The organism is Amycolatopsis sp. NPDC045836, assembly GCF_056431745.1.
Genome location: NZ_JBWKKF010000011.1, coordinates 1 through 57,671, shown reverse-complemented (window position 1 = coordinate 57,671; position 57,671 = coordinate 1). Strand labels below are relative to the sequence as shown.

Below are 57,671 nucleotides of genomic sequence, written 5' to 3'. Positions count from 1 at the left end.
AGCCACCGCACCCCAGCTTCGCCATCGGCTGAGGCGGTACCGCGGTCAGCCTGGGGAACGTGCTCGATCCACTGGCCCGCCCGGCGTTGCAGCCCGCGGCCCTGCTGACCCTGCTCCGCGATCGCGAGATCGACTGGGTGCTCAAGCGGGTCCGCGGTGCTCGCCGCCCACGGCGCGGACGTGCGGCCCAACGATCTCGACGTGGTGCCGTCGCCGGAGCCGTCGAACCTGCGCCGCCTCGCCGACCTGCTCACCGAGATCGAGGCGGTACCGGCGCACGTGCCCGAGTGGGAGAGCAGCCTCAGCGTCGAGCAGTGCCGGTTGTGGCGCCCCGGGCCACCGACCCCGCGGCAACTGGACCACATGTTCCTCACCCGGCTCGGCCTGCTCGACATCCCGCCGGAGATCACCGGCACGTACGCACACCTGCGCTCCGGCGCAGCCCGGCTCGAACTGTGCGGGGTGCCGGTGTGGGCCTGCGATCCGGGCGAGGTGCCGAACCGGCTGCCGGACCCACCACGCGCCAAGGACCGGGAACGAGCCGAGACCTACCGCGCCCTGCGGCAACGCCTGCGCACTGACCGGCGACCGCTCGGCCTCCATCGCTTCAGCTGAACCCGGCTCGCCCAGCGGCGACCGAACGGCTCGGCACCGGGCCGCTCCGCCGGCAAAGGACACCCCCTGTTGCCGCCGCGCCTTGACGCCCCCCTCCGTAAGTCGTAGCTTACGTTCGTGGTTACTTACGTAGATGACGCGTGGACCGCGCTCGGGGATCCGAGTCGGCGTCGGATCTTGCGGAGGTTGGCGGAGGGGCCCTGTTCGGTGACCGAGATCGCCGAGGAGCTGCCGATCAGCCGCCCGGCCGTGTCGCAGCACCTGCGGGTGCTGAAGGAGGCGCGCCTGGTCGTGGTCCGCCCGGTGGGCACGCGCCGCATCTACGAGGTCGACCTGCGCGGTCTTGCGCGGCTGCGCGAGGAGTTGGACCAGTTCTGGGGTTCGGCCCTGCAGAACTTCAAGCGCCTGGCGGAAGAGGAAACGGAGCAACCATGACCAGCACACCCACCGGAACGTCCGTGCGGCGGGAGATCGAGGTCGCCGTCCCGGTTGAGCGCGCCTTCGCGGTGTTCACCGAGAAGTTCGACCAGATCAAGCCCCGCGAGCACAACCTGCTGCCGGTGCCGATCGCCGAGACGGTCTTCGAGACCCGCGTCGGTGGCTCGGTCTACGACCGCGGGGAAGACGGGTCGGTGTGCCGCTGGGCGCGGGTGCTCGCGTTCGAGCCGCCGCACCGGTTCGTGATCAGCTGGGACATCGACCCCCGGTGGCAGCTCGAGAGCGACCCCGGCCGGTGCAGTGAGGTCGAGGTGCGCTTCACCGCCGCGGGGCCGGACCGGACCCGGGTCGAACTCGAGCACCGGCACCTGGACCGCCACGGTGCGGGCTGGGAACGCGGGCGCGACGGCGTGGCGTCCGAGGGCGGCTGGCCGCGCTACCTCCAGCGGTTCACCGAGCTGACCTAGCCTTCCGCGTCCCGGACCACCAGGGCGATCTGCACCCGGTTCTCCACCGCCAGTTTGGTGAACAGGTTCCCGGTGTGGGCCTTCACCGTGGCGACGCTGATGTGCAGGCGCTCGGCGATCTCCGGATTGCCCAGCCCGTCGGCGATGGCGCGGGCGGTGTCCAGTTCCCGTTCGGTCAAAGTGGACAGTTTCGCCCGGGCGGCTTCCCTGGACGGGCGGTGCGCCGACCGCGGTCCGGTGGCGGCGGCGATCACCCGTGCCGTGGCCGCCGGGGACAGCACGGGGTTGCCTTCGGCGACCGTGCGCACCGCGTCGACGATCCGCCCCGGCGGGGTGTCCTTGAACACGAAGCCGAGCGCTCCGGCGTGCAGGGCGCCGAGCACCAGGTCGTCGGAGTCGAAGGTGGTCAGCATGAGCACCTTCGGCGGCGCCGGGCGGGTGAGCAGTTCCCGGGTGGTGTCGATCCCGTCGCGGCCGGGCATGCGCACGTCCATCAGCACCACGTCCGGCCGCTGCTCCGCCACCGCGGTGAGCGCGGCCTCCCCGTCGGCCGCCTCCGCGACCACGGTCAGGTCCGGCTCGCCGTCGAGGACCAGCCGCAGGGCCATCCGCACCAGCTGGTCGTCGTCGACGACGAGGATCCGCGTCGGTTCGCTGTCCACTCAGCCTCCCTCCGGCCAGGGTAGCCGCGCGGTGAGCAGGTAACCGCCGCCGGGCGCCGGCTGGTGGTCCAGCGTGCCGCCGGCGAGGGCGACGCGTTCACCCAGGCCGAGCAGCCCGAACCCGGAGGACGGTGGCTGCGCGGTGGCCGTGGTGGCGGCCGTGTTCCGGACGCCGACGCGGAGCTCCTCCCCCGCCGTTCCTTCCAGGCTGACGCGGACCTGCGCGCCCGGGGCGTGCTTGGCGGCGTTGGTCAGTCCTTCTTGGACGATGCGGTAGCAGGTCCGCCCGGCGACCTCGGACGGCCTGCCCGTCACGGTGTTGGTGAACGTGACGTCCAGCCCGGCGTCGCGGGAATCGGCGATCAGTTCGGGCACGCGGTCGAGCGAGGGCTGCGGTGGCTCCGGGCGGTCCGGGCCGGCCCGGAGCACACCGAGCACATCCCGCAGTTCCTCCAGCGCCTGGTGCGAACCCTCCGCGATGCCGCGGACCAGCATGCGGTTCTCCTCGGCGGTGAGGTCGTCGCGGTGGTCGAGCACCCCGGCCTGCATGGCGACCAGGGAGATCCGGTGCGCGAGCACGTCGTGCATCTCGCGGGCGATCCGGTTGCGTTCCTGGGCCCTGGCCTGCGCGGCTCGGGCGCTCTGCTCCCGTTCCGCGCTTTCGGCCCGGTCCCGCAGCGACCGCACTTCGACGCGCCGGGCGCCGATGGCCGCGCCGATCGCCACCGCGGTACCCGCGCTGAGCGCCGGGAACGCGAGTTGCAGCCACAGCGAGACCGGCGGGGCGTCGATCGGGTAGAGACCGGCGGTGAACTGCGAGGCGGTCACCAAGGCCAGCACCACCACGCCGATCTCGGCCGGACGGCGGCGGGTGGACAGCGAGCACAGGACCAGCAGCGCCGTGCCGGTGGCCAGCGTCGATGCGGTCGAGGCGACCGTGACCGCCAAGGCCACGGCCAGCGGGAACCGCCGCCGCCACAGCAGCAACGTCAGGCAGGCGAGCGCGACCAGCGGATCGCCGGTGACCAGCCAGCCACAGGTGTCCACCGCGCAACCGGGCGGCACCAGCGAGGCGGTGGAGAGCCAGAACGGGACGCCCAGCAGCGCGGCCACCGCCAGCCGCCAGGCGTGCCGCCACCACCGCCCCGGCCGTGGTGCGAAGTCCGTGCTCACCCGGTCATTGTCGCGAAACCCCGCCGCCGGGGCAGCGGTCCCGGGGCTGGTTCGCCTTCGACCCGGGTCGCACCACGGCACTCGACCCCGGTCCAATGCGGATCGAGTCGCCGGGCCGATGTGCGCAGCGGTGGCGAATGGACAGACTCGTCGCCGAACCGGAAACCAGGAGGATGAGGATGCGCAGGACCTTGCCGATCGCCCTCGCCGCGACCGCCGTGGTGGCGACCGCCGTTCCGGCCGCGTCGGCGGCCGCGAGCACCTCGCCGTGGGGCGCGTGCCCGGAGGGGGTCGCCGCACCGCGGCTCGAGTGCTCGACCCTGGAGGTTCCACTGGACCACCGGAATCCCGGCGGGAAGCAGATCGAGATCGCGATTTCCCGGCTGGCGAGCGAGAACCCGGCCAAGCGCCGCGGTGTGCTGCTGACCAATCCCGGCGGCCCCGGTGGCGAGGGGCTCGGCTACCCCGCCCTGCTCGCCGCCTCCGGACTGCCCCAGCAGGTGCGGGACGCCTACGACATCATCGGGTTCGACCCGCGTGGCGTCGGCCGCAGCACCCCGGTGACCTGCGAGCTGACCCCGGAGCAGCAGGCACGAGGTGCCTTCGCCCCGTACGCGCACAACGCGGCCGACGTCGCCCGTGAAGCCGGGTACGCCCGCACCATCGCCGAGCAGTGCGCCACCTCACCGACCGCGCAGATGCTGCCGCACACCACCACCGCCAACACCGCACGTGACCTGGAGCGGATCCGGCAGGCGCTGGGCGAGCAGAAGATCTCGTTCCTCGGCGCCTCCTACGGGACCTACCTCGGTGCCGTGTACGCGACGATGTTCCCCGACCGCGGCGACCGCATCGTGCTCGACAGCAATCTGGGCCCCGGCGGGTACGACGTCACGGCCATGCGCAGGTTCGCCCGCGGCCTGGAAGACCGGTTCCCGGACTTCGCGGCCTACGCCGCCGCGCACCCCGAGTACGGCCTGGGCACCCCTCCGGAACAGGTCACCGCCAAGTACTTCGACCTCGCCAGGCGGCTGGACGCCGCCCCGGTCCGGGGCGTGACCGGCCTGGCCTTCCGCGGGCTCACCTTCGAATACCTCTACAGCGACGCCGCCCTGCCCGCACTGGCCAAGACCTGGCAGGCGATCGAGGCGAACCAGCCGGTGCCGCTGCCGCCGGTGACCGACCGCGACAACTCCATGTCCGCCCGGTTGTACGTGATCTGCGCGGATTCGCGCTGGCCGGATTCGCTCGCGCACTACCAGCGGGCGGTCGCGGCCGACCGGATCAACTACCCCATGCTGGGCGGGTCCACGGCCAGCATCGGGCCGTGCGCCTTCTGGCCGGACGAGCGCCCCGAACCGCCGGTGCGCATCGGGGACCGCGGCCCGTCGAACGTGCTGATGCTGCAGCACGAACGCGACCCGGGCACCCCGCTGGCCGGGGCCCGTGACCTGCGGCGGGCGTTCGGGCAGCGGGCCACGCTGGTGACCGCCGGCCAGGGCGGGCACGGGCTCTACCCGTGGGGCGGCAACCAGTGCGCCAACGACGCGGCGACGAAGTTCCTGACCACCGGGCAGCGGCCCGCGCGGGACCTCGCCTGCGCCGCGGAACCGGGCGCGTGAGGCGAGCCGTGTTCGAAGAGGTGCGCGCTCGCCGGGCGGCCCGGCGGGTCAAGCCCGGCGACGGGCACGCGCTGCCGCGGTTCCGCTGGTGGCAGCTGCTCGGCCGGGCCCTGTTCTACCTCCGGCTGCCGGACGCCGACGGCGGGCACACGGTGTACGCCGTGGACGTCCGGCACCACCGGACCGACTCCGACGGCTACGCCAACGCCGATCTGTACGTCGACGGCAGGCACCACGCCCGGTCCCGGCTCCCGGCCGCCTTCCCCGTTCCCGGTGGCAAGATCGAGGTGAAGCAGAGCGCCTTCGGGCTCAAGCGGTGCCACTACGTGACCGCCGACGGGGCCGAGCACCAGCTTTCCCCGGACCGCGTCTCGGCCGAAGGGCGCCGCGCGCACCTCGACCGCGCCCATCCCGGGCTCAGCCGCGGGATCAGCACCTTCTCCTGGGTCGTGCTCCTCGGCTCCCTGGCCGTCCTGGCCATGCAACTGCTGGAGAAGCTGACCCAGCCGGCGCCGATCGCCGCGCACCTGGGGACCTTCACCTCACCCGTGGACCTGCCGGTGTGGGCCAACATCGCGGTCGGCCTGGTCACGGCGCTGGCCAGCACGGAGCGGGCGCTGCGGCTGCGCTACCACTGGCTGCTCGATGGCGGGGCGGGATGACCGCGCTCCCGATCGCCGTCCTCGTCGGCCTCTTCGCCGAGGACGCCCTGCCACCGGAAATCCTCGAAGCGACGGCTAAGGCGCCGATCGCGGACGCGCCTTCTGCCGGTGGTGCCGTTGCCGGCACGCACGCGAGCAGTACCGGCGACGCCGGCCGACGGCAGGCTGGGTGAAGCGGCCACCGCAGACGGTGCAGCGATCCGGCGACCCGGGTGTTTCGTCACGCGTTTCGTCACCGGGCGCGGGCAGCGACCGGGCCGCGTCGACAAAGCCCGGCGCCGCGAGGCGCCCGCGTGGTGTGTGCCGCCTCACCTCGTCGTCGAGCCACGAGCACTCGTTCACCATGTCGTCGTCGGGGCACTGCAGCAGGTGCAGCAGGTACTCGCGGGCGTCCCGCAGCTGCCGGATCTTCTCTTCGAGCACCCCGGCGTGGTGCCGCACGGTCCGCCGCCATTCCTCGTTGCGCTCACCGGACGTCACCACGGCCGCCTGGTCGAGCGGCATCACGCCGGTCACGCAGCACAGGTAGGCCAGGCCGATGCGGCGCAGCTCGGTCTCGGTGTAGACCCGCCGCCCGTTGACGCGCGCCGGCTCGGGCAGCACGCCCCGGGACTCCCACCACCGCACGGTCGACGGCGCCAGGTCGTAGAGGGCGGCCGCCTTGCCGATCGAGACGCCGTGTGGATTGCTCATGGGCTCATTTGACATCAAGTTGCCTTGAAGAGCCAGGATTGGCGTGAGGTCAGCCTGAGGAACCAGGAGGAGTCCGGAGTTGAGCACCACCACCGAGAACCGCGCGGACTCGGCACCCGCGCCGGAGTCCGCCCACCCGGGTGCCGAGGAGCCGGCCGGGCTCGCCGAGCCGGGGGCGCTGGGGCGCCTGTTCGCGCCCATCCGGTCGTACCTGATCGCGTGCGGTGTGTTGTCGGCGTTGTCCGCGGCCGCGGGCATCCTGCCCTACTTCGCCGCCGCCGAGATCGCACGGGCCGCGCTCGAAGCCCCGGCCGGAGCAGCCGGTGTGGTCTGGACCTGGGTGGGCATCGGGGCCGCCGGGGCCGCCCTGTGGCTGGTGCTGCTGGTCCAGTCCTCCCGCCTGGGGCACTACGCGGACGCGGCGATCCTGCACGAACTGCGGGTGCGGATCGTGCGGCACCTCGGTGCGCTGCCGATGGGCTGGTTCCGGGCCGCGGGCTCGGGCCGGGTCAAGCGGGCGATGACCGGCGACCTGGAGGAGATGCACGAGGTCATCGCCCACGCGCTGGGGCAGCTGACCGGGGCGGTCACGGTGATGGCCGTCTCGGGCGCCTACCTGTTCTCCGTCGACGTCCCGATGGCGCTGGTCGTGGTGGGCGTGCTGGGCCTGATGGGGATCTGCTACCGGGTTTCGATGCGGTCCATGACAACGCACGTGAACCGGCTGATCGCCGCGGAAGGGCGGATCAGCGCGGCCGGCGTCGAATACGCGGACGGCATCCAGGTGGTCAAGGCGTTCGGCACCGGAGGACGGGTCCTCCGCCGCTACGACGACGCCGTGCACGAGTACGCCGAAGCTTTCGCCGCGTGGGTCGCCGAGGTGCGCTACAGCTCGGCGGGCACGCGGCTGCTCGGCTCGGAGCTGGCCGTGCTCACCGCGGTGACCGCGGCCGGGCTGGCCTTCATCGCGAACGGGTCGCTCACCGCGGCGGACCTCGTGGCGTTCCTGGTCGTCTCCATCGGGCTGCCGACCTCGATCCTCCCGGCCGTGTCCGCCGCCCAGGGGGTGCGCAAGGGCCGGATGGGGGCCGCCAACTTCGAACGGCTGCTGTCCCGCCGCGCGCTGCCGGAACCCACTGCCCCGGAAACACCGGACGGTCACGGGATCGAGTTCGACGACGTCTCGTTCTCCTACGACGGGAAGACCCCGGCGGTCGAGCGGATCAGCGCGGTGTGCCCGCCGGGCACGGTGACCGCGATCGTGGGCCCGTCCGGGGCGGGCAAAACTACCCTCGCCGGCCTGCTGCCGCGCTTCTACGACGTGACCGGCGGGGCGATCCGGATCGGCGGGGTCGATGTGCGGGCGATGCGCTCGGCCGATCTCCTGGCGTCGATGTCACTGGTGTTCCAGGACGTCGCGCTGCTGCGGGACAGCGTGGCGGAGAACATCCGGATCGGACGGCCCGGCGCGAGCGACGAGGAAGTCCGCCAAGCCGCGGCCGCCGCGCACCTCCACGACGTGATCGAAGCCTTTCCCCGCGGCTACGACACCCCGCTCGACGCGGGCGGGGGCGCCCTGTCCGGCGGGGAGCGGCAGCGGCTGACGATCGCCAGGGCGATCCTGTCCGGGGCGCCGATCGTCGTGCTGGACGAGGCGACCGCGGCACTCGACCCGGACAGCGAAACCGCGGTCCAGGACGCGCTCGCCGGTCTGGCGGCGGGCAAGACGGTGCTCGTCATCGCCCACCGGCTGCACACGATCGCCGGTGCCGACCAGATCCTCGTGCTCGACGGCGGACGGCTGGCCGAGCGGGGCCGCCACGGCGAGCTGCTCGCCCGCGGTGGCCGGTACGCCCGGATGTGGGCCGCGCAGGAAGGGGTGCCCGCGTGATCCGCCGGCTCTACCGGTTGTGGCCGGATCCGCGGCTGCTGGCGCGGCTGTGGTCGCTGACCGCGGCCCAGGCCGTGTTGCAGGGTTTGCTGCTGGGCGTGCTGATCCCGATCTTGGACACCGTGGTGCGTCCCGAACCCGACGTCGCAGCCGCCACGCCGTGGCTGGTGCTCGGTGCGATCGGCGCGGTGGCCTACGGAACGCTCAGCGTCCTCGCCGACCCGGTCGGCTACGCCGCGGCCGGGTCGCTCGCGGCGCAACTGCGACGGCGGTTGATGCGCCACGTCAGCTCGCTGCCACTGGGCTGGTTCACCGCGGCGCACAAGGCCCGTCTCGCCAGAGGGGTCACCGCCGACATCGGCGACGCCGCCCACCTGGCGGTGGTGATCGGCAATCCGATCATCACCTCGACCGTGCTGCCGGCCACGGTCGTGGCCATCACCTTCGCCGTCGACTGGCGGGTGGCGTGCCTGCTGTGCCTGACCGCGCTCGTCGCCTCGTGGGCGCTGCGCCGGGCCGCGCACGTCGCCGCCGAGGCCGAAATCGAGCTGGAGCGCGCCACCGCCGACGTCGCCGGGCGGGCGATCGAACTCGGCCAGGCCCAGCCCGTCCTGCGGGCGGCGGGGCACGCCGAGGGCACTCCGCGGATGCACGCCGCGCTGGACGAACACCGCCGGGCCTACCGGGACGGCATGGACCGCGCCCGGCGGCCGTTCTTCACCTACACCGGGGTGGTGGCGGCCGGATTCGTCGCGGTGCTCGCCCTGGTCGCCGGACTCCTGCTCGGCGACGGCGCCGACGTCGCCGAGGCGATCGTCCTGCTCGTGCTGGCCGCCCGGTTCCTGCAACCACTGGGCAACCTCATCGACCTCGTCGGTGCGCTCCGGGCGATGACCAACAAGATCTCCCGGCTCGAAGAACTCCTGGCCACGCCCGCGCTGCCGGTGCCGGACGAACCGGTGCGCGAGATCGGTGAGCCCGTCGTCGAACTCTCCCACGTCACCTTCACCTATCCCGGCGGTGCCGCCCCCGCGCTGCGGGACGTGTCACTGCGCTGTCCGCCGGGTTCGACCACCGCGCTGGTCGGCCCGTCGGGGTCCGGGAAGACGACCGTGACCCGGCTCGTGGCCCGGTTCTTCGACGTGGACGCGGGAACCGTGTCCGTCGGCGGTGTCGACGTGCGCGAGCTCGATCCGGCCGGGTTGCTCGACGAAATCGCCATCGTCTTCCAGGACGTCTACCTGTTCGACGACACCATCGAGAACAACCTGCGCCTCGCCCGGCCCGAAGCGACCTGGGACGAACTCCGTGACGTGGCGCGAGCGGCCCGGCTCGACGAGGTGATCGAACGCCTGCCCGGTGGATGGCAGACGCGGGTCGGTGAGGCCGGTGCCCAGCTCTCCGGCGGGGAACGGCAGCGGGTCGCGATCGCCAGGGCGATGCTCAAGCGGGCACGGGTCGTGCTCGTCGACGAGGCCAGTTCCGCGCTCGATCCGGAGAACGAGGCCGCGATCACGCAGGCCATCGCCAACCTGGGCGCCGACCCGGATCGCACGGTCCTGGTGATCGCGCACCGCCCGGCCACCCTCGCCGCCGCCGACCAGGTGATCTCCCTCGACGCGGGTGAGGTCGTGGAAGCCGGAACACCGGCGGAGTTGCTGCGCACCGGCGGGACCTTCGCACGCATCAGCAGGCAGTACGAACAGGCGCGGCACTGGCGCATCGGGGCGACGTAGCCACCAACGCGAACCGGCGCACCAGGCGGACGCCGTGGGGCCGCCGCCGGAAGCAGGCCGAACACAAACAACTCCCCGGCGAACCCAACCGCCAGCCGGGCCACCCAGCAACCACCCACACCCCCACCCAAGGCCGGGCACCCAAACCGGAGCAACCACCCACCCCACCACCCAACCCAAGGCCGGGGCGCACAACAGAAACAGCCGCCCACACCCCACCACCCAAACCCGCGGCCGGGCACCCAACCAGAAGCAGCCGCCCAGACCCCCACCCCGCCCCGGTCCACCGCCAAAAACACGGCGAAGACCTCGATGTCAAGGCATCTTTCCCGCCTTGACATCGAGGTCTTCGCCGTAGTCACAATGAAAAACCGGGGCGCGTGAGCCCTATTGACGAGCCCGCGGCACCACCCGCGTAACCGGCGGGGGTTCCAGGCCCAGCGCGGCGATCAGCAACCGCAAGGGCACGCTCCGCGAAGCAGCTTGTTCGCCCACGCCCCCGCTCAAGATATTGGGAGCGCTCCCATCAGGTGAAAAGTACGCCAGAATCGTGACGACCGTCTGGAAAGTGCCTATCTTCGAGCGGGAGGGGGCCGCCGAACGGAGGTCGACGATGATCAGAACGGCGCTCGTGGCACTCGTCAGTACCCTGCTGGTCGCGCTCACCGGAATCTTCCCCCCGGTGGCGTCCGCCGCGTCCTTGGTGGAGGTGACCAACTTCGGGGCCAACCCGGGTGGGATGCGGATGCACCTCTACGTGCCCGACTCCCGCCCGGCCAAGCCCGCGATCGTGGTCGCCATGCACGGCTGCGGGGGCTCCGGTCCCGGCTTCCACGCCGGCAGCGAATTCGCTTCGCTCGCCGACCAGCAGGGTTTCCTGGTCATCTATCCCAGCGCCCAGCAGCAGGCCGGTTTCGGGAAGTGCTTCGACACCTGGTCGGCCGCGGCCAAGCAACGCGGTGGCGGCAGCGACCCGGTCTCCATCGCCTCCATGGTGACCTACGCCCAGCAGGCCCACGGCGGTGACCCGAACAAGGTCTTCGCCACCGGGTCCTCCTCGGGCGGCATGATGACCAACCACCTGCTCGCCCTCTACCCCGACGTGTTCAAGGCGGGCGCGGCGTTCATGGGCGTGCCCTTCAACTGCTTCGCCAACGCCGCCGACTTCCCGCCGGGGCAGAGCAAGTGCACCGGCGGCAGCATGAACCGCACCCCGCAGCAGTGGGGCGACGCGGTCCGGCAGGCGTTCCCCGGCTACTCCGGGCCCCGGCCGCGGATGCAGCTGTGGCACGGCACCGCCGACACGCTCGTGCCGTATTCCCTGCTGCAGGAGGAGATCGAGCAGTGGACCAACGTGTTCGGCCTGAGCCAGGCACCCACCTCCACCGACGAACCGCAGCCGAGCTGGGAACGCCGCCGCTACGCCGATGCCGCCGGCACCGTCCAGGTGGAGGCCATCAGCGTGCAGGGCGCCGGGCACAGCCTGCCGTCCGGCGGCATGGCGGCTCAGGCCCTCGCGTTCTTCAACGCCACCGAGTGACCGAGCCGGCGTCAGAGTGAGCTGGGCACCAGGCGGGTCGGGTGCTCGCCTGGGCCGTGCTCGGGTTCGGCGTCCGAGACGATGGGGGTCGGGCTCAGGTCCGACGGGTCCTCACCGGGCTCGAGCAGGGTGTCGGCCGGGCCCACGATCCGCGGGTCCGGGGTGCCGACGACGTCGTCGTCCCGGCCGGTGTAGGGCATCCTGGCCAGCACGCTGCGCATGGCCTCGATCCGGGCGCGCTTCTTGTCGTTGCTCTTGATCACCGTCCACGGCGCGCTTTCGGTGTCCGTGGCGCGGATCATGGTGACCTTCGCCTGGGTGTAGTCGTCCCACCGGCCCAGCGACTCGATGTCGTTGGCGCTCAGCTTCCACTGCCGCACCGGGTCGACCTGGCGGATGAGGAACCTCGTGCGCTGCTCCGACCGGGAGACCGAGAACCACAGCTTGATCAGCAGCACGCCGTCGTCGACCAGCAACCGCTCGAAAACCGGCGCCTGGCTCAGGAACCGCTGGTACTCCTCGGTGGTGCAGTAACCCATCACCCGCTCGACGCCCGCCCGGTTGTACCAGGACCGGTCGAACAACACGATCTCCCCGGCGGTGGGCAGGTGCCGCACGTACCGCTGGAAGTACCACTCCCCCGACTCGCGTTCCGACGGCTTGTCCAGCGCCACCACCCGCGCACCACGGGGGTCGAGGTGCTCGGTGAACCGCTTGATGGTCCCGCCCTTGCCCGCCGCGTCGCGGCCCTCGAACAGGATCACCATGCGCTGCCCGGTTTCCTTGACCCAGTACTGCATCTTCAGCAGCTCGATCTGCAACGGCCGCTTGACCGCGTCGTACTCCTGGCGCGACATCAGCTCGTCCAGCGGGTAGTTCTCCCGCCAGGTGTCGATGGCGCTGCCGTCGGCGCGCCGCAGGACCGGCTCGTCCTCATCGGTGCAGTCGACGCGCAGCTCGTCACGCAACTCCGGGAACACCGACTCCACGTCCACCTCATCACCCACCATGGTGGGTGACATACCCGACATACCGCCCAGTAAAACTGAAGCGGATTCAGCTGTTCAGGCCGTGCACGGTGGTCAACCCGGCCAGTCCGGAGAAGGTGATCACCGACGACAGGAGCGGGTTGACCACCAGCTCGACGCGGTCCGCGCAGAGGAACAACACGCTCAGGCCGGCGCTGTCGAGGTAGTCGACTTCGGCGAGGTCGACGATGAACCGGCCCGGGATCTCGTCCAGTGCGGCGGCGAAGGTGGCGCTGTTGGTCATGTCGATCTCACCGGCGGCCTTGAGCACCTCGGTGCCGTCGGCGTTCCGGGCGCGGGTGAGGGTCAGCGGAGCCGGTGTGGTCATCAGGGGATCCTCAGGTGCATGTCGACGGTGGTGCCCGCGGGGCCGGGGGTCACGGTGACCTGCCGCATCACCGCGCGCATCAGGGCGATGCCGCGGCCGCGGTAGGGATTGGCTTCGGGGTCCGGCGTCTTCCAGCCGCCGGTGTCCACCACGGTCAGGCGGAGGTCGCTGACCAGCGTCTCCAGCCGCAGGCGCACGGTTTCGCCGGTGGACTGGCGGCGGTAACCGTGCTCGATCGCGTTGGCGCAGGCTTCCCCCGCGGCGAGCAGCACGTTCTGCGAGACGTCCGGCGACAGCCCGCACTGGCGCAACCAGCCACGCAGGGTCCTCCGCACCGGCGCGAGCTGGGCCGCGTCCGCCGGGAAGATCAGGTCCAGCGGGGCGGGGTGGCGGTAGAGCAGCACCGCGACGTCGTCCTCGTAGCCCTCTTCGGGGGCCAGCCGCTCCATCAACTGGGTGGCGACGTCGTCGAGCGCGCTGTCGCGGCCGTCCTGCACCGCTTCGCCTGCCTCGTCGATGCCGGCGCTCAGCGACCGGCGGCGCCGCTCGACCAGGCCGTCGGTGTACATCAGCAGGGTGGCGCGGGCGGGCAGCACGCATTCGGCTTCGGGCCGCTCGGCTCCCGGCCGCACCGCGAGCGGGGTGGAACCACCCTGGTCCAGCAGGGCGGTGGAGCCGTCGGGGTGCGCCAGGATGGCAGGCGGGTGCCCGGCGCTGGCGTAGGCCAGGTGCCCGGTTTCCGGGTTCAGCACCCCGCAGAACACCGTGGTGCACCCGGCACCGGGCACCCCGGCGGCGAAGTGGTCCAGCGCCATCAGCGTGCGGGCGGGACCGGCCTCCTGCAGCAGCAGCGCGCGGCAGGCGCTGCGCAGCTGCCCCATCACGGCGGCGGCGCCCAGTCCGCTGCCGACGCAGTCCCCGACCACGATGCCGATGCGCCCGTCCGGCAGCGGCACGGTGTCGTACCAGTCACCGCCGATGCCCAGCGGCCGGGCCGCGGGCTCGTACCGCACGGCGAAGCCCTCGGGCAGCTGGGACGGCCCGAGGATGGCGCGTTGCAGCGCCAGCGCGGTTTCGCGTTGCTGGTCGAGCTGGTGCGCGCGGCTCAGGCCCTGGGCCAGGTGCCCGGCGAGCAGGGACAGCAGCAGGTCGTCCTGGCCGGTGAACGGGCGGTGCCGTGGCAGGTCCAGCCACAGCACCAGCAGGCCGTCCGGGTGTTCCAGGGTGACCCCGGTCCAGCCGTCCTCTGGCGGGGACGGGCTCAGCGTGGGGCGCTCGCGCAACGCGGCCAGCGCCTCCCGGCGTTCCGGCGGCAGGTCGTCCCACGACCACCCGGCCTCGGTGCTGAGCACCACCGGCTTGCTGCGGTCGGTGAGGATCGCGGCCGACACGCGGTCGGCGTGCCAGAGGTCCTGGAGTTCCGCCATCGCGCCGGTCAGGGCCTCGGTCACGCCGCTTGCCTGGGACAGGCGCACGCTCAGCGCGGCCAGTGCGGTTTCCCGCTGGATGGCGTAGTGCTCGGCGGTGACGTCGCGGAAGGTGCCGACCACCACCGTGCGCCCGGATTCGGGGTCCCTGGCGGGGTTGAACAGCACGCTGATCCAGAGCCGGTGGCCGTCGGCGTGGGTGACCGGCAGGGTGTGGCTGCCGTGGACGCGGTTGACCAGCCCGGTGAACGCCGCGGCGACCTGCTGGTGCGCCTCCCGGTCGGCGTCCGCGTCCGGCCACCACGGGTGCATCGGGGCGTAGGGCAGTCCCTCGGGGCCGTAGCCGAGTATTTCGGTGAAAGCGGCGTTGATTTCGACCACGGCGCCGTTCTCGTCGCAGACGAAAAAGGCCTCCTGCAGCGAATCGATCAACGCCGAACGCCAGCGCGCGTGGTGGTTGCGCAGGCGCGACAGCTCCACGTTCGCCCGCACCCTGGCCAGCAGTTCGGCTGCCGCGAACGGTTTGACCAGGTAGTCGTCGGCACCCGCCCGCAGGCCCTCGATGGAGGCCTCCTGCCCGGCGCGGGCGGAGAGCAGCAGCACCGGCACCGCCACGGTGCGCGGATCGGCCCGCAGCGCGGCGACCAGGGACAGCCCGTCCAGGCGGGGCATCATCACGTCGCTGACCACCAGCTCCGGGGCCTCGGCGCGGATCGCCGCCAGGGCTTCCTCCCCGTCGCTGACCGCCCGCACCTCGTGCCCCGCCCCGGACAGCAGCCGGGTGAGGTATTCGCGCATGTCGGCGTTGTCGTCGGCGATGAGCACCTTCGACGGCACCACCGGACCGCTTCCGGCGCTGCCGTCGTCCCGCACGTCCGCCGGGATCGCGTCGGCGGTCTCGCCGGGCAGCCAGCGCAGTGCTTCCTGCACGTACGGATCGGCCGAGCCACCCGCGGCCGAGGACGGCGGGCCACTGCTCCCGGGCAGGTGGGCCGAGCCGAACGGCAGGCGGATGGTGAAGCGGGTGCCCTCCCCCTCCGTGCTGTCCGCGGTGATCGTGCCGCCGTGCAGCCCCACCAGTTCCTGGACCAGGGCGAGGCCGATGCCGCTGCCCTCGTTGGACCGGGAGCGGGTGTTCTCGATGCGGTGGAACCGCTCGAACAGCCGCGGCATCTCCGCGGCCGGCACCCCGACCCCGGTGTCCGCGACGGTGACCACCGCTTCTCCGTCCCCGGCGCGCACCGAGACCGTGATCGAGCCGTCGAAGGTGAACTTCAGCGCGTTGCTGAGCAGGTTGAGGACCACCTTCTCCCACATGCCGCGATCGACGTGCACCGGCTCGGGCAGCGGCGGGCAGTCGACTTCGAAGCTCAGGCCCGCCTTGTCGATCGCGGAGCGGAAGACGCTGGCCAGGTCGGCGGTCACCGCGGCGAGGTCGACCGGCTGGTAGCTCGCCTGCATCCGCCCGGCCTCGATGCGCGAGAAGTCCAGCAGGGTGTTGACCAGCTTGCCCAGCCGCAACCCGTTGCGGTGCACCGCGTCCAGCTCCGCGCGCACCCCCGGGTCCGCCTCCCCCAGCCGGTCGCGCAGTTCGGCCACCGGCCCGAGGATCAGCGTCAGCGGGGTCCGGAACTCGTGGCTGATGTTGGAGAAGAACGCCGTCTTGGCCCGGTCGAGTTCGGCCAGTTCCTCGGCCCGGCGCTGCTGGGCCTGGTAGCTGCGGGCACTGGCGATGCCGGCGGAGAGGTGCCCGGCGACCAGTTCGACGAAACCGCGGTAGCCCTCGTCCAGCGGCCGGTAGCGGTTCAGCGCGGCCACCACGAAGCCGTAGGGCGCACCGCCCTGCTGCTGCAGCGGCACCACCAGCGCCTGGGCCGGCGGTCTGGGCCAGGCGCCGGCGGGCAACCCGCTGCCGGAATCGAGGTCGACCACCGCCGGTTCACCGCGGGCGGGCGCGGCCACCGGCCACACCGGGTCCGGCTCGTCCGCGGACAGCGTCGCCGGAGCGGCCGCGTGCGCCGCGGCGAACCCGGTGCTCCCGGCGAGCCGGGCGGACCCGCCGTCCTCGAACAGGTAGGTCAGGGTGAACGGCAGGTCCTGGGCGTTGCGGTCCATCTGCCTGCTGGAGAACGCCAGCGTCTCCCGTTCGGTGCGCACCACGCTCGGATCGGAACCGAGGTCGCGCAGGGTGGCCATCCGCCGCTCGCCGATGACCCGCTCGGTGTCCTCGCTGACCACGCACAGCATGCCGACCACGGTGCCGGTGTCGTCGCGCAGCGGGCTGTAGGAGAACGTGTGGTAGGTCTCCTCCGGATAACCCGACCGCTCCAGGAACAGCAGCAGCGCCTCGTCCCAGGTGGCCCGCCCGGTGGTCAGCACGGTCTCGATGCGCGGGCCGATGTCGTCCCAGATCTCCGCCCACACCTCGGTGGCCGGCCTGCCCAGCGCCCACGGGTACTTGCGGCCGAGGGTGTCGCGCCGGTAGGCCGCGTTGCAGAAGAAGGTGAGCTCGGGACCCCACGCCATCCACATCGGGAAGCGCGAGGACAGCAGGATGCTCACCGCGGTCCGCAGGCTCTGCGGCCAGTCCGCCGGGCGGCCGAGCGGGGTCGCCGCCCAGTCCACCGCGGCCAGGTCGCGGCCCGTCTCGTCCTCCACGGCGAACACGTCGGCACCGCCGGCCTGAGTCACCGAATCCCCCTCCGTCCACGCCGGTCACACCCGGGTCGTTCGTGGCGGTGCCCAGCATAAGGGGAACCCCGGGCACTCGCTCGGCTCCACGCCGGGCGCTCGGGTGCCGGCCGGGCAGCGCGCCGCCCCCGCCCGCGCTGCCCGGCGGCCCGGTGGACCAGCGACTGGACCCGGCTGGTCCTCGGGGCGGCTCGGCCGGCCGCCTGGCCGGTGCCGCCGTCCGGGCGCTGATGCCGTGACGAGCGATCGACGCCGATGCCCTGTCCGTCCACTTGGGACTTTCCGCGAGCGGCTGCACCGCCGGTGCGGCCGACCGCCTCGGCGTCTACATCAGACAGTCAGGAGTGCCGTGACCCGGGGCACCATCAGTCGCGGATGGTCCGGCGGGCGGGGCCGTTGGCGCTGCGGGGCACGATCGGCACGAGGCCGATGACGCTCAGCACGGCCACGACGCCGTTCTCGATCCGGGTGGCGGTGCTCGGCTGGTAGGCGGGTCCCCGGCAGAAACCGCCGCTGCACCGCATCGGCGCCGGGCCGGCGCAGCCGGCGGTGAGCAGGACGACGGCACTGGCGAGACCCGCCAGCCGGACCGGGCGCCTCATGCCGGCTGCGCCGCACGCGAGGCACCGGAAGCCAGCAGCACCAGCACGCCGACGGCCAGCAGGACCGCCACCACGGCCTGGTAGAACCCGGTGCTCACGCTGATCAGCGCGCCCACCGCGCCCACCACCTCCAGCACGGCCGCCAGGCCACGCGCCCACCGCCGCGTCAGCAATGCGGCGGCCAGTGCGACGAGGGCGGCGATCAGGGGGTTGAGCACGACCACGAACCAGACCGAGCCCGCGACCTCCTGGTTGTGCTCGAGGCGCGAGCTGACGGTCAGCACCTGCACCACCCAGATCCCGAACGAGGCCGCGGCCTGCGCGAACATGATCGCCCGCGCGATCTTGAACTGCCTGCTGTCCACTGACGACTCCTCCGCACGACGACTCGCGAGCACGCTAGCCAGCCACGACGAGGACCTTCCCGGGCCTGTCCGCTACCTGCCACCCCGGATTTCCCGCGCTCGCCGGATTACCGCGTCCGTTCGGCGGGTACCGCCCCGGGCATGGAACGCAGGACGGAACAGCAGGCGACCCACCGCAAGCCCGAGGCCGAGGAATCCGGCACCGAGCAGGACGACCGGCTGGCGGAGAACGACGGCGCCCTACCCGGTCAACAGCGGGAGAACGCGAACCGCGAAGCCGCGGACGACCTCTACGAATGACAGAGCGGTGCCGTATAGGACGTTATACGACTGGAAGGCACCAGGCGACGTGATCCAGACACCGCCGGTCCGGCGGGGTGGTGGTGCCGCGTGACCACCGAACCGGCGGCGGTGTGGCCGGCGATGGCGATGGCGGTGTGCGCCGCGGCGGCGTTCGGCACGAGCGGCGCGTTGCAGCACCGGGTCGCCCGCCGCGCCGGAGGCCGGTTCGGCGTGCTCCGGTCACTGGTGCGGGAGCCGGTCTGGCTGGCTTCGCTGGTGCTGAACGGTGCCGGTGTGGTGCTGCACTGGGCCGCGCTCAGCCGCGCGTCGGTCACGCTGGTCCAGCCGGTGCTGGTGCTCGACCTGCTGTTCGCCGTGCTCAGCGCGGGATGGCTGCGACGGCGCTGGCCCGATCGGATCGTGCTCCTCGGCGCGCTGCTCTGCGCCGGCGGGCTGGCGACCTTCCTGCTGCTGGCCGAGCCCACCCCCGGGCGCTCGGTGCCCGGCACCGGCGAGACCTTCCTGCTGGGCGGCTGCGTGCTGGTCGTGGTGGGCGCCTGCCTCGCGGTCGCGGGCCGGTGCCGGGGCACGGCACGGGCCCTGAGCCTGGCGTCGGCGACCGGGGTGCTGTTCGGCGTCACCGCGGGGATCGCCAAGCTCGCCACCGAGGACCTGCGCCTCGGTGTCCCGGCGCTGCTCACCGACTGGCCCGTCTACGCCGTGGCCGGCTGCGCCACCTGCGCGTTCGTGCTCAGCCAGTACGCGTTCCGGGCCGGCGTGGCGGTCGCTCCGGCGCTCGGCGTGATGGTGGTGCTCAATCCGCTGACCGGTATCGCGGTCGGGGTGGGGTGGCTGGGCGAACGCGTCAACGTCGGACCCGACGCGCTCGCCGGTGAGGTGCTCGCGCTCGGCCTCACCGCCACCGGGATCGCCGTGCTGGCCAAACGCGCACCGGCCGCGGAACGGCGCCCCGGGACAGCGGCCGCCCCCGGCTCCGCACCGCGAGACGCGGCCGTGGTCCCCGGCCGGGTTCGCGGCTGACCGGGCCTCACCCCGCGGCACGCGAGCGCGCCAGGTGGGTCACCGCGTGGGCGGCGACCTTGAGGCGTCCGCCCCGATAACCCGCACCACCGCGCAGCAGGCGTTGCAGGACCGCCAGCCAGCTGCACACGCCGCGTTCGGCCAGCCACAACGGGGTCCACAGCACGCAGTCCGCCGGGAAGACCGCGGCGCCACCCGCTCGCCGCCGCCCGGCTTCGGCGGCGGCGAGCGCGGAGAGCAGCGCCACGGCCGCGCCCCGCCGGGTGAGCACCGCGGCCACCGGCAGGATGGCGAGTTCGGCGGCCAGCCGTCCGGGCTGGGCGAAGCTGTCATACGCCTGGCGCACCCGCTGGGACAGGAACGTCCGCACGTCGGGTGGCAGGCGCCGGACCAGCAGCGCCGGGGCGTGGCGCACCGTGCCACCGCGCGCCAGGACGGTCCTGATCAGTTCGAGGTTCTCGAACAGCACGTCCCCGTCGTAGCAAGCCAGTCGGTGGAAGGCTTCGCGGCGCACGGCCAGGGTGCCCGGGTAGTCGTGCCCGAAGGCCCGGTTGAGCAGGGTGCGGGCGGTGTCCCAGCGGCAGTGCCACGGCAGGGGCCGGAAGTAGTTCTGCGGCACCACGAGGTCGCCGTGCTCCAGCAGGCGCACCGCCTCGCCGAGCTGGTGCGGTTCGTAACGGACGTCGTCGTCGGCGATGACCACGCGGGCGGCCCGGACGCGGCGCAGGCCGGTGCGCACCCCGGCGACCTTTCCGTTGGCGCAGCGCAGGCCGGGATCGGGGCGGCAGTGCTCCACGAGGTGTCCCCACGCCCGCGCGTGCCGGTCGAACCACGGCTGCGCCGAGCCGTCGACCACCACCACTTCCGCGTGACGGGACAACCGGCCGAGGTAGGCGGTGAGTTCGGTCAGCTCCGCTTCGCCGTCGCACCGGAACGGGAGCACGTAACCCGGCCTGTCCACCTCGATCATGGCGGGCGGATACCCACTCCGGCACGGTTGACCTCACCGGCTTCGGGTAGCCGCCGGGCATGACCGAATCATTCCCGGAGTTCGACCAGCTGCCGCTCGGCGCGGTGCGGGACCGCATCCGCGGCCTGTCCGCACCGGACCTGCGTGAACTCGTCGACCACGAAGAACGGCACGGCAACCGGCTCCCGGTGCTGGAGGTGCTGCGGGCCAGGCTGGCCCAGCTCGACGCGGGCGCCGAGCCCACGGACGGCGATCCCCGCCGGGCCCCCGGGCCCGCCCAGCACTCGACCGGGTCACCCGTGTCGGAGAGCACCGCGGCCGAGTCCGGCACCCCGCTCCGGCACGGTGTCGCCGAGCAGACGCCACGGCGCGGCCTCCGGTGAACCCCTGCGCCGGTACCCCCCGTCGCGTGCGCTGGGACACGGTCGCGGGCGACCGGCGGGTGCGCAGCCTCGAAGCGGGCTCGGCGCACCGGGGCAGCGCTCCGGTGGTGCTCGTCCCCGGGCTCGGCGCGCTCGGTTACCTGGTGGGCACCCTGGACGGCTGCGGCACCCGGACCCGCGCGTTCCTGCTCGACCTCCCCGGTTTCGGGCACCGGCCACCGCGGCCGTGCCCGGCGGAGGTACCCGCTGTCGGGGAGGCGGTGGGCGCCTGGCTTTCCGCGGTGCCCGAGGAGCCGGTGGTCCTGGTGGGGCATTCGACCGGTGCGCAGGCCGCCCTCCACGCGGCGGTGGCGGTGCCGCACCTGGTGCGCGCACTGGTGCTGATCGGGCCGACCCTCCCGCCGTCGTTGCGCCGCCTGCCCGCCCTGGCCCGCGCCTTCGTCCGCAACTCCCGGCACGAGCCGCCCGGGGAAATCCCGGTCACCTGGCCGTACTACCTGCGGGGCGGGCCGCGGCAGATGGCGCGCTTCCTCCGGTCGGCCCGGCGGGACGCACCGGAGCAGCTGATCGGCGCGGTCTCCTGCCCCGTCCTCCTGGTGCGGGGTGAGCACGACGCCTTCGCGCCACGCGCGTGGCTCGGCCGGCTGACGGCCGCGTGCCCGCGGGCCCGCACGGTGACCATGCCCGGCGCGCACTCCTTCTTCTACCAGCACGGCGACGCGACAGCCGAGCTGATCGCGTCCGCCTCGAGGTGTCCCGGCTGACCTTCCTGGGAAAACAGCCCATCGGCGGTGCACCGGCGCGTTACCATCCTCGGTAGAGCGATCTATCAAGAGGAGGCCGCGTTGCCGCGCATCGAGCTGTCCGCCGGGCCCATCGACTACACCGACACCGGCGGCGACGGGCCGGTGCTGGTGTTCACCCACGGCTTTCCGATGACCGGCACCCAGTGGCGCAAGGTGGTCCCGCTGCTGCCGGGTTACCGGTGCGTCCTGCCGACGCTGCCGATGGGTGCCCACCTCACCCCGATGAAGCCCGGGGCCGACCTGTCCCAGTGGGGTCAGGCCCTGCTGCTCGCCGAATTCCTGGACCGCCTGGCACTGGCGGAGGTGACCCTGGTGGTCAACGACTGGGGTGGCGCCCAGTTCGCCGTCACCGCCGGGCGCGCGGACCGCATCGGCAGGCTGGTCCTCATCGCCTGCGAAGCCTTCGACAACTTCCCGCCGCGCCCGGTCCGGCCGCTGGTGACCCTGCTGCGGATCCCGGGCGGCAGCTGGCTGCTGACCAGGCTGTTCGCCACCGAGCTGTTCCGCCGCAACCCCCGCGCCTACGGCATCCTCAGCAAACGCGGCATCCCCGGCCCGATCCTCGACGACTGGTTCGCCCCCGCCCGGCGCGACCGGGCGATCCGCCGCGACCTGGTCAAGTTCGCCACCTCCGCACCCCGCCGGCGCGTGCTGCTGGACTGGAGCCGGTCACTGGGCGGGTTCGACCGCCCCGCACTGGTCGTGTGGGCCACCGAGGACCGCATGATGCCGGCCGAGCACGGGCGCCGCCTGGCGGACTTGCTGCCGCGGAGCCGTTACGTCGAGATCGCCGACTCGTGGACGCTGATCCCCGAGGACCAGCCGCGGCGCCTGGCCGAGGAACTGACCACCTTCCTGACCGAAACCGGCGCCCCGGCCGCGACCTGACGCCGAGGTGCGCACCCGGCGGGCAGCACCACCTGAGCACGGTCGGCGTGGAGAAACCGGCAGCCGGTAGGACGAGTCCGCCGGGGTCAGGTGGGTGGGCGGACGAGGCCGGCCTCGTAGGCGAAGATGGCGGCCTGCGTCCGGTCGCGCAGGCCGAGTTTGGCCAGGATCCGGCTCACGTGGGTCTTCACCGTCTGCTCGGCGATCACCAGGGTTTCGGCGACTTCGGCGTTGGACAGGCCACGGGCCAGCAGCGCCAGCACCTCCGTTTCCCGCTCGGTCAGCTCGTCCAGGCGCACGCGTGGCGGGAACCGCGGGGTGCCGAGGCGGGCGAACTCGGCGACGAGCCGTTTGGTCATCGCGGGTGAGAGCATGGCGTCGCCCGCGGCGACGACCCGGACGGCCTCGGCCAGCGCGCCCGCCGAGGAGTCCTTCAGCAGGAAACCGCTCGCGCCCGCCCGCAGCGCCTCGAAGACGTACTCGTCGAGGTCGAAGGTGGTCAGCACCAGCACCTTGGTGGCCGCGTCCGGTTCGGCGGTGATCAGCCGGGTGGCTTCGAGGCCGTCGACGTCCGGCATCCGCACGTCCATCAGCACCACGTCCGGTCGCAGCCTGGCCACCTGCCGCACGGCGTCCCGGCCGTCGGCGGCTTCACCGGCCACCTCGATGCCCGGCTGCGCGGCCAGCAGCACCGACAACCCCTCCCGCACCAGTTCCTGGTCGTCGGCGATCAGCACCCGGACGGCCATCAGCCCTCCTCCCGTCCCAGCGGCAGCACCGCTTCCAGCGCGTAACCACCGTCCGGCGTCCCGCCCACCCGCAGCTCACCCTTCAGCATGCCCACCCGCTCCCGCATCCCGACCACGCCGTGCCCCCGCCCGTCGCCGGCGACCCGCCGGGCCTTCCCCTTCGCCGGGCCGTTGACCACCTCCAGCCGCAGGCGCCCGGGACGGTAACCGATCTCCACCCGGACCTCGGCCCCCGGCGCGTGCCGCATGACGTTGTTCAGCCCCTCCTGGACGATCCGGTACGCCGAGAGCTCCACGCCAGAGGGCAGGGCCACCGGTTCCCCGCTGACCACCGTGGTCACCCGCAGCCCCGCGTTCTCCGCGCCCGCGACCAGCTCCGGCACCCGGCTCAGCGTCGGCTGCGGCGCGGAACTCGGCTCGCCGTGCTCGGCCCGCAGCACCCCGAGGACCCGCCGCAGTTCCATCAGCGCGTCCTGGGCGTGGGTCTTGATGGTGGCGAAGCTCTCGGTCAGCGGCTCGGGCGGGTCCGGCACGCGGTAGGGCGCGGCTTCGGCCTGGATGGCGATGACCGACATGTGGTGGGCGAGCACGTCGTGCAGTTCACGCGCGATCCGGCTGCGTTCCTCCAGCACCGCCCGCCGCTGCTGCTCACCCGCGGTCAGCGCGCGCTGCGCGGCGACCTGCCGCCACGCCTCCGCCCGGCTGCGCAGCGCGCCCGCCCCGATCAGCACCACCGCCGAGAACGCGCCCACCTCCTCGAGGTCCGACAGGTGGTCCCCCGGCGGCATCCGCAGCGCCAGCACCACCCCGGCGGCCGTGGTGAGCAACCACATCCCGGCGAGCCACGCGGGCCGCACGCGCCACCCGGCGAAGCCCAGCACGCACAGGTGGGCCAGCACACCCACCTCGGCCCAGACCGGGCCGGCGGCGCCGTCGCGGACGACCTCGCTCAGCACCGCCTGCCCGACCAGCGAAAGCCACCAGCCGGTGAGCGGGCGGTACAGGCACACCAGCAGCGGCCCCGCGTGCAGCACCGCGAACAGGACCGCACCGGCGACCGGCGCGCCGGGCACCGCCGCCGGTCCCTGCGCGCCACCGAGCACGGCGAGCGCGATCGCACAGGCACCGGCCAGCACCTGCGGCAACCAGGCCGGCCACGGGCCACGACCGGGCGCCGGTGACCGCTGCCCCCGCAACGGGTACCGCGCCCACGGTGACCTACGCGGCGGCATCGTCACTTCCTCGGTTCCCGGTTCGGCGCGGACGGAACGATCTTGCCGCACCCGGTTCAGCCACGGCTCCCGATCCGGAAGAACACCATCGGATCGCGGGTGCCGCGGTGCACCGCGAGGCCGTGCTTCCGGCGGAACTGCGCGATCCGCTCGTGCACGTCCGGGGCCGCGGCGCGGGAAGCGGTGAAGTGACGCAGTTTCCGCCGTTCGAGCCAGGCCCGCAGCACCGCGCCCTCGCTCCACGGGAACGGGCGGCGACGGCGGTGGACCCGGTGGACGGCCACCTGCGCGCCCATGGCCAGATCGGGCAGCACCTCGGTCACGTACCACCGCGCGAACCGCCTGCTGTGCTCGGCGTCGATGACCAGGTAGTCCACGTCGCGCACCCAGTCCCGGCTCAGCGTCCTGACGTCCCCCTTGCAGAAGCGCCACCGGTGGCGGGACAGGTCGCGTGGCACGGTGTGCGCGGCGGTGTCCCGCAGGTCCATGGTGAGCAGCTGCCCGGTTCCGTTGTCCCGCAGCGCCCGCAGGATCCAGGCGGTGGACCAGCCGTGGAGGGCGCCGATCTCCACCACGCGGTCCGGGCGGCGTTCCCGCAGTTGCAGGTAGAGCAGTTCGGCTTCGACGTCGTCGAGCCGGGCGACCATGCCGCGCTGGTGCAGTTCGCGTTGTTCCTCCCCGGCCGCCCGCAGGGCATCGAGGTAGCGCTCGTAGAGCTGGATGGCCGACTCGGCGGTGAGCTCCGCCAGGTCGGCCCGGTCCCGCAGTCCGGTCATGGCCCGCTCCCCTCCGTGCTCACCGGAAAACTACGGCGCCGGGGCGGTGCCCGGCGTCCCCCGGTGGAGCTGACTTCCGCGGTAGCTCTCAGGTAGGGGGTGGGAGGATCCGGTCGCGGATGGCGGTGACCACGGTGGACGCGCACGTGCCGAGGAACCCCGGTCCGCCGCCGAAGACCTCCAGCTCGAACCCGCCGTCGGTGCACTCCCGCCAGGCCGACATCGGTCCGGCCGGCCAGTCCGGATCCCCGTCGCCGGCGAGGGCGAAGATCGGGCAGCTCAGCCGGGTGCCCGGCGCCCGCACCGGTTCGGGGGCACCGGCCGCGACGATCAGCCCGCGCACCGGGTCGCCCGCGGCGTCCAGCAGGCGGGCCACTTCGAAGGCGACCAGCGCTCCCCGCCCGTGGCCGAACAGGTGCACCGGCAGGCCGGGCAGCGCCCGCACCGACGGCACCGCGCGACTCGCCAGCTGTGCCACGTCACCGGCGGCCCACACCGCACCGGGGTACCGCACCGCGAGCACGTCCACCTCGGGGGCCAGCATCCGGGCGGCGGGCCGGTGGAACGGGGCGGGCCCGTGGCGGCCGGGGAAGCAGACGAGCCTGGCCGCGGCGCCGCAGCCGGGGAGGAAACCGGTGATCACCGCGCCGCACCGGACGCGCTGGGACGGGAACTGGTCGGCATGGGACCCCATCTGGTCGGCGGTGTGGTCAGAGGGCGGGCAGGCGGACGGCGAGCACCGCGGAACGCCCGCCGCGCACCACTTCGACCGCCTCCTTGACGGTAGCGGGCAGCTCGGCGGGGTCGGCGACTGTGCGGGCCCAGGCACCTCCCGCCGCCGCGGCGACGCCGGGCAGGTCGGCCCCCGGCGGGAACCCGACGCCGAAGTCGCCGTGCGTGGCGGCGGCCCCGTCCGGGTGCACGGCGAGCGTGGACGCCTTGGGCGCCTTCCAGCCCTGGTTGTCGAAGATGACGGTCAGGGCCGGGGTGCCGTAGCGGCTGGCGGTCCAGTGCGCCGAAGCGGGCACACCGAACAGGTAGGTCCCGTCGCCCACCAGCGAAACCACGGTCCGCTCCGGTGCCGCGAGCTTGGCCCCGATGGCCGCGCCCGCGTGCCAGCCCAGCGAGCTGCCGCCGGAGGTGAACAGCGTGCCGGGCACCGACCGGCGCAGGAACTCGCTGACCACGGCGAAGTTCGTGATCGCTTCGGAGAGCACGATGGTGTGCTCGTCGATGGCCTCGCGGACGCACGAAACCAGGTATTCGGGCGTGATCGCGTCCGCGGGTGGCCGGGCCCGGCGGTCGCGGTCCGCCGCCTGCCGGTCGTGCTCGGCGGCCGCCGACGCACGCCGTGCGGCCACCGCGGCGGTGTCGATGTTCCCGGCGGCCACCTGCTCGGCGAGCTGGGCCGTGGCGATCCGCAGATCGGCCCTGGCGAACCGTTCCGCGGGAACGTCCCACAGCGGTATCCGGTCCTTCAGCGGATCGGGGTCCACCACGAAGATCCGGGCGTCCTCGGCGGGCGGGTTCACCGACGGCACCCACGGCACGTCACTGCCCAGCACGAGCACCACGTCCGCGTCGGCGAGCACCGGGTTCCGCCCGGTGGTGTTCCACTGGAAACCCGCGTGCAACGGGTGGTCCGGCGGGAAGTTCACCGCGCCGGGCACCGATTCCAGCACCGGGATGGCCAGCGCTTCGCACAACCGCACGAGTTCCGGCACGGCCAGCGGGTCGCGGCCCAGGTAGGAGGTGACCACCAGGGGCCGCCGGGCGCCGGCCAGCGCCCCGGCGATCCACCGCACGGTTTCCGGGGCCAGTGCCGCCGGATCGGCGGGCACCCCGGGCACCGGCCGCCCCGCCGGGGGTTCGAGCGGTTGCTCCATCACCTCCCTGGCACCGACGAGGTACACCGGGCCCGCCGGTTCGGTGGCGGCGAGCTGCAGCGCCCGGCGCACCAGCCGGCGGATGTTGTGCCCGGTGCGGATTTCGTTGTCGTGCTTGGTGTACCCGCGCACGATGCCGCGCTGGTCCGGCACGTCCTGCAGCCAGTGGATGAACTCGTTGCGGCCACCGGGCAGTTCCCCGTGCTGCGTGCTCGGCGACGCCCCGGCGAAGATGAGCACCGGGACCCGGGCCCGGGAGGCGTTGTGCAGGGTGCCGCCGAGGTTCTGCGTGCCGCAGTCGACGTGCACCACCACGGCCTGCGCACGGCCGGAAACCTGCGCGTACCCCTGCGCCGCCGACAACGCGACGCTCTCGTGCGGGCAGATGACGAGTTCGGGCAGCTCGTCCGCCCGTCCTTCCGCCCGTGCCCGCGCGTACGCCTCGATCAGTCCCGGGTGGTCGCTGCCCAGGTTCGCGAACAGGTAGCGGACCCCGCACGCGGCCAGTTCCTCCAGGAAGGCCGTGCTGGCGGTGTACCAGCGCGCGGCCATCAGCGCTCCTCCGGCACGATCAGCACCTTGCCCGCCGCCCCGGATTCCAGGGCGCGGTAGGCGGCGGCGGCTTCGGCCAGCGGGAACCGGGCCGCCACCGGGCTGACCACCTCCGGCTGCCGCACGGCCAGTTCCAGTGCCGCCCCGATCAGCCCGGCCACGTCGGCGTAACCGTCCACATAGGAACCGGCGTGGAACTTGGTGACGAAGACGCCGCCCGAGGTGAACAACTCGCCGAACTCGGCGCCGGTGACCGGCCCGCTGAGCTGCCCGTAGTTGATCAGGCAGCCGCGGGGCGCCAGCATGGCGAGGCTGGTGCGGAAGGTCTCCCCGGCGACCGGGTCGAACACCGCGTCCACCCCGTGCCCGCCGCCGGCCTCGCGCACCTGCCCGGCGACGTCCCCGGCGGCGCGGTCGACCACGTGTGCCGCGCCCAGGCGCCGCGGCACCGCCACCCGCTGGCCACCGGCGATGCCGATCACCTCGGTGCCTTCACCGCTGAGCCAGGCGACCAGCAGCCGCCCCACCGCGCCCGCCGCGCCCCAGACCGCGGCCCGGCGCCCGGCCAGGGGCCACACCCTGGTCAGCGCACCGGCCGCGGCTCCGGCGTGCGCCACCGAAGCCGCTGCCTCGAAGCCCAGTCCGTCCGGGATGGGCACCAGCCGCTCGACCGGCACCACGACGTGATCGGCGCAGGACCCGAGCCAGCCGGTGCCGCAGACGCGGGTTCCCGGGGTGACCGGCGTGCCTTCACCAACGGCCACCACGGTGCCCGCGGCTTCCACCCCGACGGCCAGCGGGAACGGCATGGTCACCACGTACCCGCCGGACCGGATCAGGCTGTCGGCGTGGTTGAGCCCGGCCGCCGCCACCCGGACCAGTGCCTCACCCGGCCGGGGTTCCGGTAGTTCCTCCACGGCGATCTCGATCACCTCGGGCCCGCCGGGCCGCTGCGCCCGCGCCACCCGGCGCTCGATGGTTCCGGTGCTCTGCATCCTCGTGCTCACCCTTGGTAGGAGTGGAAACCGCGGCCGGACTTCTTGCCGAGCAGCCCGCCGTCGACCATGCGGGCGAGCAGGGGCGGCACGGCGTAGAGCGGTTCCTTGTACTCGTCGTAGAGCCCGGCCGCGACCGCGGCGAGCGTGTCGAGGCCGATCAGGTCGGCCAGCCGCAGCGGGCCCATCGGGTGGGCGCAGCCCAGCGTCATGCCCTTGTCCACGTCCTCAGCGGAGGCGTACCCGGCCTCCACCATGCGCATCGCGGCCAGCAGGTAGGGCACCAGCAGCGCGTTGACCACGAACCCGGCGCGGTCGGGGGCGCGGATGACCTCCTTGTCCAGCAGCTTCACCGCGAACGCCTCGACCCGGTCGAAGGTGCTCTCCGCGGTCAGCAGCGACCCGGTCAGCTCGACCAGCGGCATCGCCGGGACCGGGTTGAAGAAGTGCGTGCCGAGCACGTACTCCGGCCGGGTGGTCGCGCCGGCCACCTTCATCACCGACAACGAGGAGGTGTTGGTGGCGAAGATCGCCTCCGGATCGGTCACGATCGCGTCGAGCTCGCCGAACACCGCCAGTTTGACCGTCTCGTCCTCGGTCACCGCCTCGATCACCAGCTCGCGGTCGGCGAACTCGGCCAAGTCGGTGGTGAAGCGGATGCGGTCCAGGACCGCGGCCCGCTCCTCCTGGCTGGTCCGGCCCTTGCGCACGGCGCGGTCCAGCGACGCCTCCACCCGCCCGAGGCCCGCCTCGGCCGAGGCGGGCGAGCTGACCGCGACCAGCACGTCCATGCCCGGCCGGGCACACACCTCGGCCAGCCCCGAGCCCATCAGCCCGCAGCCGACGATGCCCACCCTGTTGATGTCGCTCACGCGGTCACCTCCGCCGTCCACCGCAGCAGGCTGCTGCCCACCGCCATTCCGCCGCCGAACCCGGTCAGCAGCACCAGATCGCCGTCGCGCAGTTCGCCCGCCCGCGCGGCGTGGTCGAGCGTGACGGCCATCGAGGCGGCACCGGAGTTGCCGTAGCGCTCGATGGTCCGGTGCGTGCGCGCGTTCTCCAGGCCGAGCTGCTCGCCGAGCCGGTCCAGCAGCACGCCGTTGGCCTGGTGCGGCACGAAGTGGTCGATCTCCCCGGCGCGGACACCCGCCCGCGACAGCAGTTCCTTCACCGCCTGCGGCACGGTGCCGAGGGCGAACTCGGTCACCTCCCGGCCCCGCATCCGCAGCACGTGCCCGACCTCGTCGACCGTCCGGTGCGTGGCCGGGCGCCTGCTGCCCCCGGCCTCGACCACCAGCAGGTCGGCCTGCTCCCCGTGACCGGCCAGGCCGGACTCGAGAATGCCGTAGGGCTCGGGCACCGGGCCCAGCACGGCCGCACCGGCCCCGTCGGCCAGCAGCACCGTGGTGCTCCGGTCGTCCGGGTCGATGAAGCGCGACCACAGGTCGGCCGCCACCACCAGCGCGTACGCCCCCGGGCGGCTCGCCAGCAGCCCGCGGGCCACGGTGAGCGCGTAGACGAACCCGCTGCACGCGATGTTGAGGTCGAAGCACGCCGCGTGGTTCGCCCCCAGTGCCCGCTGCACCAGGCACGAGGTCGGCGGCAGCGGGGCGTCCCCGGTCGAGGTCGCCACGATCACGTAGTCCAGCCATTCGGCGGGCAGGCCGATGCGCTCCAGCGCGGCGGCCGCCGCCGCCACGGCCAGGTCCGAGGTCGCCTCCGAAGGCGCCGCGTACCGCCGCGACCTGATCATCGTCTTGCGTTCGATCCACTCCGGCGTCACCCCGAACCGCGGGGCGAGCTCCTCGTTGGTGAGCTCACCCCGGGGCAGGTAGGAGCCGGTGGCCAGGATCCCGGTGCCAGCACCCGCCATGGCTCAGCCACCACCCAGCGGGTTCAGCCGGTCTTCACCGATCCGGGCGCGCTTTTCCGCGTCGGTCACGCCGAGCCCCCGTTCGGGGGCCACGCAGAGCACCCCGATCTTGCCGACGTGCTCGTTGGCCTGGACCAGCCGGGCGGCCTCGCCGATCTCGCCGAGCGGGTACACCCCGGACAGCACCGGCACGATCCGGCCGAGGTCGACCAGCCGGTTGCACTCCCACTGCTCCTGCAGGTTCGCCGCGTGGCTGCCGATCAGCCGCTTGAGCTTCATCCACAGGTACCGGTTGTCGTACTCGTGGCGGTAACCGGTGCTCGACCCGCAGGTCACCACCACCCCGCCGCGGCGCACGACGAACATGGAGATGCCGAAGGTGGCGCGGCCGACGTACTCGAACACGATGTGCGGGTCCTCGCCGGTCTCCCGGCGGATGATCTTGCCGAGCCGCTTGCCCGCCTCGATCACGCCGTCCGGGTCGAGGTCGTCGCCGATGCCGATCTCCGACCGGTTGATCACCACGTCGCAGCCCAGCGCACGCAGCCGCTCGGCCTTCTCCTCGGAACCGACCACCCCGACCGGGATGCCGCCGCCCTGCTTGACCAGCTGGGTGGCGTAGACCCCGAGGCCGCCGGCGGCACCCCAGATCAGCACCACGTCGCCCTGCTTCATCCGGGCACCCCGGTCGCTGACCAGCATCCGGTACGCGGTGCCCGCGCAGGCCGGGGTGCTGGCGGCCTCCTCCCAGCTCAGGTGCGCGGGCTTGGGGATCAGCTGGCTGGCGCGCACCACCGCGTAGTGCGCCAGCCCGCCGTAGTTCGTCTCGTAACCCCAGGCCTTCTGCCCCTCGCCGAGCATGCCGTCGGCGTGCGTGACCGCTTCCTGGTCGTCCACCTGGATCGGGCTGGCCAGCACGTGGTCACCCACGCGCCAGCGCCGCACGCCGACCCCGGTGCGCACGATCACCCCGGCCGCGTCCGAGCCGAGCACGTGGAACGGCTGGTCGTGCCGGGCCTCCCAGTGCCCGCGCTTGCCGTACTGCTTGAGGAAGCTGAAGGTCGGCACCGGTTCGAAGGTGCCCGACCACACGGTGTTGTAGTTGATCGAACTGGCCATCACCGCGACGAGCACCTCGTCCGGTGCCAGTTCGGGCATCGGCACTTCGGCCACCCGCAGCGACTTCCGCACGTCCTTGTCCTCGACACCGCGGAACATGTCGATGTCTTCGACGCGCGTGTGCGCGGCCAGGTAGGTGGCCGGCACCGGGGTGCCCGCCAGCTCCCCGGGGGTGGCGCCGCGCAGGGCGGCTTCGGCAAGAGCGTCCATGGCTACCTTCTCTCTCTCGGGTGGTCAGGGGATGACGACGAAGCGGCGGCCGTGCGGTTCGCGCCGCCACACCTCGCCGATCTCGGCCAGCGGCACGGGTTCGGCGTCCACGCGCACGGCGCCGGTCGCGGCGTGGCCGAGCACGGTCGGGTGCAGGTCGCGCAGGAACTCGATCGGCGGGGGCGGACCGGCGCCCAGCGTCACCCCGGTGCGGCGCAGGGCACCGGCCCGCAGGGTGAGTTCGGTCCCGGCGCTGCTGCCGAGCTGGAGGTAGCGGATCTCCGAGGCGACCATGAACCGCCGGGGCAGCGCGTCCAGCAGCACCTGGGCGGGCCGGCCCCACAGGTAGTCCAGCACCACGTCGTACCCGGCTTCCCCGGCCGCCGCGCGAAATGCCTCGGTGAGCTCCGCATCGGACTGTTCCAGCGGGATGGTCAGGTCGGCACCGTACTCGCCGAGGGTGGCCAGCACCCGCTCGTTCCGGCCCGCGGCCACCACCCGCCCGGCGCCGAGCAGTTTCGCGGCCTGGATGGCGGTTTTGCCTGCCACCCCGGTGCCGCCGAGCACCAGCACGGTTTCACCCGGCTGCAGTTTCGCGCCCCACGACAGGGCGCTCCACGCGGACAGGCCCGGGTTCATCATCGCGGCCGCGGTGACGTCGTCGACCTCGTCCGGGATCGGGGTGCACAGCCGTTCCGGCGCGACGGCGTACTCGGCCATCGTGCCGAACGGCGTGCGGGTCACCCCGAACGAGATCCGGGAGCCGTCCTCCAGCCTGCCGATGCCCTCGGTGCCGCAGACGAACGGCACTTCGCGGCCACGGCTGAAATCCCGGTCCGAGGTGACCCACCTCGACAGCGGGGTCAGCGCGGCCGCGGTCACCCGGACCAGGACCTCACCCTCGGCGGGCCGGGGTTCTTCGAATTCGCCGAACCGGGGCACGCCCCCGAATTCGTGCAGTACCGCCGCGTGCATCAAGGCCGCCTCCTAAGCGCCGACCGTGGCCAGGTCGTGGTTGAGGTAGTTGCTCGAGTTCCGGACCTGCGCCTCGTTGAACTTGGTCACCGGCAGCAGCTTGCCCACGCGGCGCAGCAGCCACGGCGGCATCGGCACCGTCTTGCGGCCCAGCGCCCTGGCCGCCTTCTGCATGCCCCGCACCCGCCGGATGCGGGCGCGTTCGTAGGCACGGGCCAGTCCGGCCGGGTCACCGGGGGCGGCCAGCGCCCGGCTGAGCACCCACGCGTCCTCCAGCGCCTGGCTCAGCCCCATGCCGACCCGGGGCGGCACCACGTGCGCGGCGTCCCCGACGAGCGTGATCGGCCCCCTGCCCCACTGCGGCAGTTCGCGGTGGATGATGTGCGGGAAGACGCTGACGTCCTCGTCCCGCATCGCCGCGAGCAGTTCCCGCAGGCCCGGCGCGGTCCAGTGGCCGAAGCGCGCCCGCAGGTTGGCCACCGCCGAACCCGGTCCCTTCAGCGAAGCGGTGTCACCGGGTGCGCCGGGCGGCAGCACGTCGCCGTCGGAGAACGGCAGTTCGAAGGCCCAGTAGACCTCGCCGTCGCCGACCGGGTGCATCACGCAGATGCCCTCGTCACCGAACACGCTGTGCACGGCGTGGCCGTCGGCGAAGGCACCGGGCAGGCGCGTGATGCCGTGCCAGGTGGCGTCGCCGAGGTAGACCGCGGGGTCCTCGCCGAACAGCGTGGTGCGCACCACCGAGCGCTGCCCGTCGGCGCCGATCACCAGATCCGCCTTGGTTTCGGTGCCGTCGGCGAAGGACACCGCGACCGGGCCGTCGCCGGTCTGCTCGAGGCCCGTGCACCGCGTGTCCAGCCGCAGCACGCCTTCGGGCAGGCGGGCGGCCAGCCGTTCGGCCACGCGCCCGCGGGAGCCGACCAGCACCGGGGCGCCGTGCCGTTCGGCGATCTTGGACAACTTCACCCGCAGCGCCAGCGACCCGTCGCGGAAGAGGCCGTCCACCGAGTCCATCCGGGCACCCAGCCCGGCCAGTTCGACGCCCAGTTCCCGCAGCAGGCCGGTGCCGTTGGGCAGCAGCAGCACCCCGTTGCCGCTGGTGCGCACCGCCGGGGCCTGCTCGTACAGCTCGACCTCGTGGCCCGCCTCGGCCAGCCAGATCGCGGCGGCCATCCCGCCGAACCCGGCGCCGATGATGACGATCCTCATGTACCCGAACCTCCCGCTCGTGCCGTCCGGCCGGACTCGCTGAGCCAGGTTTCGACCGCGAGCGCCGTGGTTTCGGCGTGCTTCTCCAGAATCGTGAAGTGATCGCCGGGAACGTCCACGGCGTGGTGCGGCAGCTCCCAGAAGGAGCGCCAGTCGGTGTGGTGCGGGTTCTCCGCGTCCAGCAGGTCCGGGGAGAACGGGTCCAGCGCGCTGAGCAGCACGGTGGGCGTGTCGATCGGCTTCGGCCGCCAGCCGTCGAAGATGCGCGAGTAACCGCCCATCGCCGCCAGCCGGATGTCGCTGAGCAGGTCGAACCCGCTCTCCCGGTCCGCCATCGCCCCGCCCATCGCGTTGGCCACCCCGGTTTTGGCCATGTGCTCCGGGGACGAGCTGTCCACCAGCACCACCGCCGCCGCGCGCGGGCCGTCCCGCAGTTCCAGCTGGTGGGCGATCTCCTGGGCGAGCCAGCCGCTGGCCGACCGTCCGATCAGGACGAACTCGCGGTCGCCGGCGCGCTGCCGCACGGCTTCGGCGTGCATCAGGGCGAGCGCCTCGATGGTGTCCGGCAACCGCTGCCCCTTCATGAACCCCGGCTGCGGAATGGCCCAGACCTCGCGTCCGGTGGTGAAGCTCGCGGCGAACCGGGCGAACTCGTGCGGCCCGGCGACCGGCGCGAAGGACGGGAAGCAGATCAGCAGCGGCCCCTCGCCGCCCTTGGCGAGCCGGACCGTGGGCGGTGCCTCGTCGAGGTCGTCCACCCCGAAGGCCGGGCGCAGCCGGGAAGCCGCTTCCAGCAGCTTGACCGACTCCTCGATCTTGCCCAGTTCGCACGCCTGCCAGTAGAGGGCGGCCAGTGGCCCGGCCGCGTCGGAATCCAGCGACGCGGCGGGCAGCGGCGGCGCGTCCGGGCCCGCGGTGGCCACCTGCTCGGCCAGGTGCGCGGCCAGCGCCGCCGGGCTGGGGAAGTCGAAGACCAGGGTGGCGGGCAGGCTCAGGCCGGTCGCGGTGGTCAGGTGGTTGCGCAGTTCCATCGCGCTCAGCGAGTCGAAGCCCTGCTCCAGGAACGCCGTTGCCGGTTCCACCGCCTCCGCCGCGGGGTGCCCGAGCGCGGTGGCCGCGTGGGTGCGCACCAGGTCCAGCAGCGCGGCTTCACGGTCCACATCGGACAGCCCGGCGAGGTCGGCCAGGCCGGACCGGCTGGACTCCGCCGCCGCGGTGCGGGCCGCCCGGCGGGTCCGCACCAGCCCGGACAGCACCGGGGGCAGGGTGCCCGCCCTGGCCTGCTCGGCGAGCACGGTCCGGTCCACGCGCATCAGCACCGGCACCGGGTCGTCCCCACCGCACGCCAGGTCGAAGGCGGCCAGTGCGTCCTCGGTCGGCCAGGGCACGGCACCGCCGCGGGTGATCCGGGCCCGGTCCTTGCCCGCCAGCCTGCCGGTGATGCCCTCGGCCGCGAGCCAGGGTGCCCAGGCCGGTGCGGTCGCGGGCAGGCCGAGGGCCCGGCGGTGCCGCGCCAGCGCTTCGACCACCGCGTTCGCCGCGGCGTAGTTGCCCTGCCCCGGGCTGCCCACCGTGGCGCCGGCCGAGGAGAACAACACGAACGCGGTCAGGTCGTGGTCCCGGGTCAGCTCGTGCAGGTTGAGCGCGCCATCGGCCTTGGCGCGGAGCACGCGGTCGAACTTCTCCGGGGTCAGCGAGTCGAGCAGTCCGTCGTCGACGACACCGGCCAGGTGCACCACCCCGCGGATCGGGCGATCGGCGGGAACGGTGGCCAGCACCCGGGCGAGCGCGTCGCGGTCCGCCACATCGCACGCCGCGGACGTGACTTCGGCGGGCAGTTCGCCGGCGCTCCCCCCGGTCCGGGAAAGCAGGAGCAGGTGGCGGACCCCGTGCTCGGCCACCAGGTGCCGGGTCAGCTGCCTGCCGAGGCCGCCGGTCGCGCCGGTGACCACCACGGTGCCGTCCGGATCGAAGCTCCCGGTGACGGGCTGAGTCCCCTCGGCGCGGGTCAGGCGCGGGACCCGCACCTCCCCGCCCCGGACGGCGGCCTGCGGCTCGGCACCGGCGCAGGCCAGCCGCAGCGCCGCCGGTACCGCCGGGTCGTCCACGTCGTCCACGTCGACCAGCGCGAACCGGCCCGGGTGCTCCAACTGCGCCGACCGGACCAGCCCGCCGACGGCGGCGCCCACCGGATCGGTGTCCGCGTCGCGGGTCACCAGCACCAGGCGGGTTCCCGCGAACCGTTCGGCACCAGCCCATTCGCGGAGCGAGTCCAGCACCGAAGCGGTCGCGGTGCGGATCGCCGCGCGCGGATCGCCGGGCCACGGGCCGCACGGCAGCACGACCACCTCGGGCACCGGGTCGGCCAGGGCGGTGAGGTCGGCGAGATCGGCGCAGGTGGTCACCGCCGCACCCGCCGACTCCAGGCCCACCCCGATCTTCAGCTCGTCGTACCCGACCACCGCGAACCGTTCCGGGGCGGGTCCGCCGAACTCGCGGACCGTCCACTCCAGACGAAGCTGAGCAGCCGCCGCCCGCCGGTCCTCCGGCCGTTCGCCGAGCGTGACGGCGTCGGCGGTCAGCACGGTGGCGCCCGTTTCATCGGCCAGCACCAGGGAAACCGAGTCGTCCGCCAGCCGGCGCACCCGGGCCAGCAGCGCCCGTGCCCCAGTGGCGTGCAGCGTGATCCCGTGCCAGGCAACGGGAACCTTCTCCTCGTCCACCGCGAGCAACACGGCGTCCAGCAGGGCCGGGTGAATGCCGAAGCCCTCGGCTGAGCAGTCCTCCGGCAGCCGGAACTCGGTGAAGACCTCACCGTCTCGCACCCAGGCACGCTCGGCGCCGTCGACTTCGTGCTCCTCGGCCTCCGGTGGCGGCCATTCGCCCAGCTCGGCAGCGGAAGCCGGGAGGTTCGTGAGCATGCCGGTCGCATGCCGGATCCACGGTGCCTCACCGGCCTCACCGGCCTCACCGGTCCGGCGGGCGTGCACGCTCACCGGCCGCCGTCCGCCGTCTTCCGCGCCCACCCGCACCTGGACCGCCAACCGGTCCTCGGCGGGCAGCAGCGGCCGGGTCACCTCCAGCGATTCGATCCGGTCGAGCCCCAGTTCCTCCCCCGCCCGCAGGGCCAGTTCCGCCACCACCGATCCGGCGTGCCACGGCTGCGTGCGGGTGCCGAGGTCGCCGGTCAGCACGACACCGTCGTCCTCGGCGAGCACCACCACGCCGCCGAGCAGCGGGTGCCCCGAGGTGCGCTCCGGCACCGGCGCGGTGTCCTCCAGCCAGTACCGCTGCCGCTGGAAGGCGTAGGTGGGCAGGTCGGCCCGCCGCGCCCCGGCGTCGGCGAACACCGCGGTCCAGTCCGGATCCACCCCGCCGTCGTGGAGCCGGGCCAGCGCGCCGAACAGGGTTTCCACCTCCGGCCGCCCGCGGCGGCAGACCGGGAACGCCGCCTCGGCACCGCACTCCTGGGCCATCGCGCTGAGCACGCCGTCCGGCCCCAGTTCGACGAAGCGGGTGGTGCCGTGCTCGGTCAGCCAGCGCACGCCCTGCTCGAAGCGGACACCGTCCAGCACGTGCCGCACCCAGTGCTCCGCGTCGAAGGCCACGGGAGCGCCGGTGCGGTTGGCGACCACCGGGATCGCCGGTTCGGCGTGTGACACCGACTCCGCGACGCGCCGGAACTCCGCCACCATGTCCGCCATCCGCGGTGAGTGGAAGGCGTGGGACACGGTCAGCCGCTTCACCTTGTGCCCTTCGGCGCGCAACGTGGAAGCCACGGCGAGCACGGCGTTCTCGTCACCGGAGAGCACCGTCGCGGCCGGGCCGTTGACCGCGGCGACGGCGACCCGCTCCCCCAGCAGGGGGAGCACGGTCTCCTCCGGAGCCCGGACCGACACCATCGCCCCACCGGCGGGCAGCGCCTGCATCAGGCGGCCCCGCGCGGCCACCAGTTTCGCGGCGTCGGCCAGGGTCAGCACCCCGGCGGCGTGCGCGGCGGACAGCTCGCCGATCGAATGGCCCAGCAGGTAGGCGGGTCGCAGGCCCCAGCTCTCCAGCAGCCGGAACAGGGCCACTTCCAGGGCGAACAGGCCGGCCTGGGTGTACCCGGTCTGGTCGAGCAGGCCGTGGTCACCGGCCCGGCCGAACACGACGTCCGCGATCGGGTGGGCGGCGTGGCCGTCGAGTTCGGCGTCGAGCAACGCGGTGGTGGCGTCGAACGAGGCGGCGAACACCCGGAACGCCCGGTACAGCTCGGCCCCCATCCGCGTCCGCTGCGAACCCTGCCCGGAGAACAGGAACGCGAGCTCGCCCGTCACCGCGGTCCGCCCGGGGGTCCGGCCATCGGCGATCGCCTCCAGCCCGGCGAGCAGGCCCGCCCGAGCACCGGCCAGGGTGGCCCGGACCGGGAAGTGCGTCCGGGACGTGGCCAGCGACCACCCGATGTCGGCGACCGGCACCTCCGGGTTTTCGCCCACATAGGACAACAGGCGCGCGGCCTGCGCCCGCAGGGCGTCGGCGTTCTTCGCCGAGAGCGGCCACGGCACCACCTCGGCCGCCTCGCGGGCGGTGACCTCCGGTTCGGGTGCCTGCTCCAGCACGACGTGGGCGTTGGTGCCGCTCACGCCGAAGGAGGACACCCCGGCCCGGCGCGGGCGGTCCAGCTCCGGCCACGGCCGCGCCTCGGTCAGCAGTTCCACCGCGCCCGAGGACCAGTCGATGTGCGGTGAGGGCTCGTCCACGTGCAGGGTTTTCGGCAGCACGCCGTGCCGCAGCGCCTGCACCGCCTTGATCACCCCGGCCACCCCGGCGGCACCGAGGGTGTGCCCGATGTTCGACTTGAGCGAGCCCAGGTGGACCGGCTGCTCGCGGTCCTGGCCGTAGGTGGCCAGCAGGGCCTGCGCTTCGATCGGGTCCCCGAGCACGGTTCCGGTGCCGTGGGCCTCAACCAGGTCCACCTCGCCCGGGGTCAGCCGGGCGTTGGCCAGTGCCTGGCGGATCACGCGCTGCTGCGACGGCCCGTTCGGCGCCGACAGCCCGTTGGACGCCCCGTCGGAGTTCACCGCGGAACCGCGGAGCACGGCGAGCACCTGGTGGCCGTGGCGCACGGCGTCGGACAGCCGCTCCACCACCAGCACGCCGACGCCCTCACCCCAGCTGGTGCCGTCGGCCGCGGCGGCGAAGGACTTGCAGCGGCCGTCGGCGGCCAGCCCGCGCTGGCGGCTGAACTCGATGAAGGCGGACGGGGTGGACATGATCGTCACCCCGCCGGCCAGCGCGAGTTCGCATTCACCGGCCCGCAGCGCCTGCGCGGCCAGGTGCAGCGCGACCAGGGACGAGGAGCAGGCGGTGTCCACGGTCATCGCCGGGCCTTCGAGGCCGAGCGCGTAGGCCACGCGCCCGGACAGCACGCTCGCGGCACTGCCGTTGCCCAGGTAGCCGGCCAGTTCCTCGGGCACCACCCGCAACCGGCTGGCGTAGTCGTTGGACACCACCCCGGCGAACACCCCGGTCCGGCTGCCCCGCAACGACGCCGGGTCCAGCCCGGCGCGTTCGGCCGCCTCCCAGGACACCTCCAGCAGCAGCCGCTGCTGGGGGTCCATCGCCAGCGCCTCACGCGGGCCGATGCCGAAGAAACCGCTGTCGAACTCGGCGGCGTCGAGCACGAACCCGCCGTGCCGGGTGTAGCTCTTGCCCACCCGGTCCGGGTCCGGGTCGTAGGCGCCGTCCACGTCCCAGCCGCGGTCCGCCGGGAACTCGGTGATCGCGTCGGTACCGGTGACCACCAGCCGCCACAGGTCCTCCGGCGAGGCCACCCCGCCCGGATACCGGCAGCTCATGCCGATGATGGCGATCGGCTCGTCGCTCGTGGCGGCGGCCACCACGCCGCTGTCGTCGTCGCCTTCGCCGGTGAGCAGGGCCCGCAGGTGCCTGGCGAGCGCCTCCGGGGTCGGGTGGTCGAAGACCAGCGTCGCGGGCAGGGCGACGCCCACCTGCTCGGCCAGCAGGTTGCGGAACTCCACCGCGGTCATCGAGTCGAAGCCGAGCTGCTCGAACGGGCGTTCCGGATCGATCTGCGCGGGCGAGTCGTGGCCGAGCACGGTGGCGGCGCAACTCCGGACCAGGTCCGCCAGCGCGCCCCCGCGGTGCGCTTCGGGCAGGCCCGCCACCCTCGGGCCCGCCGTCACGGCGGCGGGTTCCCGCCGCGGCACCGGGGCGCCGGGCCAGTACCGCTTGCGCTGGAAGGCGTAGGTGGGCAGGTCGACGACGCGGCCACCGGAACCGTCGAGCACCGCCGCCCAGTCGACCCGGACACCGGCGGCGTGCAACCGGCCGGCCGCGGCCAGCAGGGTGGCCGGCTCGTCCCGGTCCCGGCGGCACGCGGGGGCCAGCACCAGCGGTTCCCCGTCGTCGCCGAGGCAGTCCTGCGCCATGGGGGTGAGCACGGCGTCCGGGCCCAGTTCGAGGAACCGCCGCACGCCCTTGGCACGCAGCCAGCGCACCCCGTCGTGGAAGCGGACGGCCTCGCGGACGTGCCGCACCCAGTGCCCGGCGGTGAACTCCGCGACCGGCTCGCCGGTCAGGTTGGACACCACCGGGATGCGCGGCGCGTGGTGCTCGACCGCCTCGGCCACCCGGCGGAAGTCGTCGAGCACGGGCTCCATCAGCGCCGAGTGGAAGGCGTGGGAGACGTTGAGCCGCTTGACCTTCCGGCCCTGCGCGGTCCAGTGCCCGGCGAACTCGGCCACGGCGTCCGCCGCGCCGGCGACCACCGTCGCACGCGGGCCGTTCACCGCCGCGATCGACAGCCCACCGCCCAGCGACGGCAGCACTTCGGCCTCGCTCGCCTGCACCGAGAGCATGGCCCCGCCGCCGGGCAGCGCCTGCATCAGCCGCCCCCGCGCGGCCACCAGTTTCGCGGCGTCGGCCAGGGAGAACACCCCGGCGGCGTGTGCGGCGGACAGCTCGCCGATCGAATGCCCGAGCAGGAACGCCGGGCGCACGCCCCAGTGCTCGGCCAGCCGGTACAGCGCGACCTCGAAGGCGAACAGCCCGGCCTGGGTATACGCGGTCTGGTGCACCAGCTCGGTGTCGAGCACGCTGTCCAGCGGCCGGTCGAGGTGCCGGTCCAGTGCTTCGCGGGCTTCGTCGAAAGCGGCGGCGAAGACGGGGAACTCCGCGTGCAGCCGGCGGCCCATCCCGGCGCGCTGGCTGCCCTGCCCGGAGAACAGGAAGGCCGGGGCACCCGGCCGCACCCGGTCCTGCACGAGCGCGGCGGCGGAACGGCCCTCGGCCAGTGCGGCCAGCCCCTCCCGCAGCCGCGCCCGGTCGTCACCGACGACCACCGCGCGGTGCTCGAACTGCGCTCGCGCCGACGCCAGCGACCACGCCACGTCGGCGGTCCCCAGATCGTCCACTTCGGACAGCAGGCGGCCGGCCTGTGCCCGCAGGGCCTCGGCGCTGCGGGCGGAGAGCAGCCACGGCACCACGCCCGGAGCGTCGGCGGGCGGGGAGGCGGGCTCGTCCGGGGCCTGTTCCAGGAGCACGTGGGCGTTGGTGCCGCTGATGCCGAAGCCCGAGACCCCGGCCCGCCGCGGCCGCCCGGTCTCCGGCCACGGCCGCGCCTCGGTCAGCAACTCCACCGCACCGGAAGACCAGTCGATGTGCCGCGAGGGCTCGTCCACGTGCAGCGTCTTCGGCAGCACCCCGTGCCGCAGCGCCTGCACCACCTTGATCACCCCGGCCACCCCGGCGGCGGCCTGCGCGTGCCCGATGTTCGACTTCAGCGAACCGAGCAGCAGCGGCCGGTCGCGGCCGCGGCCGTAGGTGGCCAGCAGGGCGTGCGCCTCGATCGGATCACCCAGCGCGGTCCCGGTGCCGTGCGCCTCCACGGCGTCCACATCGGACTCCGACAGCCGGGCGTCGGCCAGCGCCTGCCGGATGACCGCCTCCTGCGCGCGGCCGTTCGGCGCGGACAGCCCGTTCGACGCGCCGTCGGAGTTGACCGCCGAGCCCCGCACCACCGCGAGCACGCGGTGCCCGTGGCGGCGGGCGTCGGAGAGCCGTTCCACCAGCAGCACGCCCACCCCTTCGGCGAAACCCGTGCCGTCGGCCGCGGAGGCGAAGGCCTTGCAGCGGTGGTCCGGGGCCATGCCGCCCTGGCGGCGGAACGCGGCGAGCCCGTCGGGCATGCAGATCACCGAGACGCCGCCGACCAGGCCGAGCGAGCACTCGCCGGACCGCAGCGACCGCACCGCCAGGTGCAGCGCCACCAGTGACGACGAGCACGCGGTGTCCACGGTGACCGCCGGGCCCTCGAAGCCGAAGGTGTAGGCCAGCCGCCCGGACATCACCGCCGCGCTGGTGCTGGTGGCCAGGTAGCCGTCGCTCTGCGCGGCGCTGGTCAGCAGGCCGAGGTAGTCCTGGCCGTGGGTGCCGACGAACACCCCGGTCCGGGTGCCGCGCAACGCCCCCGGCTCGATGCCCGCGCGTTCCAGCGCCTCCCACGAGGTTTCCAGCAGCTGCCGCTGCTGCGGGTCCATGGCCAGCGCCTCACGCGGGCTGATGCCGAAGAAGTCCGCGTCGAACTCGCCGGCGTCCGGCAGGAAACCCCCGGCACCCGGCTCATCCCAGCCGCGGTCGGCGGGGAACTCCGAGACCGCGTCGGTGCCGGAGTCGACCAGGCGCCACAGGTCCTCCGGCGAGGTCACCCCGCCGGGGAAGCGGCAGCTCATCCCGACGATGGCGATCGGCTCGCCCGCCGCGTCGGCGAGCCGCTGGTTGCGCGCGCGGAGGCGGTCGATCTCCTTCAGCGAGTCCCGCAGGGCCTCGACGACCTGGTCGGCCGGTGCGTTCATGGTGTCCTCCCGGAACCGTGGTCAGGAGCCGAGGCTCTGTTGCGCCTTGAGCAGGAGGCCCTGCACGTCCAACTCGTCGATCGCCCCGCCGTCCGCACCGCGCTCGGGCTCCGGGGTGCCGGTCGACAGCTGGGCCAGTGCCTCGACCAGTCCGGCCTCCCGCAGGCGGCGGACCGGGATGGTGGTCAGCAGCCGTTCGATTTCGGCGTCGCTGCGCTCGACGGCTGCCGTGCCGGCCGCTTCGGTGGCTGCCGTGCTTCCGGCGTCCCCGAGCAGGCCGGTGCCAAGGCGGGCGGCGAGTTCCACCGGCGTCGGGTGGTCGAAGATGAGCGTGGCGCGCAACTTCAGCCCGGTGACCGAGGTCAGCCGGTTGCGCAGTTCGAGCGAGGTCAGCGAGTCGAAGCCGAGGTCCTTGAAGGCGCGTTCGGCTTCGATGCCGTCGGCCGAGTGGTGGCCCAGCACCGCCGCCGCGTGCGTGCGCACCAGCTCCAGCAGCGCGTGTTCGCGGTCCGCCTGGCTCATCTTCGGCAGCCGGGCGAGCAGGGACTGCTCGCCCGCGGCCCCGGCCACCGCGGCGGACCGCCGCCGGCTCCGGACCAGGCCGTGGAACAGCGGCGGCAGGGAATCGCCCTGGGCCCGCATCGCGGCGGTGTCCAGCCGCACCGGCACGAGCACCGGTTCGTCCCGGCCGAGCGCGGTGTCGAACAGCCCGAGTGCGTCCGCTGTGGACAGCGCCACCGCACCGCTGCGCGTCATCCGGTCCAGGTCGGTGTCGCCGAGGCCCGCGGTCAGCGCGCTGCGCTCCGCCCAGAGCCCCCACGCCAGGGAGACCGCGGGCAGGCCGCGCGAGCGGCGGTGGGCGGCCAGCGCGTCCAGGAACGCGTTCGCCGCCGCGTAGTTGCCCTGCCCCGGCGAGCCGAAGGTGGCCGCGCCGGAGGAGAACAACACGAACATCGACAGGTCGAGGCCGCGGGTCAGCTCGTGCAGGTTCAGCGCCCCGCGGACCTTGGGCCGCAGCACCCGCTCGACCCGTTCGGGGGTCAGCGAGCCGAGCACCGCGTCGTCGAGCACCCCGGCGGCGTGCACCACGCCGGTCAGCGGCCGGTCGGCCGGGATCGCCATGAGCAGGTCCGCCAGTGCGTCCGGATCGGCGACGTCGCAGGCGGCGAAGGTGACCTCGGCCCCGAGGTCGGCCAGTGCCGCCGCCAGTTCCTCCGACCGGCGGCCGCTGCGGCTGGCCAGCACGACGTGCCGGGCGCCGTGCTCGGTCACCACGTGCCTGGCGACCAGCCCGCCGAGCGTGCCGGACCCGCCGGTGACCAGCACCGTGCAATGCGGCCGGTTCGCGGGCACGGTCAGCACCAGCTTGCCCACGTGCTTGGCCTGGCTCAGGAAGCGGAACGCCGCGGGCGCCCGGCGGACGTCCCACGCCCGCAGCGGCAGCGGCCGGAGCACCCCGCGCTCGAACAGTTCGCCCAGCTCGCCGAGCATGGCCTGGATGCGGTCCAGCCCGGCCTCCTGCAGGTCGTAGGCCGCGTACGCCACACCGGGGTGGTCCGCCGCCACGCGGGCGGGTTCGCGCTGGTCGGTCTTGCCCATCTCGAGGAAGCGCCCGCCACGCGGCAGCAGGTCCAGTGACGCGTCGACGTATTCGCCCGCCAGCGAATTGAGCACCACGTCCACCCCGCGGCCCCCGGTCACGCCGAGGAACTTCCCGGCGAACTCGAGCGAACGCGACGAGGCGAGGTGGTCGCCGTCGAACCCGTTGGCCCGCAACGCCTCCCACTTGCCCTCGCTCGCGGTCGCGTAGACCTCGGCGCCCAGGTGCCGGGCCAGCTGCACGGCGGCCATGCCGACCCCGCCGGCGGCGGCGTGCACCAGCACCGACTCCCCCGCGGTCAGCCCGGCCAGGTCCACCAGGCCGTAGTAGGCGGTGAGGAAGGCGATCGGCACCGTGGCGGCCTCGGCGAAGCCCAGCCCGGCCGGGATGCGGCACATCATCCGGTGGTCGGCCACCGCGATCGGCCCGAACGAGCCGGCGATCGCGCCCATCACCCGGTCCCCCGGTGCCAGCCCGCTCACCCCGGGACCGACCTGGAGCACCACCCCGGCCGCTTCCCCGCCGAAGGCACCTTCCCCGAGCGAGAGCCCGAGCCCGTGCAGCACGTCGCGGAAGTTCAGCCCGGCGGCACGCACCTCGACCCGGACCTGGCCGGGCGCCAGGGGTTCCAGCACTTCGGGGCAGGCGGCCATGGTCAGGTTGTCGAAGGTGCCGGTGACCGGGATGTCCAGGCGCCAGGCCGGCACGGGTGGTGGTTCGAGCAGCTCGCCGGAATCGGCGGCGGCGAGCCGGGCGTGCAGGACGGCACCCGCGCGGATCGCCAGCTGCGGTTCGCCGGTGGCCACGGCCTCGGTGAGGCGGGCCGCCGATTCGGCGTGGCCGTCGAGGTCGACGAGCACGAACCGGCCCGGGTTCTCCGACTGGGCCGAGCGCAGCAGGCCCCACAGGGCGCCGTGCGCCGGGTCCGGGGCGCCGTCGTCGGCGTGGGCGAGCACGGCGCCGCGGGTGACCAGCACCAGGCGCGCACTGGCGAAGCGGTCGTCGTCGAGCCAGGTCTGCGCCATGGCCAGCACCTCGTTGACCGTGGCCCGGACCGCGGCGTCGAGTTCCCCGCCCCCGTCGGCGTCGACCCCGGTGGGCGGCACGACGACCACCACGGCGTCCGGGGCGGGGCCGGCGGGTACCGACGCCAGGTCCGGGAACCGCGGCAGGTCGAGGCCGGGTACCGCCGGTCCGGCCAGTGCGCACCGGATCGCGGTTCCGCCTGCCGTCGCGGGGGTCCAGTCGACGCGGTAGAGCGCGCCACCGCCGGAACGGGCGGCTCGCAGCTGGTCACCGGAGACCGGGCGCACGACCAGTGAGGCCACCGACACCACCGGGGCACCGGTCTCGTCGGCGGCGAGCACGGCAATGCCGTCCGTGCCGCCTGTGCCGCCTGTGCCGCCCGATTCCGCCGGGGACAGGCGGACCCGCAACGCCCTGGCCCCGGTGGCGTCCACCCGCAGCCCGGCCCAGGAGAACGGCAGTTGCACGCGGTCCGGGTCCGGCTCGGTGTCCAGCAGCGAGCCGAGGCCGAGGCCGTGCAGTGCGGCGTCCAGCAGGGCCGGGTGCAGGCCGTAACCGGCCACGTCACCGGACTCCGGCAACGCCACTTCGGCGTAGACCTCCCGGCCCCGCCGCCACGCCGCCCGCAGCCCCTGGAAGGACGGTCCGTAGTAGAGGGTCGTGGCGTTGATGCGGTCGTAGAACCCGTCGAGGTCCACTTCTTCGGCGTCCGCCGGTGGCCACGCCGACAGGTCGCCTTCCGGGGCGGGCCCGGCCTGGGCCAGCGTGCCCGCCGCGTGCCGGGTCCACGGCTGGTCGCCGGTGTCCGGGCGGGCGTGCACGCTCAGCTCGCGTGCCCCGCTCCCGTCCGGCGCGCCGACCAGGACCTGCACCGCCACACCGCCCCGCTCGGGCAGCACCAGCGGTGCCTCGATGACCAGTTCCTCGACCAGCGCGCAGCCCGCCTCGTCCCCGGCGCGCAACGCCATCTCCAGGAACGCCGTGCCGGGCAGGAGCACCGCGCCGGACACCGCGTGGTCGGCCAGCCAGGGCTGGGCCCGCCGCGACAGCCGCCCGGTCAGCAGGAAGCCGCCGGTGTCCGGCAGCGGCACCGCGGCCCCGAGCAGGGCGTGCTCGGTGGCGACCAGCCCCAGCCCGCCGGCGTCGGCCACGTCCCCACCGGCCGGCCCGGTCCAGTACCGCTCGCGCTGGAAGGCGTAGGTGGGCAGGGCGGTCCAGCCGGTCCCGGCTCCGGCGAACACCGCGGACCAGTCCGGGCGCACGCCGTGCACCTGCACCTCACCGAGGGAGAGCAGCACGCGGTCCAGCCCGCCTTCACCGCGGCGCAGGGTGCCCGCCGTGCAGACGCGGGCGCCGCGCTCCTCCGCGGTCGCCGCGACCCCCATGGTCAGCACCGGGTGCGCGCTGACTTCGAGGAACACCGAGTGGCCCTCGGCCAGCAGCGCGCCGACGGCCGGTTCGAACCACACCGTCTGACGCAGGTTCCGGTACCAGTAGGCACCGTCCAGTTCGGCGCCGTCCAGCCACCGGCCGTCCGTGGCCGAGTAGAACGGGATCCGGGCCGGTCCCGGCCGCACCGGGGTCAGCACCTCGTGCAGCGCTTCGGCGAGCTCGTCGATCTGCGCCGAGTGCGCGGGGAAGTCGACGCCGGGGATCTGCCAGCGCAGCGCCCCTTCGGCGGACAGCTTCCGGCCGAACTCGGCCAGCGCGCCCGCGTCGCCGGACACCACCACCGAGGTGGGCCCGTTGACCGCCGCGATCGCCAGCCGGTCCCGCCACGGTTCCAGCCAGCGGGTGACCTCTTCGGCGGTCCGCTCCACCGAGACCATGCCGCCGCGCCCGGCCAGCGGGAGCAGTTCGCGGCTGCGCAGGGCGACCACGCGGCACGCGTCGGCCAGCCCGAGCACGCCTGCCACGTGCGCGGCGGCGATCTCGCCCTGTGAGTGCCCGACCACCGCGTCCGGCCGCACCCCCAGCGATTCCCACACGCGGGCCAGCGACACCATGGTGGCGAACGAAACCGGCTGGAGCACGTCCACCCGTTCCAGCGGCGGGGCACCCGGCTCACCGCGGAGCACGGCGAGCAGGTCCCAGCCGGTGAACCGGGCCAGTTCCCCGGCGCACGCCTCGATGGACTCGGCGAAAACCGGTGAGGTGCCCAGCAGTTCCACCGCCATCCCCGCCCAGTGCGTGCCCTGGCCGGGGAAGACGAAGACCAGCCGCGGCTCGCCCGAGGCCGGGGCCACGCCCTCGACCAGCCCGGCCGCCGGGCGGTCGGCGGCGAGCGCGGCCAGTGCCGAGCGCAGCGCCTCGCGGTCCGGCCCGACCATCGCCGCCCGGTGCTCGAACGGGGTGCGCGTGGTGGCCAGCGCGCGGCCGACGGCGGCGGGCGCGACCTCGGGGTGGGCGTCCACGTGGGACAGCAGCTTGGCGGCCTGCGCCCGCAGCGCGGCCCGGCTCCGGCCGGACAGGGTCCACAGCACCGGCCCACCGGCCAACACCGGTTCCGGCTCGGCCTCGGCGGGCGCCTGCTCCAGGATGACGTGGGCGTTGGTCCCGCTGATGCCGAAGGAGGAGATCCCGGCCCGCCGCGGCTGCCCGGTCTCCGGCCACGACCTGGCTTCGGTCAGCAGTTCCACCGCACCGGCGGACCAGTCGATCTTCGGCGAGCGCCGGTCCGCGTGCAGCGTCCGCGGCAGCGTGCCGTGGCGCATCGCCTGCACCACTTTGATCACCCCGGCCACCCCGGCGGCGGCCTGCGCGTGCGCCAGGTTCGACTTGATCGTGCCCAGCCACAGCGGTTCCCCGGCGCGCTCGCGCCCGTACACCGAGAGCAGGGCGTGTGCTTCGATCGGATCGCCGAGCGGGGTGCCGGTCCCGTGTGCCTCGACCGCGTCGACGTCCTTGGCGGTCAGCCGCGCGGCGGCCAGCGCCTGGCGGATGACCCGTTCCTGGGAAGGGCCGTTGGGCGCGGTGAAACCGTTGCTCGCCCCGTCGGAGTTGACCGCGCTGCCCCGGACCACGGCGAGCACGCGGTGCCCGTGCCGTTCGGCGTCGGTGAGCCGCTCCAGCAGCAGCAGTCCGGCGCCTTCGGAGAAGCCCGCACCGTCGGTCGAGTCGGCGAACGCCTTGCAGCGGCCGTCCGCGGCCAGGCCGCGCTGCCTGCTCAGTTCGATGAACAGCCACGGCGTGGACATCACCGCCACCCCGCCCGCCAGCGCGAGCGAGCACTCCCCCGACCGCAGTGCCTGTGCGGCGAGGTGCAGGGCCACCAGCGAGGACGAGCAGGCGGTGTCCACGGTGACCGCGGGCCCCTCGAAGCCGAGCGAGTAGGCGATGCGCCCGGACACCGCGCTCCCGACGCTGTCGTTGCTCAGGTAGCGCCCCGGTCCCTTGGGCACGGGGCTGAGCCGGACGCCGTAGTCGTGGTACATCGCGCCGGCGAACACCCCGGTCCGCGAACCGCGCAACGCGGCCGGGTCCAGCCCGGCGTGCTCGCACGCTTCCCACGCGGTTTCCAGCAGCAGCCGCTGCTGCGGGTCCATGGCCAGCGCCTCACGCGGGCTGATGCCGAAGAAACCGGCGTCGAACTCACCCGCGTCGTCGAGGAACCCGCCTTCCCTGGCGTAGGTGGTGCCGGGGTGCGACGGATCGGCGTCGTAGAGGCCGTCGACGTCCCAGCCGCGGTCGGCGGGGAACGGCCCCACCACGTCCCGGCCCTCGGCGACGAGGTCCCACAGGTCCTCGGGGGTGCGCACCCCACCGGGGAACCGGCAGCTCATGCCGACGATCGCGATCGGCTCGTGCACGCGGTCCTCGGCCTCGCGCAGCCGCGCCTTCGTGTCGTGCAGATCGGCCGTCACCCGCCGCAGGTAATCGCGAAGCCTGTCCTCGTTCGACATCCAGCTGCCTCTCAGCTTTGGCGGTGGTCAGACACCGAGTTCACGGTCGATGAAGGCGAACATCTCGTCGTCGGTGGCGGTTTCCAGGCGCGCACCGGCACCCGCGGCACCGGCGCCGCCCGCCCTGGCGGCCAGTGCCGCCAGCCGGGTGCCGACCAGGCCGCGCCCGTCGTCGTCCAGCGCCGCGATCCGCGCTTCGATCCGGTCCAGCTCGGCCAGCACCGAATCCGCGCCGGTGGGCTCGTCGTCGAAGAACGAGCCGAGGTGCGTGGCCAGCGCCGCCGGGGTCGGGTGGTCGAAGACGAGGGTGGCGCGCAGCCGCAGCCCGGTCGCGGTGCTCAGCCGGTTGCGCAGTTCGACCGCGGTGAGCGAGTCGAAGCCCAGTTCCTTGAACGCCTGCCCCGGTTCGACGGCATCGGTGCCGTCGTGCCCGAGCACGGTGCCGGCGTGCGTGCGCACCAGTTCCAGCAGCCGCCGCGCCCGCGCCGGTCCGTCCAAGGTGGACAGATCGGCACCCGCGTCCGGGGCCGGGCCGCGGTTCGGCGCGCGGACCAGGCCGCGCAGCAACGCGGGCAGGGTGCCGGACGCGGCCTGCTCCCGCAGCGACTTCGGGTCCAGGTGCACCGGCACCAGCACCGGCGGCCCGGCGGTGAGCGCGGCGTCGAACAGGGCCAGCGCGTCCTCGGTGGCCATCGCCGCGGAACCGCTGCGTGCCATCCTGGCCACGTCGTGCTCGGACAGGTCCTTGGTCAGCCCGCTGCGCTCGGCCCACAGGCCCCAGGCGAGGGACACCCCGGGCAGCCCGCGGGCACGCCGGTCCTGGGCGAGCGCGTCGAGCCAGGCGTTGGCGGCGGCGTAGTTGCCCTGCCCCGGGGCGCCGAAGGTGGTGGCACCGGAGGAGAACAGCACGAACGCCGCCAGGTCCAGGTCCGCGGTGAGCTCGTCGAGCACCCGCGCCCCGTCCACCTTGGGCCGCAGCACCCGGTCGAACCGGCCGGCGTCCAGCGAGTCCACGGTGGCGTCGTCGAGCACGCCCGCCGTGTGCACCACCCCGGTCAGCGGGTGCTCGGCCGGGATCCCGGCCAGCAGCCGCGCGACGGCGTCGCGGTCGGCGACGTCGCAGGCGACCGGGAGGATCTGCGCGGGCAGGCCGGTGGTCACCGGGTCGGCGCCCCCGCTCCGGCTGGCCAGCACGATCCGCCGCACGCCGTGCGTGGTCACCAGGTGCCGGGCGACGAGCCCGGCCAGGGTGCCGGAGCCACCGGTGAGCAGCACCGTGCCACCGGGGTCGAACACCGGCCCCGCCGCCGGTTCGGCCGCCGCCCTGGCCAGCCGCGGCACGAAGAACTCACCGGCGCGCACGGCGTACTGCGGCTCGTCGCCACCGGGCAGCGGTCCGCCGGGCCGGTCCACGTCGATCAGCACGAAGCGCCCGGGGTGCTCGGACTGCGCGCTGCGGACGAGGCCCCACACCGCCGCGTGATCGGGATTCGCCGGGGCCGGCTCGCGGCCGACGGCCACCGCGCCGGTGGTCACCAGTGCCAGCCGCTCGGGGCGGTCGCCGTCCAGCCAGGACCGCAGCAGGGTGGTGACCTCGGTCAGGGTTTCGCGCAGTGAACCCGGGTCGGGGCAGGCGATGGCGACCAGGTCGCCGCTTTCCGGTGCGGTGACCGGCTCCCACACCGGCCGGAACAGCGAGTCGCGGAAGCGGGCGGCGCCGAGCCGGTCACCGGTCACCGGCCGCAGCACCAGCGATTCGGCGGTGCACACCAGGGCACCGGACTCGTCGACGGCGGTGAGGGACAGCGCGTCGCTGCCCGCGGCGGCCACCCGGACCCGCAGCACACCCGCTCCCGTGCGGTGCACGCGCACCCCGCGCCAGCTGAACGGCAGCCGGGCTCCGTCGTCCGCGCGCTCGAGCACCGGGTCGGCGGGGTGCAGCGCGGCGTCCAGCAACGCCGGGTGGACACCGTGGCCGGTGGGGTCGGCCGGCTCCGGCAGGCGCACCTCGGCGAACACCGCCTCCTCGGTCAGCCACGCCCGCCGCAGGCCCCGGAACACCGGGCCGTAGGCGATGCCCGCCTCCTCGAGCCGGGCGTGGACCTCGGCCACGTCCAGTTCCGTGCCGCCGGGCGGCCAGTGGAAGCCGCTGTCCTGGCCGGTGTGCGCGGAGAGCGTGCCGGTCGCGTGCCGGGTCCACGCCTCCTCCGCCGTGCGGGAACGCACGCTGACCGGCCGCGCGCCGGTTTCGTCCGGCGCACCGACCGAGACCTGCAGTTCGACGCCGGCGTCCTCGGGCAGCACCAGTGGCGCCTCCAGGGTCAGCTCGTCGACCCCGGTCAGCCCGGCCTCCTCGGCGGCCCGGACCGCCAGGTCCAGGAACGCGGTGCCCGGCAGGATCACCGTGTCCAGCACGGTGTGCTCGGCGAGCCAGGGGTGGGTGCGCAGGGAGATGCCGCCGGTGAGCAGGAAGCCGCCGGTTTCCGGGACCGGCACCACGGCTCCGGCCAGCGGGTGGCCGGTCGCGGCCAGCCCCACCGAACCGAGGTCGCCCGCCTGGCCCGGCGCCCGCTCCGGCCAGAACCTGCGGTGCTGGAAGGCATAGGTCGGCAGCTCGACCGGCCGCGCGCCCGCACCGAACACCGCACGCCAGTCCAGCGGGGTGCCGTTCGCGGCGAGTTCACCGAGGGACAGCAGGAAGCGGTCCAGCCCGCCTTCGTCCCGTCGCAGCGTGCCGAGCGCGACGGCGTCCGCCGAGGTCTCCTGCACGGCCGTGGTCAGCACCGGGTGCGGGCTGATCTCCACGAAGGTCCGGAAGCCCTGGGCGGCCAGGTCGCCGACCGCCGCCTCGAACCCGACGGTCTCCCGCAGGTTCGTGTACCAGTAGGCCGCGTCGAGCCGGGTGGTGCCGAGCCAGTCACCGGTGACCGTGGAGTAGAACGGGATCTTGCTCTCCACCGGGGCCAGTCCGGCGAGCGCGGTGTTCAGCTGGTCGCGGATTTCCTCGACCTGGCTGGAGTGCGAGGCGTAGTCCACCGGGATCCGCTTGGCCCGCACGTGGTCCCGGTGGCAGCCGGCCAGCAGTTCGCCGAGCGCGGCGGCTTCCCCGGAGACCACCACCGAGGCCGGGCTGTTCACCGCGGCGACCGAGATCCGCCCGGCCCACGCCTGGATGCGGGCCGTCACCTCGCCGACCGGTGAGGCCACCGAAACCATGCCACCGCGCCCGGAAAGCCGTTCGGCGATCAGGCGGGAGCGCAGGGCCACCACGCGGGCGGCGTCCGGCACCGGCAGCGCGCCCGCGACGCAGGCCGCGGCGATCTCGCCCTGGGAGTGGCCGACCACGGCCGCCGGCTCGACCCCGTACGAGCGCCACAGTCCGGCGAGGGAGACCAGGACCGCGAACAGGACCGGCTGCACCACGTCGACCCGGTCCAGCGTCGGTGCGCCGAGCCCGCTCCGGAGCACGTCGGCCACGGAGAAGTCCAGGTGCGGTTCGAGGGCTGCCGCGCATTCGGCCAGCCGGGCGGCGAACACCGGCGAGGAGTCCATCAGCTCGGCGGCCATCCCGGCCCACTGCGAACCCTGCCCGGGGAAGACGAAGACCACCCGGCCCTCCGCCGCCGTGCCCCGCACGAGGTTGGCGGCCGGTTCCCCGGCAGCCAGGGCACGCAGGCCGTCGACCAGGCCGGGCCGCTCGCCCACCACGACCGCCCGGTGCTCCAGCGCGGTCCTGGTGGTGGCCAGCGAGAAACCGAGGTCGGCGGCACCGAGCTCCGGCCGGTTGTCCACATGGGACAGCAGCCGCCGGGCCTGGGCGCGGAGCGCCTCGGGGGTCTTGCCGGACACCAGCCACGGCACGGGACCGCGGGCTTCGGTGGCCTCGCCGGGGCCGGACGGCTCCGCCGCCTGTTCCAGGATGACGTGGGCGTTCGTGCCGCTGATGCCGAAGGAGGAGACCCCCGCGCGGCGCGGCCGGTCCAGTTCCGGCCACGGCTTCGCTTCGGTGAGCAGTTCGACGTCGCCGAGCGACCAGTCCACGTGCGGGGACGGCTCGTCCACCCCCAGCGTGGGCGGGAGCACCCCGCGGCGCAGCGACTCGACCACCTTGATCACCCCGGCCACCCCGGCCGCCGCCTGCGTGTGCGCGATGTTGGACTTGACCGAGCCGAGCCAGAGCGGGCGCTCGCGCCGGGCGCCGTAGGTGGCCAGCAGGGCGTGCGCCTCGATCGGGTCGCCGAGCGTGGTACCGGTGCCGTGTGCCTCCACCACGTCCACCTCGTCCGGGGCGAGCCGGGCCGCGGTCAGCGCCTGCCGGATCACCTTCTCCTGCGACGGGCCGTTCGGCGCGCTGAAACCGCTGCTGGCGCCGTCGGAGTTGACCGCGGAACCGCGGAGCACGGCCAGCACCGGGTGCCCCTGGGCCCGTGCCGTGGACAGGCGTTCCACCAGCAGCACGCCCACGCCCTCGGCGAGGCTGAACCCGTCCGCGGCGGCGGCGAAGGGCTTGCACCGGCCGTCGCGGGCCAGGCCGCGCTGCCTGCTGAAGGTGACGAACGGATCCGGCACCGACATCACCGTGACCCCGCCGGCGAGCGCGAGCGAGCACTCCCCCGACCGCAGCGCCTTGGCCGCCAGGTGCAGTGCCACCAGCGAGGACGAGCAGGCGGTGTCCACGGTGAGCGCCGGGCCCTCCAGGCCGAGGGTGTAGGCCACCCGGCCGGAGACGAGGCTGCCGCCGGTGCTCATCGACAGCGTTCCGTCGCGGCCACGCGGTGCCTGCGCCAGCGCCGCCCCGTAGTCCATGCCGCTGATCCCGGCGAACACCCCGGTGCGGGAACCCCGCAGCGACGCCGGGTCGAGGCCCGCGCGTTCGATGGCTTCCCACGACACCTCCAGCAGCAGGCGCTGCTGGGGGTCCATGGCCAGGGCTTCCCGGGGGGAGATGCCGAAGAAGCCCGGGTCGAAGTCACCGGCCTCGTGCAGGAAGCCGCCTTCTCGCACGTAGGCGGTGCCGGGGTGGTCGGGGTCGGGGTCGAACAACGCGCCGGTGTCCCAGCCGCGGTCGCCGGGGAAGGGCGAGACCCCGTCTCCTCCGGTGACCACCAGCTGCCACAGGTCGTCCGGGGAGGCCACCCCGCCGGGGAACCGGCAGGCCATGCCGACGATGGCCATCGGCTCCTGGTCGGCGGCCTCGCGCTCCCGCAACCGCGCGCGGGTTTCGCGGGCGTCGTTGATCGCCCGTTTGAGGTAGTCGCGGAGCTTGCTCTCCTCGGTCACGCGATCTCCACTCCTCGGTCGAACTCGTCGTCGACCAGTGCGAACAGTTCGTCGTCGGTGGCGGTCTCCAGATCGCCGCCGGAGGACACGGGTGCACCGCAAGCCAGGAGCAGCTCCCGCAGCCGCCCGGCCACCCGGTTCCGGGTGGCCGCATCGGACACCAGGGCGGGCAGGGCGGTGCCCAGCCGGTCCAGTTCGGTGAACACCGCGACGGCGGCACCCCCGCCCGGCGCGTCGTCCAGGTCGAGCTGTTCCAGCAGGTGCGCCGCCAGCCGCGCGGGGGTCGGGAAGTCGAAGACCAGGGTGGCCCGGAGCCGGGCGCCGGTGATGCGGGTCATCCGGTTCCGCAGTTCCACCGCGGTCAGCGAGTCGAAGCCCAGTTCCAGGAACGGCCGCTGGGGGTCGACGGCGGTGGCCGAAGCGTGGCCGAGCACGGCCGCGGCGTTGGCCCGGACCACCTCCAGCAGTTCACGCTCTCGGTCGGCCCCGGCCAGCCCGGCGAGCTTCCGCAGCAGGGTGGCGCTGTCGTCGGCCGCGGTCTGCACCGGCGCGGGCACGAGTTCGCGGAACATCGGGGGCAGGGAGCCGGCCTGGGCCCGCAGCGCCGCCAGGTCCAGGCGGACCGGCACCAGCGCGGCGTGGTCCAGCCCGTGGGTGGCGTCGAGCAGGGCGAGGCCGTCGGCGACGCTCAGCGGCAGCGCGCCGTTCCTGGCCATGCGTGCCAGTGCCGTGTCGTCCAGCCTGCTGCCCATGCCGTTCGCTTCGGCCCACATGCCCCAGGCGAGCGAGGTGGCGGCGAGGCCGCGGGCCCGCCGGAAGGCGGCGAGTCCGTCGAGGAAGGCGTTGGCCGCGGCGTAGGCGCCCTGCCCCGGTCCGCCGAAGGTGGTCGCACCCGAGCTGAACAGGATGAAGGCCCGCAGGCCGAGGTGCTCGGTCAGCTGGTGCAGGTGCCACGCCCCGCCCGCCTTCGGGCGCAGCACCCGGTGGAGTTGGTCCGGGCTCAGCGTTTCGAGCAAGCCGTCGTCGACCACCCCGGCGGTGTGCACCACCCCGGCGAGCGGGTGGGCGGCCGGGATGCGGTCCAGTACCGCGGCCACGGCGTCGCGGTCGGCGACGTCGCAGGCGGCGAAGGTGACCTCGGTGCCCGATGCGGTGAGCTGGGCGGCCAGTTCGGCGGCGCCCTCGGCCGCTTCGCCGCGCCGGGACAGCAGCACCAGGTGCCGCACCCCGTGCGCCTCGGCCAGGTGCCGGGCCACGAGCCGGCCGAGGCCACCGGAGGCACCGGTGATCAGCACGGTTTCGTGCGGCTCGAAGCCGAACCCGGTCTCTTCGGCGGGGCCGGCCTTGAGCAGGCGGGGGGCGTGCAGGCGGCCCGCCCGGATCGCCACCTGCGGTTCGCCGGTCAGCACGGCGGCCGGGAGCAGGCCGACGTCGGCTCGTTCGTCTTCGATGTCGACCAGCACGAACCGGTCCGGGTGCTCCGACTGCGCGCTGCGCACCAGGCCCCACACCGACGCGGCCGCGAGATCCGGTTCGGCCACCGCACCGGCGGCCACCGCGCGCCGGGTCACCACCACCAGCCGGGTGTCGGCGAACCGGTCGTCGTGGAGCCAGGGCTGGGCGGTGCCGAGCAGTTCCGCCAGCACACCGTGCACCTCGGCGGGCACGTCTTCACCGGTGGCGGCGGGCAGGGCGACCACGACGAGTTCCGGCGGCGCCACCACCCCCGCCGCCACGGCTCCGGCCAGTTCGCCCGGGGTGCCGAAGGCACCGCTGTGCTCGCCGGTTTCCAGCCAGGGAGCCCAGTTCCAGGGGTCGGCGCCGACCAGGGCGACCCGGTGGTGATCACCGGCCGGCAGCGGTTGTTCCGGCCAGCCGAGCCGGAACAGCGCATTCCGCGGGATGCGGGCGGTCCCGCCGAGCTGGTCCGCCGAGACCGGGCGCATCACCAGCGCTTCGACCGAGGCCACCGGTGCACCCGCGGCGTCGGCGATCTCCACCGAGACCGCGTTCTCCCCGGCGGGCACGAGCCGGACCCGGACCGAGGTGGCACCCGTGGCGTGCAGGCTCACGCCGCTCCAGCTGAAGGCCACGCTGCCCCCGGCGCCGCTGTCCTCGGGCTTGGTGAACACCGACCCGAGGCCCATGCCGTGCAACGCCGCGTCGAGCAGGGCGGGGTGGAGGCCGTAGCGAGCGGCGTCGGCCGTTTCGCCCTCCCCCAGCCGGACTTCGGCCAGGATCTCGCCGTCGTGCTGCCAGGCGGCGCGCAAGCCGCGGAAGGCGGAGCCGTAGGCGATGCCCGAGTCCGCCAGGCGCTGGTAGAGGTCTTCGGCGGGCAGCGGGGTGGCGCCGGGTGGCGGCCACTGCCCGGCCAGTCCCGCCGGCGCCGGTCCGCTCGCCGGCGCCAGGGTGCCGGTGGCGTGCCGGGTCCAGCTGTCCTCGACCGCACCGGCGGGCCGGGAGTGGATGCTCACCGCGAGGTCTTCGGTCACCGCGACCTGGAGGTCGTGGGCGTGGTCGCCGTCGAGCACGAGCGGGGCTTCGAGGGTCAGCTCGTCGAGGCGGTCGCAGCCGAGTTCGCGGCCCGCGCGCAGGGCGAGTTCGACGAAGGCGGAGCCGGGCACGATGACCGTGTCCAGCACGGAGTGCCCGGCGAGCCAGGGGTGGGTCGCGGTCGACACGGCCCCGGTCAGCAGCACCCCGGCACCCGCTGCCGGGTGCACGGTGGCGCCGAGCAGCGGGTGCCCGGCGGCGAGCAGGCCGAGCCCGGCGGGGTCCCCGGCACGGACGGCGGTGCGCCGCGGCCAGTACCGCTCGTGCTGGAAGGCGTAGGTGGGCAGCGGAACCGCCGGGCCGTCGGCGCCGGGCACCACGGTGGGCCAATCGACCGGAAGGCCGTGCACGTGGGCTTCGCCTGCCGAGCGCAGGAAGCGGTCGTACCCACCGTCATCGCGCCGGAGCGTGCCCAGGGCGGCGACCCCTTCGGCGGTCTCCTGGATCGCCATGGTCAGCACGGGGTGCGGGCTGATCTCGATGAAAGCCTTGTACCCTTCCGCGTTCAGCGCGTTGATCGCGTCACTGAACCGGACGGTTTCACGCAGATTCCGATACCAATACTC

Annotated in this window: 36 protein-coding genes and 2 pseudogenes (1 of these 38 running past the window's edge); 14 read left to right on the top strand and 24 right to left on the bottom strand. The window is 73.9% G+C overall.

Annotation, left to right across the window (positions count from 1 at the left end; genetic code table 11):
* The 4 genes from AC07EG_RS21925 to AC07EG_RS21910 all read left to right on the top strand — a co-directional run.
* Window positions 1–32 carry the final stretch of a rhamnogalacturonan lyase gene (locus tag AC07EG_RS21925; protein WP_478254997.1) on the top strand. Its footprint begins 1,768 nt before the window's first position, so the window shows 32 of its 1,800 coding nt (coding positions 1,769–1,800); its start codon lies beyond the left edge, outside the window; the stop codon is at window positions 30–32.
* A gap of 124 nt (window positions 33–156) precedes the next feature.
* Window positions 157–615 (top strand): hypothetical protein, encoded by a 459-nt coding sequence (locus tag AC07EG_RS21920; protein WP_478254996.1) that lies wholly within the window; start codon window positions 157–159, stop codon window positions 613–615.
* Window positions 616–732: 117 nt separating this feature from the next.
* Entirely contained in the window at window positions 733–1,050 is a 318-nt protein-coding gene (locus tag AC07EG_RS21915) for an ArsR/SmtB family transcription factor (RefSeq protein WP_478254995.1), read from the top strand.
* Window positions 1,047–1,520: an SRPBCC family protein gene (locus AC07EG_RS21910; protein ID WP_478254994.1), complete on the top strand. Its 474-nt coding sequence runs from the start codon at window positions 1,047–1,049 to the stop codon at window positions 1,518–1,520. The genes AC07EG_RS21915 and AC07EG_RS21910 overlap by 4 nt, the downstream gene beginning before the upstream one ends.
* Here the strand turns inward: AC07EG_RS21910 and AC07EG_RS21905 are convergent.
* Together AC07EG_RS21905 and AC07EG_RS21900 are read right to left on the bottom strand one after the other, a co-directional pair.
* Complete coding sequence (locus AC07EG_RS21905; protein WP_478254993.1) at window positions 1,517–2,182, bottom strand: response regulator transcription factor; 666 nt, start codon at window positions 2,180–2,182, stop codon at window positions 1,517–1,519. The two genes, AC07EG_RS21910 and AC07EG_RS21905, sit on opposite strands and share 4 nt — an antisense overlap.
* Complete coding sequence (locus AC07EG_RS21900; protein ID WP_478254992.1) at window positions 2,183–3,355, bottom strand: sensor histidine kinase; 1,173 nt, start codon at window positions 3,353–3,355, stop codon at window positions 2,183–2,185. It lies immediately after the preceding gene.
* A 179-nt stretch (window positions 3,356–3,534) separates the two neighbouring features.
* On the opposite strand from AC07EG_RS21900, the gene AC07EG_RS21895 reads away from it, so the two are divergent.
* Both AC07EG_RS21895 and AC07EG_RS21890 read left to right on the top strand, forming a co-directional pair.
* Window positions 3,535–4,977: an alpha/beta hydrolase gene (locus tag AC07EG_RS21895; protein ID WP_478254991.1), complete on the top strand. Its 1,443-nt coding sequence runs from the start codon at window positions 3,535–3,537 to the stop codon at window positions 4,975–4,977.
* A complete protein-coding gene (locus AC07EG_RS21890; RefSeq protein WP_478254990.1) occupies window positions 4,974–5,639 on the top strand; it encodes a hypothetical protein in 666 nt (221 codons plus the stop codon). The genes AC07EG_RS21895 and AC07EG_RS21890 overlap by 4 nt, the downstream gene beginning before the upstream one ends.
* Window positions 5,640–5,714: 75 nt before the next feature.
* Here AC07EG_RS21890 and AC07EG_RS21885 read toward each other — a convergent pair whose 3' ends face one another.
* Window positions 5,715–6,332 carry a MerR family transcriptional regulator gene (locus AC07EG_RS21885; protein ID WP_478254989.1) on the bottom strand — a complete coding sequence of 206 codons (618 nt, stop codon included), beginning with the start codon at window positions 6,330–6,332 and terminating at the stop codon, window positions 5,715–5,717.
* A gap of 79 nt (window positions 6,333–6,411) precedes the next feature.
* Between AC07EG_RS21885 and AC07EG_RS21880 the strand changes: the two genes are divergently transcribed.
* The 3 genes from AC07EG_RS21880 (at window position 6,412) to AC07EG_RS21870 (ending at window position 11,499) form a co-directional block, all read left to right on the top strand.
* Complete coding sequence (locus AC07EG_RS21880; protein WP_478254988.1) at window positions 6,412–8,223, top strand: ABC transporter ATP-binding protein; 1,812 nt, start codon at window positions 6,412–6,414, stop codon at window positions 8,221–8,223.
* Entirely contained in the window at window positions 8,220–9,959 is a 1,740-nt protein-coding gene (locus tag AC07EG_RS21875; RefSeq protein WP_478254987.1) for an ABC transporter ATP-binding protein, read from the top strand. The genes AC07EG_RS21880 and AC07EG_RS21875 overlap by 4 nt, the downstream gene beginning before the upstream one ends.
* Before the next feature lie 631 nt (window positions 9,960–10,590).
* A complete protein-coding gene (locus AC07EG_RS21870) occupies window positions 10,591–11,499 on the top strand; it encodes an extracellular catalytic domain type 1 short-chain-length polyhydroxyalkanoate depolymerase (RefSeq protein WP_478254986.1) in 909 nt (302 codons plus the stop codon).
* Window positions 11,500–11,510: 11 nt separating this feature from the next.
* Here the strand turns inward: AC07EG_RS21870 and ppk2 are convergent, their stop codons facing one another.
* From ppk2 to AC07EG_RS21845, 5 genes are all read right to left on the bottom strand, one after another.
* Window positions 11,511–12,509, bottom strand: a complete 999-nt coding sequence (ppk2, locus tag AC07EG_RS21865; protein WP_478254985.1) for a polyphosphate kinase 2 — start codon at window positions 12,507–12,509, stop codon at window positions 11,511–11,513.
* A gap of 46 nt (window positions 12,510–12,555) precedes the next feature.
* Window positions 12,556–12,855 carry an STAS domain-containing protein gene (locus AC07EG_RS21860; protein WP_478254984.1) on the bottom strand — a complete coding sequence of 100 codons (300 nt, stop codon included), beginning with the start codon at window positions 12,853–12,855 and terminating at the stop codon, window positions 12,556–12,558.
* Complete coding sequence (locus AC07EG_RS21855; RefSeq protein ID WP_478254983.1) at window positions 12,855–16,973, bottom strand: SpoIIE family protein phosphatase; 4,119 nt, start codon at window positions 16,971–16,973, stop codon at window positions 12,855–12,857. Before AC07EG_RS21855 ends, AC07EG_RS21860 begins: the two co-directional genes overlap by 1 nt.
* 365 nt (window positions 16,974–17,338) lie before the next feature.
* Entirely contained in the window at window positions 17,339–17,575 is a 237-nt protein-coding gene (locus tag AC07EG_RS21850) for a hypothetical protein (RefSeq protein ID WP_478254982.1), read from the bottom strand.
* Entirely contained in the window at window positions 17,572–17,940 is a 369-nt protein-coding gene (locus tag AC07EG_RS21845; RefSeq protein WP_478254981.1) for a hypothetical protein, read from the bottom strand. Before AC07EG_RS21845 ends, AC07EG_RS21850 begins: the two co-directional genes overlap by 4 nt.
* Before the next feature lie 141 nt (window positions 17,941–18,081).
* Between AC07EG_RS21845 and AC07EG_RS21840 the strand changes: the two genes are divergently transcribed.
* Window positions 18,082–18,240, top strand: a complete 159-nt coding sequence (locus AC07EG_RS21840; protein WP_478254980.1) for a hypothetical protein — start codon at window positions 18,082–18,084, stop codon at window positions 18,238–18,240.
* A gap of 90 nt (window positions 18,241–18,330) precedes the next feature.
* The gene (locus AC07EG_RS21835) at window positions 18,331–19,263 is read left to right on the top strand and encodes a DMT family transporter (RefSeq protein WP_478254979.1); all 933 of its coding nucleotides are present in this window, start codon (window positions 18,331–18,333) and stop codon (window positions 19,261–19,263) included.
* A 7-nt stretch (window positions 19,264–19,270) separates the two neighbouring features.
* Here AC07EG_RS21835 and AC07EG_RS21830 read toward each other — a convergent pair whose 3' ends face one another.
* The gene (locus AC07EG_RS21830) at window positions 19,271–20,233 is read right to left on the bottom strand and encodes a glycosyltransferase family 2 protein (protein WP_478254978.1); all 963 of its coding nucleotides are present in this window, start codon (window positions 20,231–20,233) and stop codon (window positions 19,271–19,273) included.
* Between the two features lie 59 nt (window positions 20,234–20,292).
* Here AC07EG_RS21830 and AC07EG_RS21825 point away from each other — a divergent pair, with 59 nt between their 5' ends.
* The 3 genes from AC07EG_RS21825 to AC07EG_RS21815 all read left to right on the top strand — a co-directional run bounded on the left by AC07EG_RS21825 (window position 20,293) and on the right by AC07EG_RS21815 (window position 22,310).
* On the top strand, window positions 20,293–20,616 hold the full coding sequence (locus AC07EG_RS21825; protein WP_478254977.1) for a DUF8129 domain-containing protein: 324 nt from the start codon (window positions 20,293–20,295) through the stop codon (window positions 20,614–20,616).
* Between the two features lie 26 nt (window positions 20,617–20,642).
* Window positions 20,643–21,380: an alpha/beta fold hydrolase gene (locus tag AC07EG_RS21820; RefSeq protein WP_478254976.1), complete on the top strand. Its 738-nt coding sequence runs from the start codon at window positions 20,643–20,645 to the stop codon at window positions 21,378–21,380.
* Between the two features lie 81 nt (window positions 21,381–21,461).
* The gene (locus AC07EG_RS21815) at window positions 21,462–22,310 is read left to right on the top strand and encodes an alpha/beta fold hydrolase (protein WP_478254975.1); all 849 of its coding nucleotides are present in this window, start codon (window positions 21,462–21,464) and stop codon (window positions 22,308–22,310) included.
* A gap of 86 nt (window positions 22,311–22,396) precedes the next feature.
* Here AC07EG_RS21815 and AC07EG_RS21810 read toward each other — a convergent pair whose 3' ends face one another.
* From AC07EG_RS21810 to AC07EG_RS21740, 15 genes and pseudogenes are all read right to left on the bottom strand, one after another.
* Entirely contained in the window at window positions 22,397–23,059 is a 663-nt protein-coding gene (locus tag AC07EG_RS21810; RefSeq protein ID WP_478254974.1) for a response regulator, read from the bottom strand.
* Complete coding sequence (locus tag AC07EG_RS21805) at window positions 23,059–24,291, bottom strand: sensor histidine kinase (protein WP_478254973.1); 1,233 nt, start codon at window positions 24,289–24,291, stop codon at window positions 23,059–23,061. Before AC07EG_RS21805 ends, AC07EG_RS21810 begins: the two co-directional genes overlap by 1 nt.
* Window positions 24,292–24,347: 56 nt before the next feature.
* The gene (locus AC07EG_RS21800) at window positions 24,348–25,067 is read right to left on the bottom strand and encodes a class I SAM-dependent methyltransferase (protein WP_478254972.1); all 720 of its coding nucleotides are present in this window, start codon (window positions 25,065–25,067) and stop codon (window positions 24,348–24,350) included.
* Between the two features lie 88 nt (window positions 25,068–25,155).
* Window positions 25,156–25,761 carry a thioesterase II family protein gene (locus AC07EG_RS21795; RefSeq protein WP_478254971.1) on the bottom strand — a complete coding sequence of 202 codons (606 nt, stop codon included), beginning with the start codon at window positions 25,759–25,761 and terminating at the stop codon, window positions 25,156–25,158.
* Window positions 25,762–25,777: 16 nt separating this feature from the next.
* Complete coding sequence (locus AC07EG_RS21790; RefSeq protein WP_478254970.1) at window positions 25,778–27,505, bottom strand: thiamine pyrophosphate-requiring protein; 1,728 nt, start codon at window positions 27,503–27,505, stop codon at window positions 25,778–25,780.
* On the bottom strand, window positions 27,505–28,500 hold the full coding sequence (locus AC07EG_RS21785; RefSeq protein WP_478254969.1) for an alcohol dehydrogenase catalytic domain-containing protein: 996 nt from the start codon (window positions 28,498–28,500) through the stop codon (window positions 27,505–27,507). The genes AC07EG_RS21790 and AC07EG_RS21785 overlap by 1 nt, the downstream gene beginning before the upstream one ends.
* Before the next feature lie 8 nt (window positions 28,501–28,508).
* A complete protein-coding gene (locus AC07EG_RS21780) occupies window positions 28,509–29,372 on the bottom strand; it encodes a 3-hydroxybutyryl-CoA dehydrogenase (RefSeq protein ID WP_478254968.1) in 864 nt (287 codons plus the stop codon).
* Window positions 29,369–30,373: a 3-oxoacyl-ACP synthase III family protein gene (locus tag AC07EG_RS21775; RefSeq protein WP_478254967.1), complete on the bottom strand. Its 1,005-nt coding sequence runs from the start codon at window positions 30,371–30,373 to the stop codon at window positions 29,369–29,371. The genes AC07EG_RS21780 and AC07EG_RS21775 overlap by 4 nt, the downstream gene beginning before the upstream one ends.
* Before the next feature lie 3 nt (window positions 30,374–30,376).
* Entirely contained in the window at window positions 30,377–31,702 is a 1,326-nt protein-coding gene (gene ccrA, locus AC07EG_RS21770; protein ID WP_478254966.1) for a crotonyl-CoA carboxylase/reductase, read from the bottom strand.
* Between the two features lie 24 nt (window positions 31,703–31,726).
* On the bottom strand, window positions 31,727–32,677 hold the full coding sequence (locus AC07EG_RS21765) for a quinone oxidoreductase family protein (RefSeq protein WP_478254965.1): 951 nt from the start codon (window positions 32,675–32,677) through the stop codon (window positions 31,727–31,729).
* A gap of 12 nt (window positions 32,678–32,689) precedes the next feature.
* On the bottom strand, window positions 32,690–33,886 hold the full coding sequence (locus tag AC07EG_RS21760; protein ID WP_478254964.1) for an FAD-dependent oxidoreductase: 1,197 nt from the start codon (window positions 33,884–33,886) through the stop codon (window positions 32,690–32,692).
* Window positions 33,883–42,726 (bottom strand): annotated as a pseudogene (locus AC07EG_RS21755) (SDR family NAD(P)-dependent oxidoreductase); the annotation flags it as partial. The gene AC07EG_RS21760 and the pseudogene AC07EG_RS21755, both read right to left, overlap by 4 nt.
* Window positions 42,727–42,765: 39 nt before the next feature.
* Entirely contained in the window at window positions 42,766–49,233 is a 6,468-nt protein-coding gene (locus AC07EG_RS21750) for a type I polyketide synthase (RefSeq protein WP_478255218.1), read from the bottom strand.
* Between the two features lie 66 nt (window positions 49,234–49,299).
* A pseudogene (locus AC07EG_RS21745) lies at window positions 49,300–54,552 on the bottom strand (SDR family NAD(P)-dependent oxidoreductase); the annotation flags it as partial.
* Window positions 54,549–57,671, bottom strand: a 3,123-nt coding sequence (locus tag AC07EG_RS21740) for a type I polyketide synthase (protein ID WP_478254963.1), incomplete at its 5' end; no start/stop codon positions are given. The gene AC07EG_RS21740 and the pseudogene AC07EG_RS21745, both read right to left, overlap by 4 nt.

Excerpts from the sequence above, each read along its gene's own strand:
- AC07EG_RS21910 (WP_478254994.1), top strand. The coding sequence starts at position 1,047 with ATGACCAGCACACCCACCGGAACGTCCGTGCGGCGGGAGATCGAGGTC.
- AC07EG_RS21895 (WP_478254991.1), top strand. The coding sequence starts at position 3,535 with ATGCGCAGGACCTTGCCGATCGCCCTCGCCGCGACCGCCGTGGTGGCG.
- AC07EG_RS21885 (WP_478254989.1), bottom strand. The coding sequence starts at position 6,332 with ATGAGCAATCCACACGGCGTCTCGATCGGCAAGGCGGCCGCCCTCTAC.
- ppk2 (WP_478254985.1), bottom strand. The coding sequence starts at position 12,509 with ATGGTGGGTGATGAGGTGGACGTGGAGTCGGTGTTCCCGGAGTTGCGT.
- AC07EG_RS21860 (WP_478254984.1), bottom strand. The coding sequence starts at position 12,855 with ATGACCACACCGGCTCCGCTGACCCTCACCCGCGCCCGGAACGCCGAC.
- AC07EG_RS21850 (WP_478254982.1), bottom strand. The coding sequence starts at position 17,575 with ATGAGGCGCCCGGTCCGGCTGGCGGGTCTCGCCAGTGCCGTCGTCCTG.
- AC07EG_RS21840 (WP_478254980.1), top strand. The coding sequence starts at position 18,082 with ATGGAACGCAGGACGGAACAGCAGGCGACCCACCGCAAGCCCGAGGCC.
- AC07EG_RS21830 (WP_478254978.1), bottom strand. The coding sequence starts at position 20,233 with ATGATCGAGGTGGACAGGCCGGGTTACGTGCTCCCGTTCCGGTGCGAC.
- AC07EG_RS21825 (WP_478254977.1), top strand. The coding sequence starts at position 20,293 with ATGACCGAATCATTCCCGGAGTTCGACCAGCTGCCGCTCGGCGCGGTG.
- AC07EG_RS21810 (WP_478254974.1), bottom strand. The coding sequence starts at position 23,059 with ATGGCCGTCCGGGTGCTGATCGCCGACGACCAGGAACTGGTGCGGGAG.
- AC07EG_RS21805 (WP_478254973.1), bottom strand. The coding sequence starts at position 24,291 with ATGCCGCCGCGTAGGTCACCGTGGGCGCGGTACCCGTTGCGGGGGCAG.
- AC07EG_RS21800 (WP_478254972.1), bottom strand. The coding sequence starts at position 25,067 with ATGACCGGACTGCGGGACCGGGCCGACCTGGCGGAGCTCACCGCCGAG.
- AC07EG_RS21795 (WP_478254971.1), bottom strand. The coding sequence starts at position 25,761 with ATGGGGTCCCATGCCGACCAGTTCCCGTCCCAGCGCGTCCGGTGCGGC.
- AC07EG_RS21790 (WP_478254970.1), bottom strand. The coding sequence starts at position 27,505 with ATGGCCGCGCGCTGGTACACCGCCAGCACGGCCTTCCTGGAGGAACTG.
- AC07EG_RS21785 (WP_478254969.1), bottom strand. The coding sequence starts at position 28,500 with ATGCAGAGCACCGGAACCATCGAGCGCCGGGTGGCGCGGGCGCAGCGG.
- AC07EG_RS21775 (WP_478254967.1), bottom strand. The coding sequence starts at position 30,373 with ATGGCGGGTGCTGGCACCGGGATCCTGGCCACCGGCTCCTACCTGCCC.
- ccrA (WP_478254966.1), bottom strand. The coding sequence starts at position 31,702 with ATGGACGCTCTTGCCGAAGCCGCCCTGCGCGGCGCCACCCCCGGGGAG.
- AC07EG_RS21765 (WP_478254965.1), bottom strand. The coding sequence starts at position 32,677 with ATGCACGCGGCGGTACTGCACGAATTCGGGGGCGTGCCCCGGTTCGGC.
- AC07EG_RS21760 (WP_478254964.1), bottom strand. The coding sequence starts at position 33,886 with ATGAGGATCGTCATCATCGGCGCCGGGTTCGGCGGGATGGCCGCCGCG.